Below are 57,163 nucleotides of genomic sequence, written 5' to 3' on the forward strand. Positions count from 1 at the left end.
TTTTTTGAGCTGGTTGGAAATGAATTGAAGCTCAAGGATGGCGTTGCGCTCGACTATGAAACGGAACAGTCGTTTGATGTAACGATCGAGGCGATTGCTGAAAATGGCGAAGCGACTCCGATGACTGTTACTGTTCAGGTCGCTGATGTTGAAGAGCTTAATCCCGTAATGGGCACGGATGGCGGCGACCGTCTGCTCGGAACCGGCGGAGATGATTTGATCTCAGGCGGCGAGGGGGACGATACAGTCGTCTATTCCGGAAATCGGGTGGATTATACGATTACCCAGATTAGCGAAACAGAATATCGCGTCATCGACAACCGGCCGGGCTCTCCAGATGGTGACGACATTGTCAACACGATCGAGAATTTCGAGTTTGCCGATCAGACAATCAGTGCTGAGAATATTCTGAACGCACCGCCGACAGATATTTCTCTGTCGCTTGCAACATCGACAATTGCGGCTGACGCCCCGGTCACCGATTCGGACATCACCATGTCTGATGGTGGAGGCGCTGATACGGCGCAGGTCGATCTTTCAGGCGCGGTCGAGGGAAGCGGTGAAATCACAATTTCCTTTGAGGTCATCGACAATTCTTTTGAGCTGATTGTGAATGGCGAGTCCCTTACGGGCAAGACGATACAACTCCAGACCAATGTGTATGATTCCACGAGCCAGGCGTTTCTCGAGTTTGGAGATGGCGCCGCGATCGACTCGCCATGGGTTGCAAATGATGACGGCTCGCCGCGCTTGATTGCACGCATCACAGCTGATGGCGTTGAGGTTTTGGCGACACGCACGCCGTCTTCCGGCGAGTATGAAGCCATGACAATCGTAAATGGCGACTTCACGGCACCGTCTTTTGTTGACGGTGTAAACACGGTGACGGTCGTTAATCCCGACGACGATGGGCCCGATGGGTTAAACGCAACGGTTTCGGCTCAATTAGGAGAGAATGTTATAGGGCCGGTATCCGGCGAAGAAGGCGCACTGGTTGGCAGTCTTGCTGCATCCGATGTGGACGCTTCGGCGGCGCCGACTTATTCCATTGTCGACGATAGTTCAGGCTTGTTTGAGATCTCCGGCGACCAGCTCAAAGTGAAAGACGGGATGGCGCTGGACTATGAAGCGCAGCAATCGCACGAAATCACTGTCGAAGTCATGGATGAGAATGGTGCGATCTATCAGGAAACGCTCACAATCGACGTCCAGGACGCAGGCGCCGCATCCCAGCAAATTTATGGCGATGCGGGTGACAATGTTCTGGCTGGCGGCGCGGGTGATGACTTTATTTATGCCGGCGCCGGGAACGACGTCATTACCGGCGGTCTCGGCGATGATGTGTTGAACGGCGGCGACGGATCGGACGTTTTTGTTTATGAGATGGGCGACGGATCAGACGTGATCGCTGGCGGTGCCGGTTGGACCGACATCATCAATCTTGGCGATGGCGCTGTGCCGCTCGGTGAATACGGAGCGGACTGGACGGTCCAGCTGACCGAAGGCTCGATTACATCCGAAACGGACGGCAATCTCATTTTCACTGATGACGCTCATGGGACGATCTCGCTAAGTGATGGTTCCGAGATCAGCTTTACCGATATCGAGCAGCTGACTTACTGACTTCTGCCTATGCAGAGGTCAGTATGGCCCCCGCGCAAAGCGACCCATAAGTTGCACAATTTATATTGTCGCAAATTATACTGATCCGGCCATGCTGCATGTATAGCCGAGAGCGCGTCAACATCGCGGCGGCGATGCTGGCGCGCTCTCGTATACCCAGAACCTTTCCCCCGCCGGTCTCTCCCCCAGCAAAGGCCCTGGAAGCGGTGTTCTCTCCCTAGAACAAGCGGAGAATAGCCGCCGATAGCGAGCGCCTATAGGAAATATTGGCCATATTGATGGGTTTTTGCGGCTAAAAACTCGCCAGCGGTATCGGTAGCGCCTGAACCTTGCGTTTGGACTGAATCTCGGTGATCAGTTGCGCTTGGTTGCCGATGAATTGCTTTGGTGTGACGCCAACGAACGTCTTGAATTCCTTGATAAAATGGGACTGATCATAAAAAGCGTCGCCCGCGGCCGACAGCCAGTCCAGCTCACCGGTCCGAATCCGGTCGGCGGCGCGCAAAGCCCGGTATTTGCGTTGCAGATATTTCGGAGACGCGCCGAAATACATCTTGGCGACCCGATCCGTCTGGCGCCGCGAAACATCCATCATATTGATGAGCTCATCGACGCTGAGATCGTTCGGATCGAGGAGCCATTGCGCAAGCGCTTCCGGGTAAACGCCTGAACGGCGCGAAGCGCGGCGCCTCAAAATGTTCGCGAAGAACCGGTCCGCGGCGCCGGCCATCTCCGCCAGACTTGCGGCATTGCGCATTTCATCAATGCTGGAGCGCGCCAGGCCGCCGGCAAAGGATGTGAGATCGATAACCTGATCCGTCGCTTCCTCGGCGTTAATGCCGCAAAGCGTAATCCATCCTTTCGGCCTGATACCGATGCCGAAAACGCGCGTTCCCGCTTCGGCTTCCATGCAGTAAGCGCCCATTGTGGGACCAAGAAGAAAAGCGGATGTGATGTGCTGTTTTTGGCCGTCCGGCGTATGCAGAAAACCGCCGCCATTCAGCACCACTCGAATATTGCCCATTTCTGCGCAAAGCGGCTGTATGGAGCGGTCTTCTGTCGAGAAATAGTAATAGGCGCGCACATGGTCGCGAAGATCCGCTCGCGGCATATGATATTCTAGCGCCATCGCCCGTGCCTTCTTTACCCAACCGCCGCACTACAAATCTGTTTTTCGCCCATTTTGCGGCGAAACTGCGAAACCGGCGCCAAAATCCAGTATTCAGGCTAAAGCGCCTGTTTTCCTTGCATTTTTTGAAGCGCCTTTCCGAGCTTAAGCATTAGGCCCGGATCGTCCTGTGCTGCTTCCTGCATGGCCGTCATCAACCTTGTTTGCGCCTCGGCGTAGCGGCGCATGTACATTTCCGCATAACCGCTCTCTGCAAGCGCGCCAGCAAGATTGCTGCGGCCTAATTCTTTCATCCGTGCGTCCAGAAGCTCATATTCTTCTGCCGCATTCGCAATTAATTTCGCCGCATTATCGGCGTCAGCTCTGTTCTCAATTTGCTCAAGCGCGTCAGCAATGCGGTTCATGCGTGACACATAAATCTCAATGGCCTCGGCGGGCGTATTCACGTCTTTGGCGTAAATTTCATACTCGATAGTCTTTTCAGCCGCCTCGGACGCATTTTCGCCCTCGCCGCCGCACGCCGCCAGCAGCAACATTGGCAATGCAAAAGCTATGCCTTTGATTTTATTCAAATTCTCTCTCCAGAGGTGTCCTATTAGGACGCTCTCATCCGTTATTCAGCATTTCCCTCAATCGTCAAGCCGTCAAAGGCGGGTTCGACCCCCGCCGGCAAGGTGTTTTTGAGGGTCTGATAGTCCATATGGATGTGCAAATTCGTCAGAATTCCCCGTCCCGGCCCTATGCGCGCTAACCATTCCAGGGCCAGATCGAGATGCGCATGGGTTTTATGCGGCTGATATTGCAGCGCATCGACGATCCACGCCTTAACACCGGATAAGGCGGCGAAGCTTTCTTCCGGCAAGCCGACGACATCGCTCGAATAGGCGATATCGCCGAAACGGAAGCCGAGCGAGTTTACGCCGCCATGATACTGTAAAAAGGCTTCCACCGGGATCGGTCCCGATGGTCCGTCTACGGAAAAGCGCTTGCCGCAGGCAGGCATATCGCGCTTGTCGAGAATGGGCGGATAGTAACTGCCCGGGGCCTGTTCAAAGCAATACCGGAACCTGTCGACGATAGCGCCGCCTGTTGAGTCGTCGATATAGACTGGAATTCGCCGGCGCATCTGCAAGGCAAAGACGCGTAGATCGTCAATGCCGTGGCTCTGATCAGCATGGTCGTGTGTAAAAAGCACAGCGTCGAGACGAGAGCATTGAGCTGCCAGCAACTGCGTACGCATGTCAGGCGAAGTATCCACCAGTACCGACGTAACCTTATCGTGGGCGAAGCCGAATTGCGGATGCTCTCGTTGAACAAGGATGGAGCAGCGAGAGCGGCGGTTTTTGGGCTCGTTCGGGTCGCAAGCGCCCCAGTCACCCTTCCCGTCAACTCCGCCAAAACGCGGCACGCCGCCTGACGAGCCGCTGCCGAGAATGATAACCCGCAATTTACCCGTCATGACGATGTCCGCGGATCGTGTGCTTTTGAAAAAAGACGAAAGAAGTTGTCTGTCGTTGCTTGTGCGATATCTTCTGCGCTGACGTCTTTGATTTCGGCGAGCTTCTCGGCGACATGCACGACATAACTCGGCTCGTTCCGCCGCCCGCGCATGGGAACCGGCGCCAGGTAAGGGCAATCGGTTTCGATGATGATGCGGTCGAGCGGCGTCGCCTCGGCGATAGCGCGGACATCATTTGCATTTTTGAAAGTGATAATCCCGGAAAAGGAGACATAGCCGCCAAGCTTGAGCGCCGTCTGCGCAAGCTCCGGTCCGCCCGTATAGCAATGGAGCAGGGGGAGGAAGCACCCTTCCCTATATTCGTTCTCCAGCAAGTTGCTTGTTTCTGCGTCTGCGTCGCGCGTGTGAATGATCAAAGGAAGGTTCGTTTCGCGGGATGCTGCAATATGCGCGCGAAACACAGCTTCCTGGACGTCGCGATCTGAATATTCATAATAAAAGTCGAGACCGCATTCGCCGATGCCGACAACATTTTCGTTAGCGGCCAGATCAATCAGGGTTTGCGCCGTTAGATCCGCGTAATCTTTTGCATGATGTGGGTGGACGCCGACGCTGCGCCAGATCAAAGGGTCTTTATCTGCAATCGCGGCGATCGCGTCTGTGGATGACAACTGGTCAGAAATGGTCAACATCGCCGAGACGCCGGCTGTGCGGGCCCGACCGACAATCTCTTCAAGGTCTTCGGCATACTGCTCTGAATGCAGATTAACGTGACTATCGACCAGCATGTGCGTCAGGCCGCCCGGTGCTTCAGCGCCAGCCGCAGGTCAAAAGCCGCCGCCTCAAGCAACTGTCCCCGGTCGAGGTTTAAGGCCTCGCCTCGGCCGACAAGCGTTGTCACGGCCTGCCACGCCTCAAGAAGGTCTCCAGCGCCGGCGTTAGCAAAGCCATGCGCTGCGCCCTGCATTGCAGCGGTTCTGGAGGCGTCGCTAAGACTTGTAATCACCGTGTCGCGGAAAACAGGCCAGCGTGCGTCGCCTGCTTTGCCAGAAACGCCGGCGATAATTCTGGACAGATCGGCGCCTTTCTGCGCCGCCTGTAAATATCCGTGGGCGAGTTTTATCGCTTCGCCCCCCTCGCCCGCCGCGAGCATCATGGCGTAGCCGGGACGACCGCGCGCATGGGCGGTGATGTTGCTGGCGTCTTCTGCGCCAACGCCTTCTTCAATCAGCAATTGCTTTATTTCGTCATCGCCGATCGGGGACATCGTCAGGCGGCGGCAGCGCGAACGAATAGTCGGCAAGAGCCTGCCTGGCGCCGATGATAAAAGCAGCAAGGTTGCGCCTTCGGGCGGTTCTTCGAGCGCCTTCAACAGCGCATTGGCCGCGTTGCGATTCATGTCGTCTGCAGTGTCGACAATGGCGACGCGTGCGCCGCCGCCGGACGCGGTGCGGTTCAGAAAGTTCGTTAATTTACGGATGGTTTCGACAGTGATTTCAGCCTGTCGGCGTCCTTTCTTCTCGTCATAGAGCCGCTCTGCGACGAAAAGATCGGGATGCGCTTCTGCAGCGATATGCCGGAAGGCTTTTGCCGTTTCCGGCATATCCAGCGATTGCGCGTCAGAGAGCGCCGAAGGCTCAAGAAGCGCCCGGGCGATGCGATAGGCGAGGGTCGCCTTTCCGGCCCCTTCCGGCCCGGCAAGGATCCAGCCATGGGTCAGCGTCCCCTCTCCGATAGCCGCCCGCAGACTTCGCTCAAGCGCCGCCCGGCCAATTTGGCGGGTTTGCGCTCGCGGAGAGATCAATTCATCTTCCATGACCCGTAACTAGGGCGTTTGAGGCGTGTTTGGAAGGGGGCTTCAGCGGCTGAGGAGCTGCGGAAAACGTGTTTGAATAACCTCGCGGATACGCCCTGCAACATCCGCAATGCCATCTTTTGCGCTCACGACGGCGCAGCGCTCAGGCTCACGTCTGGCTATTTCCAGAAAAGCTTGGCGCACCTTTTCCTGATAGGCGGCGCCTTTGGATTCAAAACGCTGTTCGGCGTCGCCGGTCGCGCCTGAGCGTTTCAATCCTTCTTCCACGGGAAGATCGAGAATGATCGTCAGGTCTGGCCCGCGCGCAGCGACAACCAGCTGGTAAAGCGTGGTGACGGCCTTTTCGCCAAGGTCGCCGGCTAATCCCTGATAGGCCATCGTGGAGTCCGCGAAACGGTCTGTAATCACGACGGCGCCGCGCTTGAGGGCAGGCTCGATGGTGCGTTCGAGATGATCCGCCCGCGCTGCATACATGAGTAGCGCTTCACTGATTGGCGACCACTTGTTCGCGTCGCCTTCCAGCAAGAGTTTCCGGATGGCTTCGCCCCCGGGAGAGCCGCCGGGTTCGCGGGTGATGACGACCTCACGCCCTGTCTGGCGCAAGGCTTCGGCCAATAACTCGATCTGTGTTGATTTCCCGGCGCCGTCTCCGCCTTCGAAACTGATGAAAAAACCGGACGAAGACACTGGCGTCGTCATCTACTCGGCCGACTGCGCATCCGCCGCCCCATCGGACGGCTTCGCCAACAGCTTTTTCGCAGCCAGACCGATCTTGCCCCAAATGCCTGCTTCCTGAACAGCGCGGCCGGCGTAGAGCGCATATTCGCGGACCGGGCCAGATGGCGCTTCGACTCGCAGATAGCCTATTTGCTGGTTCTCTTTGATAGGCGCGGCGACGGGGCCTTCATAAACGATTGTCGCCTTCGCGCCGTCCAGAAGAGAGCGGTGCAAAATCAGTTTTACCGGTTCATGCGCTATCAACGGAACGGCAGTCTGCTTGCCTTTGAAAACTTCTGCATCGCCGACAACATCCCCGGCTTCGAAAAAAGTTTTGGTGTTGAAGTCATTAAAAGCGAGCCGCAACAGCCGCGCCGACTCTGTTGCGCGTTCGCGCTCGGAAGACAGACCGTTCACTACAACGATCCGGCGTTCTCCATTCATCACCGCTGCGCCAACAAGGCCATAACCGGATTCTTCGGTATGCCCGGTTTTGAGGCCGTCGGCGCCTTCCACCATATCAAGGATCGGATTGCGGTTCGCCTGTCGGATTTTTTCCCAGGTGAATTCGCGCTCAGCAAAGAGCGCATAATATTCGCCATATTCAGAGATAATTTTTCGAGAGAGAATGGCGAGGTCGCGCATGCTCATTTTATGGTTCGGATCCGGTTTTCCGTGCGGATTGCCGAAGGTGGAATCGTTGAGGCCCCATTCATGAGCCTTGCGGTTCATCAATTCGACGAACGCTTCCTCTGAGCCGGAAAGGTTCTCCGCGACGACGATACAGGCGTCGTTGCCCGACTGAACGATGATGCCGCGTAAAATATCCAGAACCGGAATGCTGTCGCCAACGCGCACCCACATGGATGAGCCTTCTCGCTCGCGCCAGGCCTTCTCGCTGACGTCGAACTCATCAGTCAGTTTTAGCGAACCGTTTTTCAGGCGCTCAAAAACGATGGCCACAGTCATCAGTTTCGACATGGAAGCCGGCGCCGTGGGGGTGCGTGCGTTTTTTTCGTAGAGGATCTCGCCGGTGCGATAATCCATGATAAGCGCATACTCAGCGGGCGTCGTCAGCGGGGTCTGGCTTTGTGCGAGCGCGGTCCCGGCGCTGGCGGCGACCATCGCGAGCGCGGCTATGATCTGCGAAAACTTCAAAACGCGTCTCCTCAACTTACTCGAGCGGCTGATATTGTTGCGCCAATGCTTTGAAAATATACTACTTTCAAGGCGTTCTTATGGTGTCAGCGTGACCAGCGAAGCGTCAGCATAGCCTGCTCTCCGCACAGCTTCCAATTTTTCTGCGGCGGTCTCAATAGATGAAAATGGCCCCAGATTGACGCGGTAAAACACAGTTCCCGCCTCGGTTTCAACACGAGACATCCTGAGAGGCCCGATATCACCGAGCTGCGCGCGTAAGGCATCAATATTGTCGAGGCGTGATAGGGCCGCCACGCGGATCAGATAGATCGCCTCCGCCGGCTGTTCCGGGCTCACTGATGGGTGAACAAGGCGGGCGTCATCCGGGTCCGGCGTCGACAGATCCGCCGCCGGGATCTCCGCCTCCTCGCCGCCCTCGGCCTCCGCGATCGCCAGCTCTTCAGCGCCAGGCGTCAGGGCGGGTGCGCTTTCCATGCTGGTCAGGAGTTCGGAAATCGGATCGCAATCAGGGTCTACGCCCGGGCGGATGGTTTCCTGGCGCACTGGCGCCGCCCGGGCCACCCGGCTCTCACGCGGCGAGGTTTTGGGCGCCGCCGCCGTCAGCGGCGCCCGTCCGGCATAGCGAACCCGCACCCGCGCCGTCCCCTGCCGTTCAAAACCGAGCTCTCGCGCGGCCTCGCGGGACATATCAATGATGCGGTCATCCACGAATGGGCCCCGATCATTGACGCGAACGACCACCGAGCGCCCGTTTTCCAGATTCGTGACCTCCACCATCGATGGAAGCGGCAGCGTGGTGTGAGCGGCCGAGAGCCGGTTCATGTCAAAAATTTCGCCATTGGCGGTAAGACGGCCATGAAATTGCGACCCATACCAAGAGGCGACGCCCACCTTTGAATAGTTCGGGTCTTCGGCCGGATAATAGGTCTTGCCCTTCACCTTGTAGGGCTTGCCGATCTTATAATGCGGATCGCCCCCTCGCCCCCCCGACGGCCCCGATGTCGTTGTACAGGCGGCGGCGAGCGCCAGGACGCCAAGAGCGATGAGTTTAAGAACGAATGAGGCTTGGTTGCCCATAAAACACTGTATTGTTGCTGGCTGTGTAAGCGCTATCGGGATTAGTCACCCATGGTTAACGTCTTCTTAACCATGCTTGATCGTCCCTTGTCATTTTCGACGGGCGCGTTATGTCTCAGCGTCCCGGAGGGGTGGCAGAGTGGTCGATTGCGGCGGTCTTGAAAACCGTTGAGCGTGCGAGCGTTCCGTGGGTTCGAATCCCACCCCCTCCGCCAGCATGGCCCCCAGGCGGCTTTTCTCACAACAGATCACCCGACAAAGAAAAACGCCGCGCCCGATAAAGGCGCAGCGTTTGGAGGGAAAGATTTGAGCGGCGCAAGGAGCGCCGCTCAATACTCGTGATTAGAAATTACGCTTCAGCGTAACCGCAAAGGTGCGCGGCTTGCCCGGCGAGCCATAGACATGGCCCACAGCGGCGGCGTCATTCACCTTGGTCGTCAGGTAATATTTGTCAAAGAGGTTCTGGACTTCAAAAGCGATGCCCCAATTGTCATCCTCGGAGTTCCACATGATGCGAGCGTTGCCAAGGAAATATCCCTCGATGAGGTTGTCGGCCACCAATTCCGGGATTGGACCGCCGCCACCATTGAGGCCGAACGACTCGAAACCAGCAGACCCGGCAACAACGTTATTGGGGACAATCTGTTCCCGTACGTTGCCAGCTTCCGTGAAGATTTCAGACTGATAGGAACCGTCAAACCTGAAGCTCAGATCGCCGCCCCAGACATTTTCAATGTCATACTGAACGCCGATGCTGTACTGCCATTCCGGCGTGTACGGCGTGATGTCACCGAGAGCGACGCCTGTGCCGGCATTCGGGTCGATTTCCTTATACTGGAAGTCGAGATAGCTCAGCGAAGCATCGATGCTGATTTCCGGAATAGGATAGAAAGCCGCTTCAGCTTCGAAGCCCTTCACCTTGGCCGAACCGACGTTGCTTGGGCGCAAGCATGGCGCCTGCTGACCTACAGGAAGATCCGCACAGAAAGTCGAGTTCAGCACGATATCGTTGTAGGGGAAGTAGAAGCCCGCAAGGTTCAACCGCAAACGATTGTCCCAGAGATCGGACTTAAGACCGAGTTCGTAGGACGTAATGGTTTCCGGCACATGCGGTGTCGCCTGGCTCGGGAAGAACGGGCGGGCGTTGAAACCGCCTGCACGATAGCCGGTTGCAACCTGACCATAGACCAGGAGTTCATCGCTGAACCGGTAGTCAAGCGCGACGCGCCAGTCGAGCTGGTCGTTCTTGAAGGTGGCTGTCGTTCCGTCAACGCCGAAGAGGAGACAGTTCGGCTGGTTGCCAATGTCGACGGGACCGGCTGTCATCGCGCCCAGGAAGAAGTTACATGGGCCCTGCACCGGCGTAAGGTCGGGGTTCCGGCGACGATACAGATACTCTTTCTTGTCCCAGGATTCCCGAACGCCGCCTGTCAGGTGGAAGTTGTCAGCGAGGTTCAGCGTCACGTTCGCGAAGACCGCCTTGTTTGTCGACGGTGTCGGGTCCGGCCCGTGAATGAAGTCGAGTTCCGCATAAGCGATATTGATACGGCCAGTGTAGAAGCTGTCCGTATCGAAGTAGAAGCCGCCAATCGTGAAGTCGACGAACTCGTCAAACAGCTGACCATTGAGACGAATCTCCTGGCTCCACTGTTCGTTGGTCTGAGTCTGGTTCAGAAGGTTTGGCGCCAACGGCGAACCGTCCACGTCATAAGACCAGTCGGTCTTGTATTTCCGGTAAGATGTCACCGAGAACAAGGAAAGGTTCTCGCTGAGACCGATATCCATCGTCAGCGCAGCGCCGTAATTGTCCATATCCCGGTGCGGATCGAGCGCCAACGGGTTGTATGGGAACTGCGAGTCGCCAGGATACAGGTTGTTGAAGGTCGCATAAGAGACGTAACGCCCGTCATAGCCGGTAAGCGTATCGCAGCCATTAGGGCCCGATGCGACGAACATGCAGTTATAAGGGATGGCCATTCCGTCGGTGCCGCGCAGCCAGGGGCGCGAGGGATCGTTGTTCAATGCGCCATCGGCGTTTGCATAAAGGAGCGTCGAAACACCCGCATCATTGCGTTCGCGTGTGTAGTCGCCGGACAGGTTAATGTCGACATTATCCGTCGGGCGCCAGCGCAACGCGATTTTACCGCCAGCAATGGCGTGGCCGCCGTCACGGCCCAGAACAGGATCCTGGCCTGTCGCCTGCGTCGGCACATTGGTGCCGGGGTGGGTCAACGCATAGTCGAGACGTTTAATATAACCGGTCTCGTTTTTGCTTACGCCCGAAACACGCATCGCAAGGGTTTCAGTAATCGGCACATCGTAGATGCCGCGGATGTCGATACGGTCATAAGACCCATACGTCACCTGGAAGGAGCCGGAATTGTCGCCCTGCGGTTTTTCGGAATAGAGCTTGATCGCGCCGCCGATGGAGTTCCGGCCAGCCAGCGTGCCTTGCGGTCCACGCAGAACTTCAACCCGGTCGACATCCATAAGGTCGAGCAGCGAACCCGTCAGAGTCGGCAGATAAACGTCATCGATGTAGATGCCGACGCCCGGCTCAACCGCGAAGTTCGGGTCGTTCTGGCCGATGCCGCGAATATACGCGATCATCGCAGAACCATATTCCTGGTTCTGTCCGGCGAGCGTTACGTTCGGCGCCTGACGAGCGATCTGAGACAGCTCCGTCTGGCTGCGCCGTTCGAGCATGTCGCCTGTAACAGCTGTAATAGCGAGTGGAGCATCCTGCAGGTTCTGTTCGCGGAACTGCGCCGTGACGACGATTTCGTCGGTTTGGGCAAGCGCCGCTGTTCCTGCGACGCTCGTAAGCGCTACAAGCGACACACTCGCACGTGCAAGAGTCCTCATAGCCGTTTTGCGACTGTTCATCCGTTACCTCCCATGAACTAAGCAATGTGAATCAGTTTCTATTTTTCTTTAGCGATAACATAAATCGCCATAATCAAACGTATATTTTCGAGTTTTATCGCCGATCCTCGTCATGTTGTTGCAGTCAAGCAACGACAGGATCGCAATAACGGTATGATGTTTAGTCCTGACAGCTTATGCTATTACTTCAAATAATAGCTTTAAACAGGACCGTTCACGCGCGGTTTATGAACATGAAAACAACGTGAAGCTATTTTTTGGAAGAGTTAGGATTCCATAAGCTTAGATGTCGAATTTCACACCCTGAGCAAGCGGCAATTCCGTTGAATAATTCACGGTCTGCGTCTGCCGCCGCATATAAGCTTTCCAGGCGTCCGAGCCGCTTTCGCGTCCGCCGCCAGTTTCCTTTTCTCCGCCAAAGGCGCCGCCGATCTCTGCGCCGGAAGGTCCGATATTCACATTGGCGATGCCGCAATCGGAACCGCTGGCCGAGAGGAATTGCTCCGCTTCAAGAACATCGCGTGTGAAAATGCAGGATGAGAGTCCTTGAGGAACGGAATTTTGCATCGCAATAGCATCGCTTAACGCGTCATAGCGGATGACATAAAGAATAGGCGCGAAGGTTTCCTCCAACACGATGCCGGCATGTTCGTCGAGTTCAACGATGGCCGGCCGCACATACCAGCCATTGTCGCCCACATGTTCCCCGCCGGCGATTGTCCCGCCCTGCGCTTTGGCGCGGTCGAGGGCGTAATGCATGCGGTCGAATGAGGCTTTGTCGATTAGGGGGCCAACAAGAACGCCTTCCTGCAAAGGGTCGCCAACCGGCAGGGAGGCATAGGCGGTTTTAAGGCGGGGCGCGAACTCATCATAGATGCGCTCATGGACGAAAAGGCGGCGCAGGCTGGTGCAACGCTGTCCTGCCGTTCCTGCCGCCGAAAAACAAACAGCGCGCAAGGAAAGGTCGAGGTCAGCGCTTGCGGAAACAATGCCGGCATTATTGCCGCCGAGTTCGAGCAAGCTGCGGCCGAACCGTTTTGCGACACGCGGACCGACTTCGCGCCCCATGCGCGTGGACCCGGTTGCTGAAACGAGTGCAATGCGGGGATCGTCGACAAGTTGCTCACCAGCGGCGCGTTCCCCGACGATGACCTGGCTCAAATGTTTTGGCGCGTCACCGAAACGGGACGCCGCGCGCTCGAACAGAGATTGAACCGCGAGCGCTGTCAGCGGCGTCTTTTCGGATGGCTTCCAAAGGCAGGAGTTTCCGCAAACGAGGGCGAGCGCCGCATTCCATGACCAGACAGCGACCGGGAAGTTAAAGGCGGAGATGACCCCGACCGGTCCAATGGGGTGCCAGCTTTCGCGCATATGGTGGCCTGGCCGCTCCGATGCGATGGTGAGGCCATAAAGCTGTCGCGAAAGACCGACGGCGAAATCGCATATGTCGATCATTTCCTGAACTTCGCCGAGGCCTTCGGAGAGGATCTTGCCGCACTCGATTGTCACGAGCCGGCCCAGGTCGTCCTTGTGCTTGCGAAGCTCTTCGCCAAACAGACGCACGAGTTCACCGCGGCGCGGTGCGGGAACCGATCGCCATTTCAGAAAAGCATCTTGGGCGAGCGTGATCTTTTCATCGATCATCGCCTGATCGCTGATCGCAACCTGGGCAAGCTCTGAGCCGTCTATGGGGGTTGTGACTGACAGCGGTCCGCGCGTGTAATCGCGCTCTTCAACGCCGAGGCGGTACATCAGGTCGGAAATATCCATGTGGGCGCTTCTCCTTTTTCGCAGGCGTCCTACACCCCTACCCAGCTTTTCAGCAACGCCCCTACTATAAAAGCGAAGCCTGCTGCGGTCATGCCAATGAGGAACGTCTCCAGCGCTGAAGACCACCAGGGCGAAGTTGACCATTTTGATTTCATTGCGCCAATGCCGAAAAATACGAAGCCGGTCATGATGCTGGCGCTCAACAGAGCGTTTGCGCCGGCGCCGAACACAAAAGGCAGAAGCGGCACAGCACCGCAAATCAGAAACGCCGCGAAAGTGGCGGCGCCCGCCTTCATAGGCGAGCGGTTAGTCTTCGCGGCGCCGTATTCTTCTTCAACCATCACCTCGATCCAGCGCTCTTGATGTGCTGTGATGATATCGACCGCCGTGTCGAGATGGTCGCCTTCAAAACCTTTCGCTGCAAAAATCTGGCGGATCTCTTCGCGCTCGCCTTCAGGGCTGAGAGTGATGTGACGCTGTTCGGTTTCTCGAAGACGTTGGTAATCGTCGCGCTCGGCTTTGACGCCGGAATAGTTCCCGGCCGCCATTGAAAATCCGTCAGCGACAAGATTGGCGACGCCCAGGATCAGGATAATTGTTGTGGAAAGCTCTGCGCCCGCAACGCCTGCGACGACGGCGAATGTCGTTACGGCGCCGTCAATACCGCCCAGCACCCAGTCACGCAGATAACTGTTTTGCGGCCCTTTTTTCAGCCGCGCGGCGATGTCCTGCGGATCATGGCTATGCTCAATGTCGGTATCGCTTGGGGCGGCGCTCATGGCTGCTTTATGACTTGTGCTGCAAAACGGCGTCAATCCGCCATTTTTCACGGCGTTGCCGGCGGTTTCGGATGCGCTCTTTTACGCCATTGCACCCCGTCGGCGGCGGGCGTAAACCGCCAAAAGCATAACCATTTTCGCAAAAGGATCCGCCATGGCCCGTAAATATGACCGCGTGCCGGAGCTTAGTCTCAAGGCCTATACGGATGGAGATTTGGGCGCCCGGCGCGAGTTTGAGGAAGCCCTTTATGAAGGCTTCAAATATTTCGGCTTCATTATTCTCAAGGACCACAAAGTCAGCCGTGAGTTGTTGCAGCGCGCATATGACAAGAGCGCCGAGTTTTTCGCCCTCCCGGAAGACTATAAAATGGAGTTCTTTCGCAAGGATGGACAGCGCGGTTACACGCCCTTCGGTCGCGAACACGCCAAGGACTCAAAGCATCCGGACCTGAAAGAGTTCTGGCATGTGGGGCGCGAGTTTGAGCCCGGCTCCGAGCTTGAAAAGATTTATCCTGCAAATATATGGCCCGATAAACCTGAAAGCTTTCGCGACACCTTTGTCGAGCTTTATGACGCCCTCGAAGAGGCAGGCCTTGCCATGCTGGAGGCGCTGGCGCCGTCTCTCGATGTGCCGCGGGACTTTTTCCGCAAGATGGCGACCGACGGCAATTCGATCCTTCGGCTCCTCCACTATCCGCCGGTTCCGGACGGCGCAGACCCGGGCTCCATCCGCGCCGCCGCGCATGAGGACATCAATCTCATCACCATTCTCGTGGCGGCGAACGGCGCCGGGCTTCAATTACTTGATCGCGACGGCAAATGGCTGCCGGTGGAGACCGATCCCGACAACCTTATTGTCGACGCCGGAGACATGCTGGCGCGGGTCTGCAACGACGTTATCCCCGCGACAACGCACCGTGTGATCAATCCGGAAGGAGGAACGAATGAGTCCCGCTACTCCATGCCGTTCTTCATGCACCCGCATTCCAGCGCGCTGTTGTCTTGTCTCGACAGTTGCAAAGGCGATGGCGCGAAATATCCTGACATTACAGCTGATGAATTCCTGAAACAGCGCCTTCGCGAAATCGGCCTCGCTGGATGACGCTGACAATTAGGCGGGCGACCGCCGGTGATATTGCCTTGATGCAGGCGCTTGAACGGGATGCAGCGCAGGCCTTTCGCGCGGTGGGGTACGACTTCTGCGCCGACGGCCCTGTGCGCAGCGTGCAGGAACATCAGCGCGGCCTCGATGACGGCGCCTCTTTGATTGCGGATCTCGACGGTGCGCCGGCGGGCTTTATCCTGATGTGGCCCGTGGATGGTCATGCACATATCACTGAAGTTTCAGTCAGCACTCAGTTTCAAAAACGCGGGATCGGCCGCGCGCTGATCGCCGCTAGCGAAAGCTGGGCGCGTGATGAAGGTCACGACGTGATAACACTCACAACTTTTCGCGATGTTGCGTGGAACGCGCCTTTCTATCGCGCGATCGGGTATGAAGTGTTCACCCCGGGTGAAAATGAGCCCGACCTTGCCGCCGTGCAGGCCGAAGAAGCCCAGTCCGGCTACGCCGCAAAACCCCGCATCGCGATGAAGAAGATTCTTTAGTCTTTCAAGCTGTCGCAATGCCAGCAGGTTTCCATCATGCCTGCGCTACTGCCGCCGATCGGGCTTCCGGGCGGAATTTCGGCCTCTGGCGCGGTAACTGACGCGGCCGCGGCCGGACGGTTCAAATGCGCTTCAATGCGATCGCGCAGCCAGGCGTTATGTTCCCGCGCATTTGCGCTGTTGAAGAGCGATGGGCCGAGCCGGTTGGCGACGGCGCGTAATTTCGCTTCGGCCTGGGCGCGCGCAGACGGCGCTGCGCGTTCGTTCAGGGCAAGCTCAATCAAAGAAGAAATGAACCGGTCCTGCGTTACATTGGCGAGGGCTTGTTCATTTGTGTTTGCGGCCGCAAAAATTTTGGCGTCCATAGCGTTCAGAACATCGGCGAAGCCCAGCGCTGATGGATCGCGACGATGTTGCTCTTCAAGGCGCGCGGCCCGCGCCGGATGCAAAAGAGCGCCTATCGTAACGCTGACCGCCGCATCGGCGGCGCTTGCGAGATCGAATATGGGATGCGTGTCTGTTTCAAAAACTTCGCCGCCATTATTACCATTGAAGGCGCCCATAGGAGGCGTCATCTGGTCCAGTACAGAGGCCGGAAGCACAAGGACGGACGGGTCAAGCGTATCCATGAGCGCCGCAAGCGCTTCACGTTGCTTTTCATTCTCTACAACGGCGCCGGTGGGCAGTGAATCGCCCTTCGTTTTGTAGGCGAAGTTATAACCGCCGACGAACTTCGCCGCAGCGGCCACCTGATAGCGGTGATAAAGATAGATCGGGACGATGACCTCGCGCAGCCGCGCCATCGGCGCGCCCGGCGCAATGGCGCGGTCACCGAAACCGGCCAGCGCGATAGAGCGCACAGCCATCACATCACGCAGCGACTGGACCGGATCAGCGCCATTGTCCCAGACACTGCCATAAGGATTGCCCGTGCCGACGGAACGCCCTTCGCTGTCAGCCACAAAGCGCAGGCCCGAGGCATAGCCGTCCGCCAGAACTTTATTGAGCGCAGCGGATTCGTCAGTATCCGGTGCGAATTGTGCATAAAGCCAGGTTGCGGCGAGCTTGTCCCACTCGCCTATCCCGGTGTCATAGGTTTCGCTGAAATCGAGCGCGCCATCAGCGCCGACCGTCACCAGCGGCGCCGGATAGTCCATAACGGACGCCCGGTCATTGGTTGAGGCGGCGAAGTTGTGCGCAAAGCCGAGGGAATGGCCGACTTCATGGGCCGACAGTTGACGGATTCTCGCGAGGGCGATTTCAACCGGATCATCCGCCCCGCCTTTGCCGGAATTTTGGGCGCCGGCGAGCCCTTCAAAGATCATGCGGTCCTGACGCACGCGCTGACTGCCGAGAATGACGCTGCCTTTGATCATTTCGCCGGTGCGGGGATCGGAAACGCCGCCGCCATAAGACCAGCCGCGGGTCTGGCGGTGCGTCCAGGAAATAACATTGTAGCGGATATCGCGGGGATGCGCGCCCTCGGGCAACGGCTCGACGCGATAGGCGTTTTCAAATCCGGCGGCTTCAAAGGCCTGCGCCCACCACGAAGCGCCTTCAATCAATGCATCGCGGATTTGCGGCGGGGCGCCGGCGTCAACATAAAAGACGATTGGGTCTTTCGCCGGGCTTGTCGCCGCGCTCGGGTCTTCTTTTTCAAGCCGGTAACGGCGGGCGAAAGCTTTCTGGATTTGCGCTTCAAGGGGCGCCGAGAAATCATAATAAGGAACGTCGATGGCGCCGGAACGAACGTCAAACGCGCGGGGCGTGTAGCCGTCATCTGGCAGGCGAACGAGAGAGTGATGCATCACCATGGTGATGGCGCGCCCATCCGCGGCAGTCGCCCACACTTCATCGCCGGGCTTGTCGCTGACGAGCGTCATATAGGCGTCGAACTCGACATTGTCCGGAAACGCCAGAGCGTTCGCGGCGTCGGGAAAGGTTCTGTCCGTCGCTACCGAATAGGATCCGCCCTTCGGATGATCTTTCAACGCCGCGACGACGCCAAGGGAATCGCGCGTAATGAAACCGGAGATATCCACCAGGCTCTCCCCGTTCGGGCCGGTGGCGCTCACCTCCCCTGACCAGAGGAAGGAACGCGCGAAGGACTCGCGCACGGCCTTTTGCTCCAGCGGATTGTCCGAGGTCGCGCGATAAGTCCAGTTTTCCTGCTCGGCGATCATCTTGTCGCCAATGCGCCGGAAGGCGACCAGTGAGCCGCCATCGAACAGGCCGCGATCAAGGCCTACAGGGTTCGAGCCCAGCCCGGAAGTGAGCCCCGCCGCGTGAATGGCGCGCAGGGCGACGCCATCGTCATCTGCCGGCGGAAACACCGCATAGACTTTTCCGCCCTTTTCATCGCCGAAAAGCGTCAGGAATCCGTCTTTGCGCGTAAAATCTTTGACGCTGTCATTGACCCAGACCTTTGCCGGTGATGCTGCTGCTTGCCGTTCGCCTTCCGCCTCATTGCCAGCGGCAGGCGCTGTTTCCGCAGCCTCGCGAGCGCAGGCCGAAATCATCAGAAGGGACGCAAGGGACAGAAGGACGAGGCGCATGAAATTTCCTTTCGGGCTGACGCTCGCGAAGCTGCCGGATTTTTGAACGAAATGCAAAAATGAATTTTCAAAGCTGCATCAAGCGATTGCGCGAGGCTTTTGCGGCTTTATAGTCGTGGAGCAGGCCAGAGAAGAGAGCGTTTTTGTGAAGTTTACCGGCACGAAGGATTATGTCGCCACCGAAGATCTAAAAGTCGCGGTCAATGCAGCGGTGACCTTAGAGCGTCCCCTGCTCGTCAAGGGCGAGCCCGGGACGGGCAAGACCGTGCTCGCCATTGAAGTGGCCAAGGCGCTCGGCGCGCCGCTCCTTGAATGGCACATCAAATCCACCACGAAGGCGCATCAAGGGCTTTATGAATATGACGCCGTGGCGCGCCTGCGTGACGGCCAGCTTGGCGAGGAACGTGCGCGAGATGTCAAAAACTACATCAAGCGCGGAAAATTATGGGAGGCGTTCACCGCCGATCAGCGGCCGGTTCTCCTTATCGACGAAATCGACAAGGCCGACATCGAGTTCCCCAACGACCTTCTGCAAGAGCTCGATCGCATGGAGTTTTTTGTCTACGAAACAGATGAAACTGTAAAAGCGAAACAACGGCCAATTGTTATCATTACGTCGAACAACGAAAAGGAATTGCCGGACGCGTTTTTGCGCCGCTGTTTTTTCCATTACATCAAGTTTCCAGACGCCGATGTAATGGCGCAGATTGTCGATGTGCATTTCCCGGGCATCAAGAAACGCCTGGTCGCTGATGCGATGAAAGTCTTTTATGAAATCCGCGAAGTGCCGGGCCTCAAAAAGAAACCGTCAACGTCAGAGCTTCTCGACTGGCTGAAGCTGTTGATGGCTGAAGACCTGCCTGAAGAAATTCTCTCCGAGCGCGACCCCCGCAAAGCGATCCCGCCGCTTCATGGCGCGCTTTTGAAGAACGAACAGGATATACACATGTTTGAACGGCTGGCGTTTCTTGCGCGGCGTGAAAGTTAAACAACGAACCGCATGCGCGCCTAAGATCGAGTCAGTGCAGCAAAGCAAGTCAAGAGTAGTTCTCTTGTTTCATTAACTGAAGTTGACAAGCGCCTTCCTGCGGAGCCGATTGTTGGCGGCGAAGCCATTTTCTTCCAAAATCTATGTGATTGCGCGAAGTGTCTGGCGCTGTTTGTTGACCAAACTCGCTTGATTCTTCGCTCTCGATGGGAATGACGCATCTTTCGATGAATTCGTCCAACTTTTTCCGTCCGCGATCCTGAAACTTGGCAACTTCGGAACGTAGATTTTTAATAACAGAATTCTCTTCTTTGTTTTTGAATGAAGAATGAAATGTTGCGATGGCTGATTCTGAAAATTTTGAAACTTCATCTGTTACATGATTAAGTCCCGCGCGAAATTTTGCAGCGTTCTGCATATCAAGATCGCCGGTTTGTCCGAGTGCTTCAAAGTAGTCAGAATTGGATAGAAATAAGACGATAGCCTTATCCATATCAAAAAAATCGGATTCTAAATTTCCAATTTCATTGAGCATGCCGTTGGGATAAATATCCGCAATAGATGAAAGCCATATACGCATATAACCTATTTTGGCGAGTATAAGCTCGCGGCTTTCTTCGTATATATCTCTTCGAAAGCGCACCACCTTTGTGTTCTCATGGTTGAGGCCTAACATAAGAGAATTCAAAGCGCGTGAAATGTCTGTTGTTTCAATTAACAAAGATCGAGATCGTGTTTCTCGCAACCCCTCCCATTGTGTGCGATCGCGAAGCTCTTGAAGTAAACTAACAAATAAACCAAAAACAATTGACCCAAAGAAAACGCCAAAAACTAACTCGGTCCAAACGCCTTCGTTAAAGGCGCCGACAACCGTGCATTGTTCGTTGCGAACAGAAAAAAATGAAGCTACACAAGAAAAATTTAGGATGCCAAAGTAAAGGAGGTACAAAAATAGCGCTGGAACTATGATCAGAAGAGCTGCTTTTGTACCAGTGTTCAGGAATCTCATCTTCACCCCCATGACAGTTCCCAAGATTTATCCCGTACTATTGAAGATGCCCATTTCAGTTTTCTGGGTATCTTTTGTCAATAAATATCCATTTTACACGAATGCGAAACATCAAACACAGCATTTCCGCAAACGGTCTTTCACATTTTGTGCGCGATAGCGGCAATGAAAGCGCCCCCGTTGCGATCCTGCTTCACGGTTTTCCGGATTCCTCCGCCGTCTGGGAGAAAGTGACGCCGTTATATGTGGCGGCGGGCTTTCGCGTCATTGCGCCTGACCTGCGTGGATTTGGCGAAACGGATATGGCGGCTTCGGTCGCCGCCTATGACATTCAAGATGGCGCCGCCAAGGATGTGCTCGCCATCATGGAGGCGTTGGGGATAGAGATTGCGCATATTGCAGGACATGATTTCGGAGCGCCGGTCGCCTGGATGCTCGCCGCACAACACCCTGAAAGATTCAAGACGCTGACTGCGATCTCCGTTGGCCACACGCGCGCTTTCCTGAAAGCTGGATGGGAGCAGAAATGGCGCAGCACCTATATTCTTTTCCATCAGTTTCGCGGCATTTGCGAAGCGGCGTACCGCGCTAATGACTGGGCGCTTTTACGCAAGCACTGGTCGGCTCACGGCGATATAGAGGAAACGATCCGCCTGCTCTCGCGCCCGGGCCGGCTCACCGCCGGATTGAACTGGTATCGCGCAAATATTTCCATCAGCCGGATGGTAAAGCCGCCGCCGCCCGGCGCCTTCGGTGAGGAAATCATCCGCATCCCGACCTTGGGGATCTGGAGTGATGGCGAAGCTTATCTCACTGAAGCGCAGATGACGGGGTCGCAAGACTATGTTGACGCGCCCTGGCGCTATGAGCGTATAAAAGGGGCCAGCCACTGGATTTCCTACGACGCCCCGGAGGTGCTGGCGCGCCTGATGATCTCGCATTGGCGAACACATGCTTGAACCGGGCGGCCTTTCCTCCCCTCTAAAAAGCCCTTAAGCTCTGGCGACTTGTCGTGCGTAGAGGGGTATCGGGGCATGGAAGCGTTTTTCGGCGCCTTGCCGATCTTGTTGATTTTATTATTTATTTTTTCGCGCAACCTTGCCAATCAGCAGCGCCACGCCGAACTTGTCAAAAAGTTCTCCAAAATCCAGAAAAAGCGCAAAAGCCGCGTTATCGCCATTGTGCACCGCCAGGAGCCGATGGGCCTCCTTGGCATTCCGATGCTGCGCTATATCGATCTTAATGACGCCGAAGACGTTCTTGAGGCCATCCGCAAGACGCCGCCCAACAAACCGCTGGAATTCATCCTGCACACCCCCGGCGGACTCGTCCTGCCGGCGGTTCAGATCGCCCGCGCCATCAAGGCCCATCCCGGCAAGAAAACGGTATTCGTGCCTCATTATGCGATGTCGGGCGGTACATTGATTGCGCTTGCCGCCGATGAAGTCGTCCTGAGCGACCATGCCGTGCTCGGCCCGATCGACCCGCAGATCGGCGGTCTGCCCGCGGCGTCGGTGGTTCGCGTCGCCGGTGAAAAACCTATTCAGAATACGGATGATTATACACTGGTGTTGGCCGATGTGGGCGCCATGGCGATCACCCAGCTTCAAAAGATCGCCCGGGAGCTGCTGACAGGAACCGTTTCCGAAAATGCGGCAATCTCCATTTCGGAGCAATTATCATCGGGTCGATGGACCCATGACTATCCCATTGCCTATGGCGAGGCGAAGGAGTTGGGGCTTAATGTCTCGCGCGAGATGCCGAAAGACATCATGGAGCTGATGAGCCTTTTCCCGGATTCGCTGCGCCGCACGAAAAGCGTACGTTATCTCGAAGAGGAATCTGTGGAGCATCATGCGGCCGCAGACCATCGGGTTACACTAACCGGTTATCAGCCGCAGCCGGGCTCGCGCAGTTTCAGTTACGGCCCGTGGAACCCGAAAGAACTGAAGGGCCGCGCCAAGCCCCATGAGGAAAAGCGAAAACCCTTCTGGCGGCGTAGTGAAGACTGAGCGCCTTCCTCCCTATCTCGAACGCACAGGAATTGTTTGATGTATCAGTATAAATTCGCCGGTCTCGCCCTATGTCTTCTGGGCGCCGCCTGCGTCAGCGGGCCGCAAACCGCACAAGGCCCACAGATAATCAATCCCTACGATTATTATGCATTTGATCGCCTGTCGCGGATTGAAGTCGCTGAGAACCTGTCCATCAAGTCTGCTTCGCTTGAAGACAACATGGCTGTCCTGTCGGCGTCTGCGGATGACCGCATGCTGGCCCATGAACGCGTCGTCAATCGTGACAAAAGCGATAGCGACCGGTTGAGCAACAAGGCGCTCTCCGGCGGCGGTCAGTCCTATTACGTTCAGGCGCAAAACAGTTTCGAACAGGATGGCTGGGCGATCGAAGGCGACCGACTGCGGCATGTGGAAAGCGGGCTTTTGTGTCCGTCCGGCATCTCGCTCGGCGAAGGGGGGCGAACTTTCGAACTTGAGCGTGTGATCGAGTTTTCAGAAACAAGGCGGGATATCGCCTGCCATTACAGCGCCCCGGACAACGGGGACGGGATCACCGCCTATGCGAGTTACTGGCCGGATGTGGAGCTCGAAGCCCACGCGGTCGCCGCGGCGCAGACGATCTTGCAAAATTATCCGGTGCAATCTCAGGTGACGTTGCCTGTTGTTGAGGTGATTGAGACAGATGCAGATCCGGCGATCGCAGAAATTCTTGAGGGAATTGAAGAGCCGCTCGCCGGTGGTTTCGAAATTGGCGACATTAACGGCGCGCCTTACCGGACTTCTCTTTGGGTTGTGAAAACCCATGGCTGGCATGTGAAGCTACGCGCCACCTATGCTTCCGCCGATCAAGCCTCCGAACTTTTGTCCGCAATTCACTTCATGTCGTCGCATCTTGCCGTGCGGGCGAAAAACATTGCGGAGCCGATGATCTCCGGCGCAGAGGTTTAAAACAGGCTTTCAGTAGAGAAATTCGGCTTCTTCCGGCACGCGGGAAAAAGCGATCTTGGCCCCGAGATAATTGAGCGCAAGGCCGGATTGGCTGGCGAGCGAGATGTGCCGTTTGCGTGCGCCATCCGGGGAAGGCGCGCCAAGGCGCTGAAACTTTGAGTCGAGATCGGCGTTGATGTCGTCAATCGCCTTCCACAAACCGGCCCGGCGTGCATCCTTTTCGACACTTTCGGGCTCTGCAAATAGGTCCAGCTGTTCAAGCGCCGTGTCACCGCATTTCGAAAGGCCATGGAGATAGACGGTGACGCCGCCAAAACGCGGCATGGGCCCCTTTTGGCGTTGGCGTATGCACAATTGCGACCACATCTCATCGAGCAGATTGAGAAACAGAAAGCTGTCCTGCGAATGTTTGAACCGGCGCGCCGATTGCCACCCGCCCTCCGGCCGCAAGCGCACGGAAAGGCTGAGCGAGGATGCGTGCATTCCGTAGTGGCGAAGACGGCTCGCGGCTTTGAGGAGCAGCGCCCGTGCGACAATGCGCGCTTTTTCCGGCGCTTCATGTTCGCGGCTTAAAACACGGCTATGTCCGATCATGGATTTCTTCGTGGGCTCCTCCACCGTCTCAAACCCATGCAATCCATGCCAGAAACGCTCGCCCATCACCGAGTTCCAGATCGCTCGCGCCTGTTTCGGCTGCAAGCGCCACAGGGCCATGAAATCATTGACGCCCGCCCGGGAAAGCCGCGCGGCGACGCCGGCGCCGATGCCGGGAATATCCGTTAGTGGAATATCCTCCAGCGCATGGGGAAGGTCCTCAATACGCAAAACCGTCAGACCGTCAGGTTTGACCCGCTCGGCCGCGAGTTTGGCGAGGAGCCGTGTTGGCGCAATGCCGATGGAAGAACGCAAGGCCGGGCCGACATTCCGGGCGATCCCCTCTTTGATGCGGTAAGCGGTTTCGATCGCGCGCGCAGGATCCTGTTCCGACCGCGACAGCCGGAACGCCGCCTCGTCGATGGAATATATTTTTTCGAGCGGGATATGACGCTCGATCTCTTTCATGAGCAGCTTGTGAACGGCCACATAACGGTCATGGCGAGCGGGCATCACCGCTATCCCCGGACACAGCTTGCGCGCATCGGCGACCTTGGTCCCGCGTTTGATCCCGAAGGGACGCGCCTCGTAACTCGCGGCGATCGCGCCGGTATGCTCGGAGGCAAGCGGCGTCACAATCACCGGTTTGCCCATCAGGTTGGGATGGTCATGCTGTTCGACGCCGGCGAAATAGGCGTTGAAGTCGATGAACAGACAGGAAAGCGGGCGATCCGCCGCCGGGGCGACGGCCGCGCCTGAGTCAGAAATCCCTGGTTTTTCCGGCCTTGACAGCATGAGAACAAATATAGAACATTTGTCGTGCGCTGTCTATCAGGCGAAGTTCCGACCTCTACATAAGGCCGCGCGCGGCAAGCTCGATCCGGGCGGCGGCGCCGTAGAGCGTTGACGAACGGCCTTCGGTCGTTTCAGCGGTAAGGCCGTCGAAAGACGCCAGCGCCAACTCGATCTGTTCATGGGCGAGGTTGATGGCGTCAGATGCGTTGACGTCGTTGGTGTCGATCCCGGCGATCATGTCGCGCGATGCGACCAGAAATCCGTAAGCGTCCTGATATTCATGGGCGTTGCTGATCGCCCCGTCATCTTCAACGCCAATGTCGAATTCATCTGCCGCGACGCGGATGATTTCCGACACGGAAAGCAAAACAACAGCCGGGTTCGTCGCTGGCGCATGCGCATTGATGGCTTCAACGGCGGCGCTGTATTCGGCTTCCACATCCCCGCCAGCCGTCGCTGCGTTGGCCAGCGCCGTTAGCTCGTCAGCAAAACCGGATTGTCCGCGGGCGCCGAATGCAGGCGCGATGTCGGAGTAAAGCTCGCTCTCGGGATGTTTGACATGCATCCTGGCCATGTCTTTTGAACCGCTTTGATAGAGCTCGTAAAAAGCAATGAGGTGCCCGCGCACTAGTCCGAGAAGTTTCAGATAGGCGACATCGTCTGTCGCCGGATCGCCGCTCGCCGATGCGCCCTCGCTTTCGCCTTCTCCACCTTCTCCCTCGCCTTCAGCGCCCAGTCCTTCCCCTTCGGCTTCACCGGCGATCGGGCTGGCAAGATCGACTTCGCCTTCGGCGCCCTCACCCTCGCCTTCGCCGCCACAGCCAGTCAGCGCTAAAGCGCTCGCCGCCGCGAGGGTCGACAGGCCGGTCATCAGTTTCAAGCGTCGCGTCATGTTGCGCCTCCCAAGGTCTTGCGGGCATGTATAGTCCACTCCAATGTAGATGCAAACGATTCTTAACTGGGTGTGGCGATGTTGTTGCATATTGATCAGGTTTTGAGCGCTGAAGAGTGTGACGCCATCGCCGAGGCGGTCTCTCCTCCAGCCCTGTGGCGGGACGGGAAGGAAACCGCGAAGGGCGAAGCTCGCGCCGTCAAGGAAAACCGGCAGGCGGATGGCGGTGCGCCGGCGGTCAAGGGCGCGATTTCGAAGATCGAGGCGGCGCTTTCCGCCCATCCGGTGTTTGCAGCGGCGGCGCAGCCGGCCTCCTTCGTGCGGATGACCATCAACCGCTATGGCGAGGGCATGGCCTATGGTGATCATGTGGACGCCCCTTACATCCATGGTCAGCGGACCGATCTTTCTTTCACCGTTTTTCTCAGCGAACCGGAAGAATATGAAGGCGGCGCCCTTGTCATCGACAATGCCGGTCATGAGGACAGTATTCGCGGGCACAGGGGCAGCGTCGTTCTCTACCCGTCACGCTCCCTCCACCGGGTTGAAACCGTCACTGCCGGCGTCCGCCTCGCCTGCATCGGTTGGATCAAAAGCCGCATCCGCGCGACAGAAGACAGGGCTTTTTTATTCGAACTGGAGGTTGCGCTTGCTGATCTGAAAAAGACGGGCGCGCCGCTTTCTGTCTATAATCGGCTGATGAATCTCAGAAACAATCTCCTGCGCCGCTTTGGTGACTAGGACTGGTGTCGAAATGGCGTGTTGCGGCGCGTCTTAGAAACATCCGCGACGCCACGAGGCGCGCACTATTCGGGAGCTGATGATGAAGGTCATGATACTCGCGCATGAATCGCCGGGCGACTTTGCGCTGCGCGATGATGCGCAAAAATACGAGCCCTATATGGGCGAATGGTACGCCTATAGCGGGGCGATGAAAGACGCAGGGATATTGCTTGACGGCGCCGCTCTGGAACAACCGTCCACGGCGACGGTTGTATCAGTGAGAAACGGCGTCCGGAAAGTTGAAGACGGTCCCTTCCCGGACACGAAAGAACAGCTCGGCGGGTTTTTCGTGATCGATGCGCCAGACATGGAGACCGCGGTGGAATGGGCGGCGAAATGTCCGTCGGCGAAAACCGGTTTCGTCGATGTTCGAGCTATCCCCGATTACGGCCAGGACGGATAGGAGCGCGCCATGAACTATCTGTTGATGCTATACGATAATGAAGATGAATGGGCGGCGATGGAGGACGAGAAACGCAACGGCATTCTCGGTTCCTATTTTGCCTACACAGATGCGTTGCGCGAGGCGGGCGCCTATGTCGACGGCAATCCCCTTGAGCATTCAAAGCAGGGCAAGCGGGCGCGACAGGGGCGCGTCGAAGACGGTCCCTTTGCAGACGGCAAGGAAACCCTTGGCGGCTACTATCTGATCGAGGTGCCTGATCTCGATGCGGCGCTCGACTGGGCGGCGCGCTGTCCCTGCGCCGGTTTCGGTTATGTTGAGGTGCGTCCTGTCTGGAATGTGAGCGGCTGAGCGATGCGTGACGCGCGGGCGATAGCGGAAGAGACCGCCCGCGCATCCTATGGACGTCTGCTGGCATGGCTCTGCGCCCGCACCGGCGACGTCGCGGCGGCGGAAGATGCGCTGTCGGATGCGTTCCGCGCAGCGCTTGAGCATTGGCCGACAACCGGCGTTCCCGCCTCCCCCGAAGCCTGGATCATCACGGCCGCGCGCCGCAAGCTGATTGACCAGGGCCGCAAGGCGAAAACACGCGTGGAGGCTGTGCCCGCGCTGGTCCTTGCGGCGGAGGAAGCCGAAGCGAAAGCCGAGATGAAGTCGCCTTTCCCGGATGAACGGTTGAAGTTGATGTTCATTTGCGCGCATCCGGCGATCGAGGAAAATGTGCGCACACCCCTGATGCTGCAAACCGTGCTGGGCCTGGACGCCGCACGGATAGCGTCGGCTTTTCTGACCTCACCTAAAGCCATGGGCGCGCGACTGGTGCGCGCCAAACGCAAGATCAAGAGCGCCGCCGTTCCTTTTGTGGAGCCCCCGCTGGAGCAATTGCCGGACCGCATGTCGGCTGTGCTGGACGCGATCTACGCTGCGTTCGGCACAGGCTGGAATGAAGTCGACGGTTCCGGACAAACAGGCGACCTGACCCATGAAGCGATTTTTCTGGCGCAGCTCGTCACCACGCTCGCGCCGGAGCAGGCGGAGGCCTGGGGGCTCTTATCCCTGATGCTGCATGCGGAAGCGCGGCGCGCCGCCCGTCATCTGGACGGCGCTTATATTCCTTTATCGTCACAGGACACGGGGCTGTGGGATCAACGCATGATCGCCGCTGCCGAAGAGGCGCTGGCGACGGCCTGGCGGCTCAAAACCATGGGACGGTTTCAACTGGAAGCCGCCATTCAATCTGCACACGCCGCATCGCGACTTCATGGCCGCGATGTCAAGAATGACATCATCCTGCTTTATGAAAACCTTGTGCGCATCGCTCCTTCAATGGGAGCGGAGATCGGATATGCAGCAGCCCTTGCAAGCGCAGGCCGTTTTGCTGATGGGTTGGACGTGCTGGACCATATAGAAAAAGACCGGATCCAGACCTATCAGCCTTTTTGGGCTGTCCGCGCGCATATTTTCAAAGGGCTCGAGCGCAGGAATGACGCGGACGCCGCCTATGACCGGGCCATCGGCCTGTCGGATAATGACGCGGCGCGCGCATTTTTGAAGACACAAAAAACGGCGCCGGTTTGACCCGGCGCCGTTCGGAAAATTTATTCCGCCTGATCTAGAACCAGTAGCTCTTGCCGAGACGCTGAATGAAAAGCGGTGTTGAGGATGGGGTCATATCCACGTTCCATTCGACGGTTTCGCCAACGCTGGCCTGATAGGATTCAACCTGAATGGCGTATCCTTCGGCTTCGACACGCACCCATAGACGCGCTTCGTTGGAGCGAGCCGGAACGCCTGCATGAATAACGAGGGAATTTCCCTGTTTGCGCACAGTGCCGCCGGCGCTGCGAAAAAGATTCCAGGTTTGATTGAGATCTTCATTATGCAGCCTTCCGCGCAGTGAGCCGCGGCGGATCATCGTGTCCACATTGGCAGGCAAGCCGTCTGGAAAATTGATGGTCAGATGCACATCATATTTGGCGGCGCGCTGGCTTTGCGCTGGCACATACTGCGCCGTGGTGTAACTCGCTTGATAGATGCGTCCCTGCACTGACGCTTCGCGGGTAGTCGCCGGCTCAAGTCCGGGAAGCGAGTCATTGATCCCCTGAATGCCGCCGGCAAGGTCCGCGGGGATCGCCGTCATGAGAACGGCCAGCAAACCGAAACCCTGCGCAAAGGCCCCTTGCCGCGTGATCGGCTGAAAATAAAAGATCGAGCCTGCGCCAACGGCGGTCATGCCCAGGACGACCATCCATAATGGAATATCGGTAAAGCCCAGCAGGCTGCCAAACTGAACGAACCACTGGTTGATTGTGAACAGCGCGGATGATTCACCCTGCTGCTGATAGTCTGTCACCAGCGCCGCGATAATCCCGGCGGCGCCTGACAGGGCGAGCCCCGCCATGTCTGTGATCGTAAAATTACCGGGCGTCTTGACGCCCTGCTTCACACCATACGGCATTTGGAAACGCTCCCTCACGATACCCCTGCGGCGGATTTAACCACAGATTTGCGAAAGGTTTAAGGCTAATTCGAAGCTTCCGCTCAGGCGGATGCGTCTTGTCTCGGCCGTAGGCCGCCAAAATCCACATCGAACAGATGCTCAAGGCTGGAGCGGGAAAGTCCTTTTTTCACAAAGTCATAGGCCGTGACGTTCAGGGCTTTCACCGCCATACGCTCAATCTGGAGGCCGGTCCCGGCGTCGTTGGGGGTGACGTCGACATCGATAATATTGAGGCAGGCGAGGTCCTGTTCAAAGGCGGCGATGGTCGCGAGCCCGCCGCCGCAGGCCCAACCCAGGGCGATCCGGTTGACGCCCTCATGGGCGACAATCAGCGCCGCGCGCCAGTCGCGGGTCAGAACCAACTCCTCAAGTGCGGCGGTGATGCGGTTTTCAGCGCTTTCAAAGGTTTCCCCTTCCGGCAGAAAACACGCTCCCGGTGTGTCGGCATTGTCAAAACTATAGGCGAGCCGGGCGGCAAGCTCCTCTCGCGAGGTTGCTTTGATCCAGCCGCTTTTGATCTCTTCGAGGCCTTCATGAGCGATCAGATCAGGAGGCGAGTCATTGCCGGCGAGCACAATCTCCGCGGTCTCGCGCGTCCGCGGCAAGCCGGAATAGACAGCAAGATCGAAATGCGCATGACGAAGCGCCGTCCCGGCCGCGCCCGCCTGTTCGCGCCCTTCATCGGTCAACGGCACCATGCGCGGATCTGTTAGGTCCGGCGCGAAATAGTCCACATGCCCGTGCCGCATGAGATAAATTCGCCGCCTGCCTGCGCCTTTCATTGGGTCCGACCTTTCTGATGTGCCAGCCGGGCATAGCCAAATCGGTCTGGAGAAGCCAGCGCGGAGGCTGCGATGCCGACCCAAAAAAATCCCCTGTCAATGGCTCGCATCGGGCGGTTGCGGGTGATAAAGTCACCTTCAGGGGTAATCCGGAGGGGGCCGGAAGGCGCAGTTGAGGGGTGGTCTGAGGGCGATGGCGTTGCGTTCGCCAACATATCTGGCCGGGGCGTTTCTGATCCTGGCGATCAGTTTCGGCATATATTTCAACGTTGCGGTCCGTGTGGATGCGAACGCCGCTTTAGCGCGGTTTGAGCAATTGACGTCGCAGGACGCTTCCAGGCGCGCGGCGGTCCACGGTGAACGCGCATTGAGACTTCTTGCAAAAGAGGGCCGGACTGAAGAACAGCTCGCCCCCCTGATGCTGCAGGTGGCGGATGCGCAGCTTTTGCGCCACCGAAATGAGCGCGCCGCAGGCCTTCTTCGAGACGCGCTCGCAACCGAGGCGTCCAACACCCTCACGCGCCGCAAGCGCGCGCGCTATGAAGACAAGCTGGCGCGCGCTTCCATCCTTTCAGGCGACATCGAAAACGCCGTCGCGATCTATGCTTCGTTTCTTGATCTTGCAGGTGACGACGCGGTGCGTGACGCCGACGAATCCGAGGCGATTTCCGCCTTCTATGCCGATCGTGTCGCGGCGGCGAGCCAGCTATTCGCCGAAGCCCTCAACCATGCGCGTCCTTATGAGCCGACCACCGGCGCCCAGGAAGCGCAGCTGGCGGCAGCGACCAATATGGCCTCGCTCGGCGCCTTTTACGCCATGCGCGAAGGCGAGGCTTACGCCGCAGCAGGGCTTTTGTCATCGGCCTATTTGATCCGCTCTAAACTCCTGGGCGTCGATCATCAGGATACGGTGCAACTGACACTCGTGCTTGGCCCTGTCTATGCGGGCATGGGCCGGCTGGACGACGCCGAGAAGCTTTATCTCGATGCGTTTCACGCGCAAGAACAACTCAAAGGCGCCAACAGCCCCGATCTCAGCCTTTATATCAAACTCCTGACCGGCGTTTACGAAAGACAGGGGCGCTACACCGAGGCGCAGGCGCTGCAGGAACATATGCGCAATCTGTTCCGCGATGCGTTCGGCGCGCAGCGTTACGCCGTCAATCGTGAGCGCGACCGCCGCGAGGACATCAACCGGCCGGTGTCGCAGCTCTTTTTGCTGGAAGCGTCTTATGCGCCGGGCGATCTCATCTCCGCGGCGGAATATTCCATCCCAACTGCGAAGTCGCCCAATATCGACGAAATGAAACTGCGTCTGGCGGCGGATGAGGGCATGGACCCGCGCGAAGCGAATCTGCCCGCCCGCCTGGCGCAACTGATTTCACTGTGCCGTTCGGAATCCGGCGAGCGCATTTCCCTGCGCTCCGGCTACCGTTCCTACACAACGCAAAAAGTGCTCTACGCCAATATCGGCGACAAAGGCACCGTGACGCCGCCCGGCATGTCGGAGCATCAGACCGGGCTTGCCGCCGACATCAATGTCGAAAACCGCTTCATGCGCCCGAGCGACCGCGCCTATCAGTGCTTTGAAGAGAACGCCTATCGTTTTGGCTTCATTCTTTCCTATCCCCCCGGCAACGACTATCTGCCCGGCGACGACCCTTATGAGCCGTGGCATTGGCGCTATGTGGGCGTCTCTACCGCCCAGCTTTATCGGGAGGCCGGTCCCCATCAAAAGCCGCAGGAGTTTTTGGCCGCCCTTCCCTGCTACCAGGAGCGGGCGGCGAATGGCGTTTTTCCCGCGAGCGGCGAAGACGACCTCTGTCTTTCGGGTAAGGCTGAGATCAAGGTTGCGGCGAGCGAAAAGGACCGTCTGCAACCTGCCGAAGAAGACGACAGGGCGGCCCGTATCTTGAATAAACTCCCGGCGGCGCGGTCACCGCGCTGACACATACAAGCGGCGGCAAGCCGTGACCGGGTGAGTTCATGCAGGAAGATATCGGCGCAGCGCCGAAAGCACGTATTGTTTATGTTGGCGGCGAGGATGAGGCGCGTTCAGCGTTAACCGTCGCCTTCGAGGACGCCGGCTACGCGCTTGTCTCGCATGAGGACGCCGGGCGCATGGATGCGGATATCGGCCTGATCGATTTACGCGGCCGTCACGTGTCGAGCCGCAAGGCGCAGTCGATCGCCGGGCTCCTGCGTAAGTCGTCTCCGGAATCCTCGATCCTCATCATTATTGACCCCTATATCGATGAAACAGCGCGCTGCGCGCTGCGCCGCCACGGCGAACTTGTGGTGATGCTGACAAAGCCCGATGGCCTGATTGAGCGTTGCCGGCAGGTCCTGCGCTTACGCAACATCGCCGAAGAAGCGGGCGAACGGCTGAAAAGCCTTGCCGGCCTCAACCGCCTCAATGACTTCCCCCCGATTTCGGCGCCGGCGGGCGCGCTGCGTGTGCTCATCGCCGGTGAAGCCGGACCCGTCGCCTTGTCTGCGCTCAACGCCCTGAAGCCGATCACCGAGCAATCTGTTTGCGTCTTTTCAGCAGGTCAGGCCTTGCGCGCCGTGGAAAACATGCGCTTCGACGCGGCGATCTTTTTACCCAAGCGCGACAGCGACCCGCTGATGAGCCTCGCCCGCTCCCTGCGCCGCCACCCGAAACACGCCAACATGCCGATCGTCTTTCCCCTGCATGATCCGGATGACGCCGCTGAATACGCTATCCGCGGCGCCTCGGACTTCATGCTGACCGGCCATATCGGCGCCGACCTCGCGCCAAAAGCGCAACTCGCCGCGCGCCGTGCGCGCCTCCAGAAATCCATGCGCAAATTCCTGCAAGCCTGCGAGGGAGACGGCGTGCGTGATGCGGGCTCCGGCGCCTTTACCGCGACCTTCCTTGCCGAGCATGGCGCAAGGCTATGCGCCCGCGCCGACCAAACCGGCCGCACCATGTCTATGGTCACTCTCAGGATTGAAACCGAGTCGAAGGAGCATGGCGAAGCGGAACCCGGCCGGCGCGCACTGCACCAGGCGGCGCGTCTTATCAATCGCGTCACGCGTGCGGAAGACATGGTGGCTCGTGTGGCGACGAACACGTTTCTTGTCATGATGCCGGCGACTACGGAACGCAACGCGGAAAAAGCAGCGCTGCGCATTCAGGGCGTTCTGGAGAACACAGTCTTCCGAAGCGCCGGCGACGACCTCCTCTATGGCGTCAATGTCAACGCCGTCGCCTGCAGGCGACCTGAAGGGCTTTGCATAGAGGAATGCGTGGCGCTGGGCTTTGCCTTGCTTCGCGAAAACACGGAAGTTGCCGTGAGCAATGCACCCTAGCGTCAGGCTAACCGCGATCGCGCAACAGGCGTTGTTTCTGCCGGTTCCAGTCACGCTCTTTCGACGTATCGCGCTTGTCGTGGATCTTTTTGCCTTGTGCGAGACCGAGTTCCAGCTTCGCCCGTCCACGCTCATTGAAGTAAAGCCTTAAAGGCGTCAGCGTATATCCCTTGCGTTCGACCGCTTGCGCCAGGCGCGCAATCTCGCGCTTGTGCAGTAAAAGTTTACGCTTGCGCTTGGGCTCATGGTTTTCGCGGTTGCCGGCTGAATATTCGGGAATGTTGGCGTTGAGCAGCCAGATGGCGCCGTCTTCCGGCGAGGCGTAGCTTTCCGCGATATTGGCCTTGCCTTCACGCAGCGCTTTTACTTCGGTGCCGGTCAGCACGAGCCCGGCCTCAATCACGTCCTCGACAAAATACTCGTGACGCGCGCGACGGTTCTCCGCGATGATCTTGCGGCCTTCTTTGTCTTTGTCCGACATCAGCCGATCAGGCCAAGCTCTTCCAGAGCGGCCCGCACCTTTGCTTTCGATGCATCATTCGGCGCAACCATGGGCAGGCGCAGCTCATCCGTGCAAAGTCCCATGAGCGACAGGGCGTATTTTACCGGTCCCGGACTGGCGTCGGAAAAGAGCGCGTCATGGAGCGGCGCCAATCTGTCCTGAAGCGCGCGCGCGGTCACATAGTCGTCATTAAGACAAGCGTCCTGCATGTGCGCGCACAGATCAGGCGCGACATTGGAGGAAACGGAAATGCAGCCGACGCCGCCCATGGCGTTGAACCCGACCGCTGTCATGTCTTCGCCAGAAAGCTGGGTGAAGTCTGACGCGCATTCCCTGCGCTGCACCGCCACGCGTGCGAGATCGCCGGTGGCGTCTTTGACGCCGACAATGCGCTCAAGCTTGGAGAGCGTCGCCATGGTGTCGCGCGCAAGGCCGACCACGGTGCGCGCCGGAATATTGTAGAGAATGATCGGAATATCCGTCGCATCATGCAGTGCAGTGTAATGCGCCAGGAGGCCTGCCTGGCTCGGCCGGTTGTAATAGCCGGTCACGGCGAGAATGGCGTCAACGCCAATCTTTTCAATGCGCTGCGCCATGTCGATGGCGTAGGCGGTCTCGTTCGAGCCGGCCCCGCCGATGACAGGCACACGACCGCCGGCGACTTCGACGCAGAGCGAGATCACCCGCTCATGCTCCTCATCCGACAGCGTCGCCGATTCGCCGGTCGTCCCCACCGGCACAAGGCCGTGGGTTCCCGCCGTAATCTGGCGTTCGACCATATCCTGAAAGGCTCTCTCGTCGACGGCTCCATTTTTGAATGGCGTGACGAGGGCCGTAATTGACCCTTTAAACTGTGTCATTGGCTCTGTTTTTCTCAAATTTAAGGTCACCCCTAGCGTCACGGCGCAGTTTCAGCAAGCGCCGCTGTTTGGATGACGCGCAGTTTGGGCTATTGTAGGGCCAACCGATGTTCTGAAGCGGGAGTTTAGGCGGTATGGTGCGTGCGGCGCCCCAGGGGATGGCCAGAAATATGGCAAGGCGCTTTCCGGGAAGGGTTAAGGGACTGCTGAGGGTCGGCGCAGCCGCGCTGGCGGCGCTGGCCGTTTGTGCGCCGCTGGCCACTGGCGCGAGCATGGGCGACGTCGCGCCGCGCGTGAAGCCGGTCGCGCCGGGACCGGTTTATATGAGCCGGGGCGACAAGGAACGGCTCGTGGCGGCCCATGCCGCACTAAAGCGCAAGCAATTTCCCACAGCCGTCTCCCTGATCAGCCTTGTGGAAGATCCTATCGCCAGGGGGCTCGGCGAGTGGATGTATTTCATGGCGCAGGACCCCGCCGTTGATTTCAATCTCGCGGACTCCTTTCTCGACGCCAATCCTGACTGGCCGGCGCGGTCGCGCATTCACGCCTGGATTGAGAAAAAAATCCCGGACTCTGCGCCCGCCGATCAGGTCCTCGCCTTTTTCGACAGCCGCGAGCCTGTGACCGGCGCCGGCAAGCTGCAACTTGCGCGCGCGCTGTTTGCGGTCGGCGATAATCGCGGCGGTGAACAACAAATTCGCGACGCCTGGATCAACAGCGCATTCACGCTCGCCGAAGAAAGGCGCCTGCTTTCAAATTACGGCGGCCGGTTGACCAAGGAAGATCACGCGGCGCGCGTTGACCGTCTTCTCTGGGGACGTCAGGTCACCAATGCAAGGCGGGTCTTTCCTTACCTTGACTCCCATGAACGGAAAAAAGCGGAAGCGCGGGCGGCGCTGTTGCTGCAGGCGTCGAGCGCGCAGCGATTGTTCGATCGTCTCCCGGAAAAAGACCAGCTCGATTCCGGCGTGCTCCATGCGGCGGTTCGTTATCACCGCCGTCGCGGTGAGGAACAATACGCCATGGCGCTGGCGCAAATGGCGCCGGAAGATCCGGCGGAACTGCGCGACGGCGGACGCTGGTGGGATGAACGCAGCCTCCTCATGCGTTGGGCGTTAAAAAACGGGCGCTTCGCCGACGCCTATGAAGTCGCCGCCGGCCATCGCATGAGCGAAGGTTCAGACTACGCCGAAGCGGAATTTTACGCTGGCTGGATCGCCTTGCGGTTCCTGAATGCGCCAGAGCGTGCGGAGACCCATTTTCTTGCGCTCGCGTCCGGGGTCGGCTCGCCTATCTCCGTTTCCAGAGCGCAATACTGGCTTGGCCGCGCCGCCGAAGCCAAGGGAGATAACGTTAGCGCTAACGCCTATTACGCCAACGCAGCGCAATATTATTATTCTTACTACGGACAGTTAGCGGCTGAGAAAATCGGCGGCGCCTTTGCTTCGTCCAGATTCGACGCTGTCGCACAGTCAACGCCAATGGACCGCGCGCTCTTTTCCTCGCGTCCTACCGTCGCCGCGCTTCGAATGCTGACCGATCTTGATCTTGAATATGAGTTTATGGTTTTCGCCTATCATGTTGATGACCAACTCGAGCGGCCCGGCGAATATGTGGAACTGGCGAAGCTCACCAATGGCGAAGGCGCGCCGCATCTCACCGTCCGTGCGGGCAAGGTGGCCATACAGCGCGACGCCTTCACGCCGGATGTCGCCTATCCGGTGATTTTCGTGCCGGATGAAGCGGCGAAATTCGTCTCGCCAGAAATCATTCTCGGCCTTTCCCGTCAGGAAAGTGAATTTAACCCCCGCGCCTATTCGCGCGCCGGCGCCCGTGGCGTGATGCAGCTCATTCCGACCACGGCGCAAATCACCGCCCGCAAGGAAGGTCTCGTCTATTCACGCGGCGCCCTGCTCGACGATCCCGCCTACAACATGACGCTTGGCTCTGCGCATCTGTCACATCTGATTGACCGGTTTGACGGCTCCCTGATCATGACCTTCGCTGGCTATAACGCCGGCGCCGCGCGCGTTGACCGTTGGATCGCCGAATATGGCGATCCCCGCAGCGACAGTGTCGACCCGCTCGACTGGGTCGAACTGATCCCGTTTTCCGAGACGCGGAACTATGTGCAACGTGTTCTTGAGAATGTGCAGGTCTATCGCGGCCGCCTGAACGAAAAACCAATCCCCGGCAAGCTCGCCTCTGATATTGAACGCGGCGGCGCGCGCAACCGCGTCGCTAATGCGCTGGCGCCGTCGCTTGTTCTGGCGAACGCCGCCTCGCGGTTCGGTCAGATGACATTGCCGCCCGTACCGCAGCGCACTGAAGAACGGGCGAGACTTTACGCCATGAAGAACCCGCCGCGCATGCCCGGCGATCAGGGCGCGCCTCTGACTGCGCCCCTGACCGCGCCGATGACTGCGCCCGGCGATGGTTCGCAAAAAGCGACGGGCGCCTCCCCTATCGCGTTTAACGCCGAGGATGACGATCCGCCCAAGACGGAAAAAAAGCCGAAGACCGGCAAGCATTCCAGAAAAATTGAACAGGTCGATGCGCCGGTGCCCGTGCTGACCCCGCGCGCAAGCGTGGACGAGACCTCGGCGGAAGTCGACGCTCCTGCCGCCGTCATGGTGACGGCGGCGAATGACGCCGCCTCTGAAGACGCGGCGCCGGAAACCCATATCATCACGCCCGAGGCTGAGCCCATGACGGAAGGCGGCCTCACCGAAGAGATCGTCCAAGAGGAAAATCTCGCGGACGAGGCCGGCATAGAGGAAGAAATGGCTGTCGCAGCGGCCGCAGACCTCCCGCCCATGGCCGAGGACGAAGCGGAACAGGTTGTGGATTTCAGCACGCCCTTAAGCGAGCAGGAATATTGCCTCGCCTATCGCGAATTCCTGTTGCGCAACGCCGAGGAAGACATGGACGCCGCCGAGCTCAACGCCAAGATGCTGGCCGACCTCGAAGACCGCGGCATGTGTCAGTAACCCGGCCAGCGATCCTTCTATCGCAACACTGACTTTTGATCGAACCCGGTTCGATCATGTCTTGCGAAGGTCGTTCATCGCTTCTATCGGCGACGCATGACAGTCGCCCCTGTATCCAATCTGAATTTCGCGCGATTACCCGATATTTCGCTATCTGAGATTATCGCTCACATGTCGGATCCGCGCATGGCGGAGCACATGCCGCTCCTCACTTTTCAATGGGATGAACGCACCGCAAGGGAATTTGTAGAAGCAAAAGAAGCGTGTTGGCGTCGTGATGGTCTCGGTCACTGGGCGTTTCTATGTAATGGCTGCTATGTCGGATGGGGCGGGTTTCAAAAAGAAGGCGACGAGTGGGATTTCGGCCTGGTGCTGAAGCCGGGCAGTTTCGGGCTGGGCGTGCGCATCACCAAAGAGGCCATCGACTTTGCAAGAGCGGATGCGCGTATTCCTTTCGTCACATTCCTGTTGCCGCCGTCCCGTTTACGACTTCGCGCGCTGGACAGGCTTGGCGCTGACTATATCGGAGATGTTGATTTTGACGGCGCCCGGTTTCGGAAATATCGGCTCGACACCGGTTGAACAGGCAAAGGCCGCCCGATGGCAGAGGCATCTGGCGGAGACGAAGGGATTCGAACCCCGCGCGCCTTTTGGCGCGCTAAGACTTAGATATCGAGGGTGAACCTTATCGTGCTGAGGCGGGCGAATGTCTGATCATTCAGCCTTCTGGCGGAGACGAAGGGATTCGAACCCTCGAAGCGGGATAAACCGCTTACTCCCTTAGCAGGGGAGCGCCTTCGACCACTCGGCCACGTCTCCGCCGCCGGTAATGCCCGGAATTGGCTGGCTTTGCAAGGCGTTGCGCGCCCTTCCCTCATGGAGGGCTGGAACCGCTGCTATGAGGCGGTGGGGCTCAACGCCAGTCGGCTATACTATGAAGAGCCCACGACAATTACGGCCGCAAAAAAGGGAGCGCAACGCCATGGGTCTTTACACTTTCGGTCAGCCGCATGGCGGCATTATCCAGACGGCTTATGTGGTCGCGGACATCCATGACGCCATGGAGAAATGGCGCACGCGGTTGAATGTAGGGCCCTGGTTCCTTCTCGATCATTTCACCGGCGAAGAGGCGACCTATCGCGGGGGGCCTGCCGTGGCCGATATCGCCATCGCCATGGGCTTTGCCGGTCACATGCAGATCGAGCTGTTGCAGCCGAATGACGATCACCCTTCGGTTTACAAGGAAACGATCGAGGAGCGCGGCTACGGGTTTCATCATTTCGGCAAGTCGTCGTTGAACTACGCCGCCGATCTCAAAGCCTACAAGGCGCATGGCTATGAACTCGCCTTCGAGGCCAAGGTGCCGAGCGGCGGGCTCGTCGGCTATCTCGACACCAAGGGAGAGCTGCCCGGCTTCCTTGAGCTGATCGAGGATACGCCGGGCCTCGACGAGATGTTCTCGTCCTTCTATCAGGCCTCCCTCGTGTGGGACGGGAAAGACCCGGTGAGATCCATGCTGACGGGCGAGCCTGTCGGCTGATTCATAATTCGTTAACCAAATCCGCATTATCCGAAATGGTCAGGATGTGCGGGGCGATGTCAGTAAAAAGCCGTTTTCTATCAGCGCTTTGCGTTATGGCGCTTGCGCCGGCGCCAGCCTTAGGCGCTGACGACGCAGCAGGCAGCGTCTATGATGCATTTGAAGGCGCCGAGGAAATCGACCTCGAAGCACAGGCGCCGGGAACCGTGATCGCCGCCATCCGCGACGCGCTTCGTCACAATCCCGATTTACGCATCGCAGAAGCGCGCAAGGACGCCGCAAGGTCCGAGCGCTTTCGGGCGCTGGGCAGCTTTCTTCCGGATGTGGAGGCGACGGCGTCCTATACCGACGACCGCTGGCGCAGCGATAGCCTGGAGGGGCTCAGCCAGAGCGAGGGAACCACGCTGGGCGTGACCGCCGTGCAGCCTCTGTTTCAGGGCTTGTCCGCTCTCAACCGTTTTCGGGCGGCGCGGGCGCGTGTGTCGCAGTCGGAACTCGCTTTGCTCTCGGCAATGCAACAGACCGCGCTGGACGCGGCGCGAGCGCATGCGGGCGTTCTTCTCGCCCGTGAGATCGTGGATCACCGCATCGAGAATATGTCGCTTGTCAGCGAGCAATTGAATATCTCCGAAAAGCGCGCCAAGGCCGGCGCGCAAAGCCGCACCGGGGTTGAGCAGGCGCGCATGCGTCTTGCGCAGGCGCAAGTCGATCTCGGCGAAGCGCGCACGCGTCTTGCACAACAGGAAGCCGCTTATATTCGCATCACCGGCCGCGCGCCCGCCGCCGAGATGACGGCTGACATGAGCGACCTTGCAGGCATTTTTTCATCGGTTGAAGATGCGCTCACCATTGCTCGCGAAGGCAACCCCGCCATCGCCGCCGCAGACGCTGCCGCAAAAGCCGCACGCCACGACAAGACTGCGGCCGCAGGCGTTTTTGCGCCGCAACTGACGCTCGAAGGCAGCTATTTCAAACGTTATGGCGAAGACCCGTTAATCGCATCGCAGGCGGATGAAGAGTATCAACTAATGGCGCGCATGCGCATGCCGCTCTTCCGGCAGGGAAACAACATCGCCAATGTGCGGTCGGCCAATGCGTCCGTCGCCCAACAGGAAGCGCAAACGACAGCGACGCTTCTGGCGGTGGAGGAAATCGTCAACCGCACCTGGCGCCAGCTTGAGCAAGCAAGAGCGCGCCGGATCGCTGCGGAATCCGGCATTGAAGCGGCGCGTCAGTCGGTGCGCGGGCTTGATATGGAATATTCCGCCGGTCAGCGTAGCGTCATCGACGTGCTTGACGGTCAGCGCGATCTTGTGATCGCGCAAATCAACGCCTCACAGGCGGCGTATGAGGTGCGGGTCACCCAATACGAACTCGCCGCCGCGACCGGCACAATCTTCGACGCGTTTGGCGACACGCTGAGATCGAAATAAGAAGCCTAGCCAGCGGTAGCGACGCCCTGCTGTTTCAGGAATTCGCGCAATTCGCCCTGCTCAAACATTTCCCGGACGATGTCGCAGCCGCCGACAAATTCGCCCTTGACGTAGAGCTGCGGAATGGTCGGCCAGTCGGAGAATTCCTTGATGCCATGACGGAGGTCGTCCGATTCAAGAACATTTGCAGCTTCATACTCGACGCCGAGGTGATCGAGGATCTGTACAACCACCGATGAAAACCCGCATTGCGGAAATTGCGGCGTCCCCTTCATGAAGACCATGACCGGGTTGGCGTCGACCTTTGCTTTGATATCGGCCTGAATGTCGCTCATCGATGGGACTCCTTTACGTCTGGCGGATAGCTAGGCGCCCGGGCGCCCCGGGTCAAGTGGCCTCGCGAAACCGTGGCTAGGCGGCCTTTTCCGCGATTTCGCCGATGATCCCGGCGATTTTCTTGGCTCCCCGGAGGCGGGCCTTGTCGTCCGCCCATTCCTGGCGGAAGACGACTTTCTGGTCTGGCCGGAGCTTCACGTCGAGGGGCGACGAGCCCATAAACTGAACGAGGCCCGGCACATTGGCGAATGTGTCATTGCGGAAAGAGATAACCGCGCCTTTCGGCCCGGCGTCGATCTTGGCGATGCCCGCCTTGCGGCAAACCGCTTTGATGGCGACAATCTCAAGAAGGTGTTCCACCTCGCGCGGCATCTTGCCAAAGCGATCCACAAGCTCCGCGCCGAAGGCGTTGATTTCCTCGGGGTCGGTCACGTCCCCAAGGCGCCGGTAAAGCGCCATGCGAACATCAAGATCGGCGACATAATCTTCCGGGATGAGAACGGATGTTCCGAGATTGATTTGCGGCGACCATTGGCCTTCCGCTTCAACCCCGCCTTCGCGCAGCTCGGCGACGGCTTCCTCCAGCATGTGCTGGTACAGCTCAACGCCCACTTCCTTGACGTGGCCGGACTGTTCCTCACCAAGCAGGTTCCCCGCCCCCCGAATATCGAGATCGTGGCTCGCCAGCGTAAAGCCGGCGCCCAGCGTATCGAGGGACTGCATGACTTTGAGGCGCCGTTCTGCGGCGTCGGTGAGCTTCTTGCGCGCGCTTGTGGTTAAATACGCGTAGGCGCGCTGTTTCGAACGACCTACCCGGCCGCGCAACTGATAAAGCTGCCCAAGACCGAACATGTCGGCGCGATGAATGACGATCGTATTCGCGGTCGGAATGTCGAGGCCGGATTCAATGATGGTGGTCGAGACGAGGACATCGAACTTGCCTTCATAGAAAGCCGTCATGATGTCTTCGAGTTCGCCGGGGCTCATCTGACCATGGGCGATCTTGAATTTCAGCTCGGGCAATTCGTCTGACAAATAGGCGGCGATGTCGTCGAGATCGGAGATGCGCGGCGCCACATAAAAGCTCTGCCCGCCGCGATAATGCTCCCGCAGCAATGTCTCGCGCGCCACCACCGGATCGAAAGGGCCGACGGTGGTGCGCACGGCAAGCCGGTCAACCGGCGGCGTCGCAATCAATGACAAATCGCGAATGCCCGACATGGCGAGTTGCAGCGTGCGCGGGATTGGCGTTGCGGTGAGCGTCAACACATGGGTGTCGGCGCGGAACTCTTTCAGGCGCTCTTTGTGTTTGACGCCGAAATGCTGTTCCTCATCGACAATGACGAGACCGAGATCGCGGAACTTGATAGTCTTCTGCAACAGCGCGTGAGTGCCGATGATGATGTCCACATCGCCGGAGGCGATGCCGTCTTTCGCGGCCTTGGCGTCGGCGGCCGAGACCATGCGTGAAAGCTGCGCGATTTTTAAGGGGAAACCTTTGAAGCGTTCGGCGAAGTTTTTGTAATGCTGGCGCGCCAGCAAGGTCGTCGGCGCGATCACCGCCACCTGACGGCCGGTCATCGCCATCACAAAGGCGGCGCGCAGCGCGACTTCGGTTTTGCCGAATCCTACATCGCCGCAGACAAGCCGGTCCATGGGCTGGCCTTTGGCGAAATCCTCGATGATGTCGGCGATGGCGTTTTCTTGATCTTCTGTTTCCGCATAGGGAAAGCGCGCGCAGAATTCGTCATAAGTTCCCGTCGTCGGCTCCACCACATCCGACGTGCGCATGGCCCGCTTGGCAGCGATAGCGATAAGCTGTTCGGCGAGCATCTTGATGCGCGCGCGCATCTTCGCTTTTCGGCCCTGCCAGGCGGCGCCGCCAAGTTTGTCGAGCTGGGCGCCGGCGTCATCGGAACCGAAGCGCGACAGGAGTTCGATGTTTTCCACGGGCAGGAACAGCTTGTCGCCGCCGTGATATTCAAGATGCAGGCAGTCATGAGGCGCCCCCTGCACCTCCAGCGTTTTCAGCCCCCTGTAGCGGGCGACGCCGTGATCTACATGGACGACAAGATCGCCGACGGAAAGGCTTGAGGCTTCCGACAGGAAATTTTCCGCGCGCTTCTTTCGGCTCCGACGCACAAGACGGTCGCCGAGAATATCCTGCTCGGAAATAAAAGCCGCATCGGGCGTTTCAAATCCCGTCTCAAGGCCAAGCACCGCTGTCATCATCGACGACTTGAGCTTTTGGACGGCGCTCCAGTCTTCGGCCTGCGCTAACTCTTTCGCGCCATGATCGGAAAGAACGGTTTTCATGCGGTCTGCCGAACCTTCAGACCAGCAGGCGATGACGACTTTCTTTTTGTCGACGATCAGTGACTTGGCGTATGTGTTGACGGCGTCGAAAATATTGATGTTTTCGGCGGCGCGCTCGGCGGCGAAGGTGCGTCCGACTTTGGCGCCAAAATTAAAGGCGCGGATATTTTCAGGCGGCGCGAACGGTGAAAGCGGGCGAAGATTTGTGGTGAACATGCGGTCTTTCCACTCATCATCGTTCAAATAGAGCGCATCAGGTTTGAGCGGACGATAGACCGGCGACGCGAAATCATTGTTGCGCGGTTTCCTGGTTTCCGCATCTTCAGCCCGCGCCTCGTAATGGTCGCGTATCGCGTTGAGTCTTTCCTCAACCGCCTCATCCGCCAGATGATCCATGAACACGAGCGCATCGCCGACAAAGTCGAACAGCGTGTCCATATGGTCGTAAAAGAGCGGCAGCCAGTGTTCAGCGCCGGCATGGGTGCGCCCCGCGCTGATCGCCTCATAAAGCGGATCGTCGCCGGCGGGACCAAACGTCGCCACATAGCCCTTGCGAAAGCGGGAAATCGTTTCTTCCGACAACAAGATCTCGCTCGCCGCCGCCAGGGAGAACCCGGAAAGCTGGCGCGTGGTGCGCTGGGTTTCAGCGTCGAAAGCCCGGACGCTTTCCAGCGTGTCGCCAAAAAAGTCGAGACGCACCGGCTCTTCCGCGCCGGGCGGAAAAATGTCCACAAGGCCGCCCCTGACGGCGAATTCGCCGGGCTCGCGCACCGTCGACGATCGCGCATAACCGTTCGCGCTGAGATAGGCGGTCAGCGCATCGAGCTCCATCACAGCGCCCGGCGCCAGCGACAGCGCCGCATTCTCGATGACGTCTTTCGGCGGCGTTTTCTGGATGGCGGCGTTGATGGGCGCGACAATGATAAAGGCGCCCTCACCGCGTCGCTGGATCGCTGCCAGCGCCGCCATGCGTTTTGACGAGACGGCCGAAGACGGCGACACCCGGTCATAAGGCAGGCAATCCCATGCTGGATATTCAATCACAGGAATATCGGGCGCAAAGAATTTCAGGGTTTGCGCCATGGCGGCGGCGCGTGCGCCGTCACGGGCGATATGCAGCACGAGATTTTTTGTCGAGCGCGCCGCGTCAGCGACAGCAAGCGCATCCGCCCCTTCCGGCGCACCGAAAACATCGAGATGGCCTTGCGTTTTCCAGGCGGTTTCGGCGCTCATCGCCGCCACACCGGAAACCATCGTTTTGCCGTCCGCCATCACCATTCCTCAACGCAAAATGCGCGGGACGCCGATTTGACGGCCCGCGTGGTCGCAAGGATGTAGGCCGGAGAGATTACGAATGCAACGAGGGGATGCGCGGCTTTTCCCGATCACCCAACGGCGGCGGCGTCATCGCGATATTTGCGCCGGTGATGAACGCCGGCCGCTGAGCGCAGTTTTTCCACCTGCAGATCAGTCTCGCAGGAGACGCGGTTGCGACCGAGATTCTTGGAAAGGTAAAGCGCTTCGTCGGCGCGGGCGATCACCGAGAGAAGACTCTCGCCGGGCTGTAAAAGGGCCGCGCCGAAGCTGGCGGTGAAGGCGCACCCGCCTTCGGTCTCCGCAGTGTCAATCCGCAGCTCGCTGAAATCGCGGCGCAACGCTTCGGCCAGATCTTTGACCGCATGTAAGGGCTCGCCCACGACCAGCATGGCGAATTCCTCACCGCCGATCCGGCCGGCGATACGGTCATGATCGGCATATTGCGTGAACAAGGCGCCGAGCTCGGCGATCACCATGTCGCCAAAGGCATGGCCCTTGGTGTCATTGACCTGTTTGAAATGGTCGATGTCCGCGAGAATGACCGCGACAAACTCGTGATCGGCGCGCGCACGCAAGGCGTGTTCGGCTGTTTCCTCAAACCCTCGCCGGTTATAAACGCCGGAGAGACGGTCCGTGACAGAGCGCTGTTGCAGCTCGTTGATGATGTCGGTGCTGCAGGCGACCAGAAGCGCCATACCTGTTGTGACCGCACAGGCGCCGACAACGAAATGCAGCGCCATGACAAAAATTGTCTGATCAAAACCTTCGACCGAAGACGCCCCGCCGGCGAAATACGCCAATAGCAAGGGGCGGACAAAACATTGCAGGCAACTGACGAAGTAAACCCAGAAAATTATTTTATCGATTGTCCGGGGCAGATGATTGCGAATGTAAACAAGGCCGATCGAGAAAATCACGCCGCAGCCGAAATTCGCGAGAAAGGAGCTTGTCCAGCCATAACCGTTGGCCAGATACGACCAGCTGTATAGCGACATGTGAATAACGAACGCCGCCCCGAAAAGCCTCCATGGCGCCGCGCCGCGATAAAGGCAGGCAACGCCGGCGGCGGAAAGAACAGCCGTCGCGGCATAAACGGCGCTGATCGCGATAGCGCCTGCATGGAGAATGTCGGCCTGCTCCAGAATATCCACGGTAAAGGCGGCGGCGCCGAGCAGATAGGAGATGGCGAGCATGAGGACTGCTCGCGACGGCCGGACGGCGTTCACGGCGAAAAAACCCGCTGCAAAGAGCAGGAAAACGAGCGGATTCAAGAGTTGGAAATAAGATTCCGCCTGCACGCGACACGACTCTCCAGATGGCGGACGCAGCCCCGCACTATCCCCGCCAAAAAAATAGGCGGAAATTGGTAACGTCAGGTTTAGGAAAGCACTGAAATTGTCGAATGGTTAATGAAAGGTTGCGCCGTGTAGGCGGCGAACTTTAGCAAGCAACCGGTCACGGCCTAACCCCGTGGAATCTCAAACGCCTTGAGCTTGTCGAGAACACTGCCCTGAAGCTCGGCCGGCGCCTCCAGCTTGTCGGTGGCCCAGGCGTATAGCTCGCGGTCATTCTGTTTGAGCAGCGTTTCGAATTGATCAAGCTGGTCCTCGTCCATATCGCCCAGATGCGCCTTTGCGAAACCTCCGATAAGAAGATCGGCCTCCTTGAAGCCGCGATAAGTGGCGAGATAAAGAAGCCGCTTGCGGCGAATGTCGATGGTCTCACTCATGCGCCGTTCCCCGTCATGGCGCGAATGATGTCCGTAATGACGCCGGTTTGGGAATGGTGAAGCGCATGTCCCGTATCCGGCACTAATGTCAGCGACGCGCCGTCGATTTCCGTCGCAAGCTGTTTTGAATGCAGGTCCGGACTGACGGTTGAATCGCTCGTTCCCGTCACGATAGCAACGGGGAGAGACAGCCCTTCATAGCGCGGTTGCTGCGCGATGATTTCAGCTTTGAGATGGGAAATATCGGCGGCGTTCGATTTGAAATCATGCGGACGGAACAACAATGAAAGGCCGCTCTTTTCATAATAGCCTTCCGGCGGCGCATCGGGTGCAAAGGATGCGGCGACGTTCTTTTCCGCAGACAAAGACGCATAGGGCGGGATCACCAGGCGGCGCAGGAAAAACCCGGCCACAGGCCAGCCGGAAACCTTGTTGTACCAGGCGATGCCGCCCGGCCATTCATGGCTGACCGCCGCCAGCAAGACGAGCCCGCTCATCTCGTCCTGATATTCAAGCGCATAACGCAGCGCCACGGCGCCGCCAAAGCTTTGCCCCACGACTACCGGGTCTTCAACGCCGAGCGCATCAACTGCGCCTTTGATCAGTCTTGCCTGCGTTTCAAGCCGCCAGCCATCGTCTGGACGTGTGGAATATCCGCGCCCCGGCCGGTCAATCAGGATGACGCGATGATCAGTAGAAAGACTATCGCCAAGCGCCATCTTCATATCGCGCAAATTGACGCTGGCGCCGTGGATCAGGAGCAGCGGCGGCTTCTCGCTGTCACGCGGGCCGATATCCATAACGTGGAGGCGTTCGCCTTCAACATCGATGAGAGTCCCAATCGCCGGGGCGCTTTTCTGCGCCGACCAAGCCGCGCACCCGGAAAGCCCTGTAAGTGCGGCGACAATAAAAAGAGCGATCAGGAGGCTCACACGCATTCCGGACTACATCTCTCCGGGGGCGGCTTCGACGATGGGATAAAAGTCGTCGGCCTTGAGGCTGGCGCCGCCCACCAGCGCGCCATTGACGTTGGAGATTGCGAGAATTTCTTTTGCATTCCCCGGCTTCACCGAGCCGCCATAAAGAAGACGCGTTCCTTCCGGCGTTTTCGACCGGATGAAATCATGCATCTCGGCGATGTCGTGATTGGTCGGCGTCAGCCCGGTGCCGATGGCCCAGACCGGTTCATAAGCGACGACATACGCCTCGCCGGTTTCGGGAAGCGATCCGGCAAGCTGCGCGCCGACAATCTCCAGCGCCTTGCCCGCCTCACGCTCGTCTTTGATTTCGCCGACACAGATGATCGGCGTCAGCCCGGCGCGGAAAGCGGCCTCGGCCTTGGCTTTGACGATGGCGTCTGTTTCGCCGTGATCGGCGCGGCGTTCGGAATGGCCGACAATCACATAGGCGGCGCCGGCGTCCGCCAGCATCTCCGCGCTGAGATCGCCCGTATGGGCGCCGCTGGCCTTGGGGTGGCAGTCCTGTCCGCCGATCTGGATCGCCTCATCGGAATAGCTTGCGGCGAAAGCCGCGACGAGGGTCGCCGGCGGACAAATGAGGACCTCCCGGTCATCGGGCGCGGAGCCCCCGAGCTTGCCGATCAACGCATCGATTTCTGACTTGGCGGCGGCAAGGCCGTTCATCTTCCAGTTGCCGGCGATCAGCGGTTTCATGGGCCTTGGTCCCCTTTATAATCATTGGTTTGGGCCGGGGTAAGCGATGCAGCGGGGCCTGTCCAGTCAGGGCCCGCCGCCCGGCCTTGCCGTCCGAGATGAGCGCCACTAGGTTACGCGACAATTTTGGAATGCGGCCAGTTATTTGGCCCGGAAATCGAGGCGGTATCAATGCTCAGTCAGGTTCGCGGCGCACTCAAAGGAGTGGTGGCCTGGATCATTATCATCCTTCTGGTGGCCGCTTTTGCGCTGTGGCAGGTGCCGAGCGCCTCGCAGCTCCTGTCCAATTCGGCGGTCACCGTAGGCGGTGAAAGTTTCTCCCAGCGGACGGTGAGCCGTGAGTTCGACCAGACCTTCCAGCGCGCGGCGCGCGAATCCGGCGGCGGGCTCACCCGAGAGCAGGCCGTCGCCAGCGGCATGGCCGGACAGGTCGTGGACCGGCTCGTCACCCAGTCGGCCCTCGACCAGTATGCGCAGAAAATGAACCTCGCCCTGCCGCGCGAGGCGATCCGTGACTATCTGCAGGAGACCGAGATTTTTCAGAATCCGGCGACCGGTGAATTCGACCGGACGACGCTCGAAAACATTCTCCTGAGCAACGGCCTGACGGTGCAACAATTTGAATCGATGATGCATGACGATCTGCGGCGGAGCCAGCTGGTCGAAGCGCTCGTCTCCGAAGCATCGGCGCCGGACAGCTTCATGGATGCGATGATTCTGCGTGAAACTGAGCGCCGCCGCGTCGCCTATCTGACCGTAACAGACGAAATGGCCGGTGAAGCCGCCGAACCGACTCCAGAAGACCTTCAGGCTTATTACGAAGAAAACAAAGAGGTCTTCACGGCGCCGGAATACAGAACCTTCGATCTTCTGGTCTTGCGGTCGGAAGATTTCCGCGAAGGGCTGGAAGCGCCGGAAGAAGAAATGCGCCGCCTTTATGAGGCTGGCAAGGATCGGCTCTATTCAACGCCGGAAACGCGCACGCTCTACCAGATCACCTATGAAACCGAAGCGGAAGCCGAAGCCGCCATCGCCGACCTGGCGCAGGGAGCGACCTTTGAAAGTCTCGCGCTGGCGCGCGGGCTGACGCTTGACGCCGTGACCTTCGCCGACGCCACACAAAACCAGATTGTCGATCCGGCTGTTGGCGCTGCGGCGTTCGAGGAAAGCGTTGAGGAAGGCGCGGTCGTCGGTCCCGTACGTAGCCTGTTCGGCTGGACCGTGGCGCAGGTCGCCGGCGTGACGCCGGGCGAGGAACGCTCCTTCGAAGAGGTGCGCGCCGAGTTGGAAGCCTCTTATCTCGACAACGATGTGCGCCGCCGGATGCAGGACGCCATCGATGAGATCGAGGAAGAACGCGACACCGGCGCCGAACTTTCCGAGGCTGCGGAAGTGGCGGGTTTTGCGGTAGAAACCTTCGGCCCCATTGACCGCGTCAGCTTCGCGCCGGGCGGCGCCATCATCGACAAGGTGCCGGGCGAAGCGATCGCTGAAGCCTTCCAGCTCGACGAAGGCGAACAAAGCGAGGCGCTGCGGCTTGCAACGGAAGATGGTTATTTCTTTGTGTCGCTCCGCGAGATCACCCCTCCGGCGCTGAAACCCTATGATTATGTCGAGTCAGAAGTGGAAGAACGCTGGCGCGCCGCCGAACGCCGCGAGCGTATTGAAAAAACAGTCGCCGCCATTCGCGAAGCCGTGAGGGCTGGTGAAAGTTTGAACGATGTCGCCGATCAATATGGACGTGCGCCGATTGAAATGGTGATTGACCGCCGCTTCACCAATGAGGTGATCGACAAGCCGTTCAACGAGCAAATATTCTTTGCCGGTTTGAATGATCTCGTCGCCAGCTCTGTCGGAAACAGCGGCGCACAAGTGATCGCCGAGGTGCGCGAAATCGGGTTTGGCCGCAGCGCCATTTCTCCGCCGGAAGAACAGCGTCTCGCCGAACTGGTGGGGATGCAACTCGATCAGGAACTGATTTCAGCCTTTGTCGAGGGCATTCGCGAAGATTATGGCGTGAAGATCAACCAAAGCCAGATCGACGCAATCTTTAACGACGGATTCTAGCAAGCTGTGAGCGTTAGCCCTGATTTTGAGAGTTTTGATAGGGCTTACGCTGACGGACGGCCGCAACTGGTCTGGCGCAGCCTCGTCAACGACCTCGAAACGCCGGTGTCGGCCTATCTGAAGCTCGCCGCCAATCGCAAGAACGCGTTTCTGTTGGAGTCGGTCGAAGGCGGTGAACAGCTTGGCCGGTTTTCCGTGATCGGTTTCAAGCCGGACGTCATCTGGCGCGCCAATGGCGCACAATCGGAAATCAACCGCAATGCGGCCGCGGATGTGCATACGTTCAAACCGCAAGAGGGAGCGGCGCTCGATAATCTGAAAAAGCTGCTGGCTGAGTCCGAACTGACGCCGCCCGAAGGCGCGCCGCCCATGGCCGCTGGCGTCTTCGGCTATCTCGGCTATGACATGGTGCGTCAGATGGAGCGTCTGGGACCGAAACCGGAAGGCGGTCTCGGAACGCCTGACTCCCTTTTCATTCGGCCGACGGTCGTGGCGATCTTTGACAATGTGCGCCAGGAGATCAGCCTGTTCTCGCCTGTCCGCCCGGAGCCTGGCCTGTCTGCACGCGCCGCCTATTCCCGCGCGTCAGAACGCCTTGCCGATGCCGTTTCTGATCTCCAGGCGCCATTGGCCGAGGCGCGCGGCGCCAGCAATGAAGCGTCGCAGGACGCGCCGCAGACGTCAAACACCGATGAGGCCGACTACAAGGCGATGGTGGCGCGCGCCAAAGACTATATCGGCGCGGGCGATATTTTTCAGGTGGTGCTGAGCCAGCGTTTCTCGCGTCCGTTCGAGGCGCCGCCTTTTTCCCTTTACCGCGCGCTCAGGCGATCAAACCCCTCGCCTTTCATGTTCTATTTCAATTTCGACGTGTTCTCCGTCATTGGATCGAGCCCGGAGATTTTGGTGCGTGTGCGCGACGGCGAAATCACCATCCGCCCCATTGCCGGCACGCGCCCGCGCGGCGCCACGACGCAAGAGGATCAACGGCTTGCAGAAGAGCTGATCAATGATCCGAAAGAGCGCGCAGAACATCTGATGCTGCTCGATCTTGGCCGTAATGATGTCGGACGGTCTGCGGCGGTCGGTTCTGTAAAGGTGACGGATCAGTTCTCTATCGAGCGCTACAGTCATGTCATGCACATCGTTTCCAATGTGGTGGGCCGTTTGCGCGACGGTGAACATCCCGTGAATGCCGTTGTCAGCGGCTTTCCCGCCGGCACGGTTTCCGGGGCGCCGAAAATCCGCGCCATGGAGATCATTGACGAACTCGAAAAAGAAGCGCGCGGGGTTTACGCCGGTGCCATCGGGTATTTTTCAGCCAATGGCAATGTAGACACCTGCATCGCGCTGCGGACCGCTGTCGTCAAAGATGGGACGATGTATGTGCAGGCCGGCGCCGGGATCGTCGCAGATTCCGATCCGGCTTCAGAACAGGCCGAATGCGAAAACAAGGCGAAGGCGCTGTTCGCCGCCGCCAAGACGGCTCTCGCCCGTGAGGGCAATCGCTGATGCGGCGCTGACCCGCAGGGGATTTGCGACGAATCGCCCGCGCCGTGCGATAAAGCCATCAGCCCTCAACGGCGATATGGACTACAACCGGCTCAACCTGCGCGCATTCGGGCGCGCTTAAAGACCATGGAAGGGGCACCCTATGCTGAAATCACTCAAAGCCGCACTGGCGGCGACAACCGCCTTCGCCGCGCTCGCCGGCGCGCACGCCTATGCGCAAGCCGCCGAACCCGCCGCCGCGGAAACCGCACAAACCGAAGATGAGCGCCTCTCGGCCTTTTTCGAGGAAATCTTCCAGCGCAATCTCGCCAACAGCCCGATCTTCCAGGCCCAGCTTGGCATGAAAACGGAACGCTATGGCGAATGGGACGATTTCTCCGACGCCGAAGCGATCCGCCAGAACGAAGAAACCAAAGACGATCTCGCCCGTCTCCGGACGGAATTCGACTACGACAAACTCTCCGAACAATCGAAAGTCAGCTATCGCATTTTCGAATTTCTGCAGGAACGCGCTGTTGAAGGTTTCGATTACCGCTTTCACGGTTACGCCTTTTCAACGATGAATAATCCATCGACGTTTCCTGCGACGTTTCTTCAAAACATTCATAGCGTCGCCAATGTCTCCGATTCCGAAGCCTATATCTCGCGGATCAGCAAGCTCGACACCGCCATGGATCAACTGATCGAAGGTATCGACATGGCCGCCGAGCGCGGCATCGTGCCGACGTCATTCTCCTTTGATCCGGTGCTGGAAGACAGCTCCAACATGACCAAGGGCGCGCCTTTCGACGACAGCGGCGAAGACAATGCGATCTACGCAGACTTCAAAACCAAGGTTGAAGCGCTTGAAATCAGCGCCGCCGAAAAGGCGCGGCTCATTTCCGAAGCGGAAGCGGCGCTGACCGGCCCTTATAAAACCGCCTATGATAAATTCGTCGCGAAAGTAGCGTCGCTGCGCGATCAGTCACATGGCCCCAATGGCGTGTGGGCCTTGCCGCAGGGTAAGGAATATTACGAAAACCGTATTTCTTTCTGGACCAGTGAAAAAGACCTTAGCGCCGCGGAAATTCATAAGATCGGCGTGAAGGATGTGAAACGCATCCGCAAGGAAATGAAGAAGATCATGCAGCAGGTGGGCTTTGACGGCACGCTTTCAGAGTTCTTCGACCATCTGCGCACCGATCCGTCGAACTTCTTCCCTAATACGGAAGAAGGCCAGCAGGCCTATCTCGACCAGTCGAAAGCCTATATCGACTCGATCTACGCTGACGTCGACAAATACTTCAACATTCTGCCGAAAGCGCCGCTGGAAGTGCGCAAGGTCGAGGAATGGCGTGAAGAAACGGCGCCCATCGCCTTCTATAACCGTCCGTCCCCGGATGGTTCGCGCCCGGGCATCTACTATGTCAACCTCAAGGACATGACGACCAAACAGAAGCACGAAATGGAAACCGTCGCCTATCATGAAGGCGCGCCAGGCCACCATTTCCAGATCGCTATCCAGCAGGAGCTGACCGGCGTTCCCACCTTCCAGAAATTTGCGTTCTTCGGCGCCTATACCGAAGGCTGGGGGCTTTACGCCGAGCGTCTCGCCAAAGAAGAAGGCCGCTTCACCGACCCGATGCAGGATTTCGGCCGGTTGCAGAACGAAATGCTGCGCGCCTGCCGTCTTGTTGTCGACACGGGCGGGCACTCCAAGAAATGGACCCGCGAGGAAATGATCCAGTACATGCTCGACAACAACCCGATGACCGAGGAAGACGCCACGAAAGAAGTCGAGCGTTATCTCGACATGCCGGGCCAAGCGCTTTCCTACAAGATCGGCATGATCAAGATCCTCGATCTGCGTGAAAAAGCGAAAAAGGCGCTGGGCGATGATTTCGACATTCGCGATTTCCACGATGTCGTCCTCAAAAACGGCGCTGTCGCCCTTCCGATCCTTGAAGAGCTGGTCGACGCCTATATCGCCGAGAAAAAAGCGGCTTAGCGAAACCGCCTTTCATCAGAAAAAGAGCGCTTCGGCGCTCTTTTTTTGTGGGCTTACAACCGAAGCCTCGCCGCCGCCGCATAGGTTTGGGGTTGAGAGGCGGTGTCATCGATCCGCCTCAAGGCGCTCGCGAACACAAGGTCAAATCCGCGCGCCGGCGCCGTCGTCAGCCAGGGGCCGAGAACGTCCAGCGTTTCCGGACGCGGATGGCCGATAGCGACAACATAGCCGGTCTCGCGCGCAATGCGCTCGGCAAGCGCCAGCTGTCCCTTCACCGATTCCCCATCGCCGACCTCATTGTCGAGAAAAACGTCGCGATAAAAAATTTCAACGCCAAGCTCTTTCGCCGCCGACCGCGCCGCGCTGTCCGGTGTCGTCACCGAGTCGAGAAAAAAGACGCCGCGGTGATTAAGATAACCGAGCAGCGTCTTCATGGCGGCGATGTCTTCAGTGGCCTTAGAGCCCATGTGATTGTTCACGCCCGTATAACCTTCGAAACGGTCGAGATTCCATTCAAGCGTTTGCAAAAACTCACCGCCCGTCATGTCGATTTTCAGCGCATGAGATCCCGGATCGGCGTCGCCATGCGGCTCCATGGGAAGGTGCAGCATGATTTCCGCGCCGCCCTTGCGCGCCGCCTCGGCAAGATCGCGCACCTTTCTCGCGTAAGGCAGGAAGGAATAGGTCACGGGTCCGGGAAGGGTCAGCGCCCGCTCGCTGTTGCGCCGGTCGACCCCCATATCGTCGAGAATGATCACGATTTTGGGCCGGGCGGCGGGCGCAGCATAGGCGGGCAATTGCCCGTCCGGCGGCCGCAACCGTTCCGGCGCGCCGGAAACGATCTCCGCGATAATCCGATCGCGCTCTATGCGCGCCGGATCTTCTGCGATTTCTGTTTGCTCTGACGGCGCCCGTACAATGGCGGCGGCGGTTGCGCCGCGCTGGCCGAGATAAGCGGAAAGCGCGCCCACCAGAACGCCGGCGAACGCCATCGCCACGGTGGCGATCAGCCCGGCGTTGCCTGCCCTTTCCCCGGGAAACCGGACGCTCTTTATTCTTTTTGCGCGCATCTGCGTCATCGTTCTCGCCGCCTCATGCAAAAACAAAGGCTTGCGCCCTTTCGCATCGGCGTTAAATCATTCTCCCAACAGATCACTATTACTGATTCTCGGGCCCAATGATCCTGCTGATCGACAACTATGACAGTTTCACCTTCAACCTTTTTCACCTGATCGGGGAATTGGGGGAGGAAGTGACCGTTGTCCGCAATGACGCCCTGACGGCGGCGGAGGCGCTGGAGATGGGGGCCGAGGCGATTGTCCTGTCCCCGGGCCCCTGCACGCCCAATGAAGCCGGCATTTGCCTCGATCTGGTGAAGCTCGCGGCTGAGCGGCGCGCGCCGGTCTTCGGCGTCTGCCTCGGCATGCAATCCATCGCCCAGAGCTTTGGCGGCGTCATCGCCCGCGCCGGGCGGCTGATGCATGGAAAAACGTCGGACATCACCCATGACGGGCAAGGCGTGTTCGCCGGGCTGCCCTCGCCTTTCACGGCGACGCGGTATCATTCGCTGGTCGCCGAACGCACCAGCCTGTCGAATGCGCTGACCGTCACGGCGACGGCCGCCGATGACAATGAGATCATGGGTCTCGCCCATCGCGAGCTTCCCATCATGGGCGTGCAGTTCCACCCTGAAAGCATCGCGACGGAACATGGCGTGCAGATGTTTGCAAATTTTCTTGCGACGGTTCGCCAATGAGTTCGTTCACGCCGCATCTCCAGCGCGCCACGTCGGGCGTGTCCTTGTCCGCTGACGAGATGCGCGCGGCGATGAATGCGCTTTTTTCCGGCGACGCCAGCGATATCGAGATCGCCGGTTTTCTGGCCGCCCTGCGCGCGCGCGGCGAAACCGTGGAGGAAATTGCAGCGGCGGCGATGGCCATGCGCGATCACGCGCTGAAGGTCGATGCGCCTGATGACGTAATCGACACCTGCGGCACCGGCGGCGACGGCGCCGGGACCTACAACATATCAACGGCGTCCGCGCTGATTGCCGCCGGTTGCGGCGTTAAAGTCGCCAAGCACGGAAACAAGGCGCTGTCTTCCAAATCCGGCTCGTCGGAAGTTTTGGAGGCGCTGGGCGTCAGACTCGATATTTCCCCGCAGCAGATTAGCTGCTGTATTGAGGACGCGAATGTGGGTTTCATGTTCGCCGCGCTTCATCACAAAGCGGTCGGGCATGTGGCCGCGGCGCGCAAAGGGCTGGGGGTCAGAACCCTGTTCAATGTGCTCGGCCCCCTGTCCAATCCCGCCGGCGCCAAACGGCAGGTCATGGGCGTGTTTGCGCGCGATCTCGTGCGTCCCATCGCCGAGGTGATGCCGCTGCTTGGCGTGACGCGCGCCTGGGTCGTTCACGGAAGCGATGGCCTCGATGAATTGACGACCACGGGCGCCAGTCATGTGGCCGCGCTGAAAGATGGCGCTGTCAGCGAATTTGACGTTACACCTGAAGACGCCGGGTTGGGCCGCGCCAGCGCCGCCGATCTCGCCGGCGGAGATCCATCGGAAAACGCCGCCGCGCTGTGGCGCTTGCTCGAAGGTGAAAAATCCGCCTATCGCGACATAGCTGTCTTGAACGCCGCCGCCGCGCTGATCGTGGCTGACAAAGCCGATGATCTCGACGCCGCGGCGCGCATGGCCGAAAAAGCCATCGATACGGGCGCGGCCATGGGGGCGCTGAAAAGACTGGTTGAGCTGTCGAACCAATGACCATTCTCGACGACATCATCGCCTATAAGAAGACGGAGGTGGCGCAGGCGAAAGCCAATGCGCCGATGGCGGCCATCGAGGCGCTGGCGAAGGACGCAGGGCCCGTGCGCGGGTTCCGGCGGGCGCTGGAGAAAAAAGCGGCAAACGGTTTCGCCCTCATCGCGGAAGTGAAAAAGGCGAGCCCGTCGAAAGGGCTTATCCGGCCCGATTTCAGCCCGGCGGACATCGCCCGGGCCTATGAGGCGGGCGGCGCGGCCTGCCTTTCCGTCCTCACTGATTCTCCGAGCTTTCAGGGCGCACCGGAATTCCTGGCGGAGGCCCGCGAGGCGACCCGCCTTCCCGCCCTGCGCAAGGATTTCATGATCGATCCTTATCAGGTCGCCGAAGCCCGGGCCTGGGGCGCAGACTGCATTCTCCTGATCATGGCCTGCCTCTCCGACGCGCAGGCCGGCGAGCTGATGGAAGCCGCTGCGCGCTTCAATGTCGACGTGCTGGTGGAGACCCATGACG

General features: G+C 58.8%; 49 protein-coding genes and 2 tRNA genes (2 of these 51 running past the window's edge). 24 read left to right on the plus strand and 27 right to left on the minus strand.

Going from position 1 to position 57,163, the window contains the following annotated elements:
- Positions 1 to 1,623 carry the 3' end of a PA14 domain-containing protein gene (locus ACFC5L_RS10130; RefSeq protein WP_375203061.1) on the plus strand. The gene continues 4,716 nt to the left of window position 1, outside the view, so only the last 1,623 of its 6,339 coding nucleotides appear in the window; its start codon lies beyond the left edge, outside the window; it ends in the stop codon at positions 1,621 to 1,623.
- Between the two features lie 292 nt (positions 1,624 to 1,915).
- On the opposite strand, the gene ACFC5L_RS10135 is transcribed toward ACFC5L_RS10130, so the two are convergent.
- From ACFC5L_RS10135 to ACFC5L_RS10170, 8 genes are all read right to left on the minus strand, one after another.
- Positions 1,916 to 2,752: a helix-turn-helix domain-containing protein gene (locus tag ACFC5L_RS10135; RefSeq protein WP_375203060.1), complete on the minus strand. Its 837-nt coding sequence runs from the start codon at positions 2,750 to 2,752 to the stop codon at positions 1,916 to 1,918.
- A gap of 98 nt (positions 2,753 to 2,850) precedes the next feature.
- Positions 2,851 to 3,324, minus strand: a complete 474-nt coding sequence (locus ACFC5L_RS10140) for a hypothetical protein (RefSeq protein WP_375203059.1) — start codon at positions 3,322 to 3,324, stop codon at positions 2,851 to 2,853.
- A 41-nt stretch (positions 3,325 to 3,365) separates the two neighbouring features.
- Positions 3,366 to 4,211 carry an MBL fold metallo-hydrolase gene (locus ACFC5L_RS10145; RefSeq protein ID WP_375203058.1) on the minus strand — a complete coding sequence of 282 codons (846 nt, stop codon included), beginning with the start codon at positions 4,209 to 4,211 and terminating at the stop codon, positions 3,366 to 3,368.
- Positions 4,208 to 4,999, minus strand: a complete 792-nt coding sequence (locus ACFC5L_RS10150) for a TatD family hydrolase (RefSeq protein WP_375203057.1) — start codon at positions 4,997 to 4,999, stop codon at positions 4,208 to 4,210. Before ACFC5L_RS10150 ends, ACFC5L_RS10145 begins: the two co-directional genes overlap by 4 nt.
- A 5-nt stretch (positions 5,000 to 5,004) precedes the next feature.
- The gene (locus ACFC5L_RS10155; RefSeq protein WP_375203056.1) at positions 5,005 to 6,015 is read right to left on the minus strand and encodes a DNA polymerase III subunit delta'; all 1,011 of its coding nucleotides are present in this window, start codon (positions 6,013 to 6,015) and stop codon (positions 5,005 to 5,007) included.
- A gap of 54 nt (positions 6,016 to 6,069) precedes the next feature.
- Positions 6,070 to 6,726, minus strand: a complete 657-nt coding sequence (gene tmk, locus ACFC5L_RS10160) for a dTMP kinase (RefSeq protein WP_375203055.1) — start codon at positions 6,724 to 6,726, stop codon at positions 6,070 to 6,072.
- Positions 6,727 to 7,902: a D-alanyl-D-alanine carboxypeptidase family protein gene (locus ACFC5L_RS10165; RefSeq protein WP_375203054.1), complete on the minus strand. Its 1,176-nt coding sequence runs from the start codon at positions 7,900 to 7,902 to the stop codon at positions 6,727 to 6,729. It abuts the gene before it with no gap.
- A 78-nt stretch (positions 7,903 to 7,980) separates the two neighbouring features.
- Positions 7,981 to 8,982 (minus strand): septal ring lytic transglycosylase RlpA family protein, encoded by a 1,002-nt coding sequence (locus ACFC5L_RS10170; protein WP_375203053.1) that lies wholly within the window; start codon positions 8,980 to 8,982, stop codon positions 7,981 to 7,983.
- Between the two features lie 125 nt (positions 8,983 to 9,107).
- On the opposite strand from ACFC5L_RS10170, the gene ACFC5L_RS10175 reads away from it, so the two are divergent.
- A tRNA-Ser gene (locus ACFC5L_RS10175) sits at positions 9,108 to 9,197 on the plus strand.
- 127 nt (positions 9,198 to 9,324) lie between these two features.
- Here the strand turns inward: ACFC5L_RS10175 and ACFC5L_RS10180 are convergent.
- The 3 genes from ACFC5L_RS10180 to ACFC5L_RS10190 all read right to left on the minus strand — a co-directional run bounded on the left by ACFC5L_RS10180 (position 9,325) and on the right by ACFC5L_RS10190 (position 14,417).
- Positions 9,325 to 11,868, minus strand: coding sequence for a TonB-dependent receptor (locus ACFC5L_RS10180; protein ID WP_375203052.1), 2,544 nt, complete (start codon positions 11,866 to 11,868; stop codon positions 9,325 to 9,327).
- Between the two features lie 282 nt (positions 11,869 to 12,150).
- Positions 12,151 to 13,638, minus strand: coding sequence for an L-piperidine-6-carboxylate dehydrogenase (gene amaB / locus ACFC5L_RS10185; RefSeq protein WP_375203051.1), 1,488 nt, complete (start codon positions 13,636 to 13,638; stop codon positions 12,151 to 12,153).
- 29 nt (positions 13,639 to 13,667) lie between these two features.
- Entirely contained in the window at positions 13,668 to 14,417 is a 750-nt protein-coding gene (locus ACFC5L_RS10190) for a VIT1/CCC1 transporter family protein (protein ID WP_375203050.1), read from the minus strand.
- 154 nt (positions 14,418 to 14,571) lie between these two features.
- Here ACFC5L_RS10190 and ACFC5L_RS10195 point away from each other — a divergent pair, with 154 nt between their 5' ends.
- The gene (locus tag ACFC5L_RS10195; protein WP_375203049.1) at positions 14,572 to 15,519 is read left to right on the plus strand and encodes an isopenicillin N synthase family dioxygenase; all 948 of its coding nucleotides are present in this window, start codon (positions 14,572 to 14,574) and stop codon (positions 15,517 to 15,519) included.
- A complete protein-coding gene (locus tag ACFC5L_RS10200) occupies positions 15,516 to 16,025 on the plus strand; it encodes a GNAT family N-acetyltransferase (RefSeq protein WP_375203048.1) in 510 nt (169 codons plus the stop codon). Before ACFC5L_RS10195 ends, ACFC5L_RS10200 begins: the two co-directional genes overlap by 4 nt.
- Here the strand turns inward: ACFC5L_RS10200 and ACFC5L_RS10205 are convergent.
- A complete protein-coding gene (locus ACFC5L_RS10205; RefSeq protein WP_375203047.1) occupies positions 16,022 to 18,580 on the minus strand; it encodes a zinc-dependent metalloprotease in 2,559 nt (852 codons plus the stop codon). The genes ACFC5L_RS10200 and ACFC5L_RS10205 overlap by 4 nt on opposite strands.
- 145 nt (positions 18,581 to 18,725) lie before the next feature.
- On the opposite strand from ACFC5L_RS10205, the gene ACFC5L_RS10210 reads away from it, so the two are divergent.
- Positions 18,726 to 19,568, plus strand: a complete 843-nt coding sequence (locus tag ACFC5L_RS10210) for an AAA family ATPase (protein ID WP_375203046.1) — start codon at positions 18,726 to 18,728, stop codon at positions 19,566 to 19,568.
- Between the two features lie 49 nt (positions 19,569 to 19,617).
- On the opposite strand, the gene ACFC5L_RS10215 is transcribed toward ACFC5L_RS10210, so the two are convergent.
- Positions 19,618 to 20,577: a hypothetical protein gene (locus ACFC5L_RS10215; protein ID WP_375203045.1), complete on the minus strand. Its 960-nt coding sequence runs from the start codon at positions 20,575 to 20,577 to the stop codon at positions 19,618 to 19,620.
- Positions 20,578 to 20,678: 101 nt separating this feature from the next.
- Between ACFC5L_RS10215 and ACFC5L_RS10220 the strand changes: the two genes are divergently transcribed.
- From ACFC5L_RS10220 to ACFC5L_RS10230, 3 genes are all read left to right on the plus strand, one after another.
- On the plus strand, positions 20,679 to 21,536 hold the full coding sequence (locus ACFC5L_RS10220; protein ID WP_375203044.1) for an alpha/beta fold hydrolase: 858 nt from the start codon (positions 20,679 to 20,681) through the stop codon (positions 21,534 to 21,536).
- Between the two features lie 75 nt (positions 21,537 to 21,611).
- Entirely contained in the window at positions 21,612 to 22,589 is a 978-nt protein-coding gene (locus tag ACFC5L_RS10225; protein ID WP_375203043.1) for an SDH family Clp fold serine proteinase, read from the plus strand.
- Between the two features lie 39 nt (positions 22,590 to 22,628).
- Positions 22,629 to 23,540 carry a hypothetical protein gene (locus ACFC5L_RS10230; protein WP_375203042.1) on the plus strand — a complete coding sequence of 304 codons (912 nt, stop codon included), beginning with the start codon at positions 22,629 to 22,631 and terminating at the stop codon, positions 23,538 to 23,540.
- A 9-nt stretch (positions 23,541 to 23,549) separates the two neighbouring features.
- Here the strand turns inward: ACFC5L_RS10230 and ACFC5L_RS10235 are convergent, their stop codons facing one another.
- Both ACFC5L_RS10235 and ACFC5L_RS10240 read right to left on the minus strand, forming a co-directional pair.
- The gene (locus ACFC5L_RS10235; RefSeq protein ID WP_375203041.1) at positions 23,550 to 24,929 is read right to left on the minus strand and encodes a Y-family DNA polymerase; all 1,380 of its coding nucleotides are present in this window, start codon (positions 24,927 to 24,929) and stop codon (positions 23,550 to 23,552) included.
- Positions 24,930 to 24,984: 55 nt separating this feature from the next.
- The gene (locus ACFC5L_RS10240; RefSeq protein WP_375203040.1) at positions 24,985 to 25,821 is read right to left on the minus strand and encodes a hypothetical protein; all 837 of its coding nucleotides are present in this window, start codon (positions 25,819 to 25,821) and stop codon (positions 24,985 to 24,987) included.
- 78 nt (positions 25,822 to 25,899) lie between these two features.
- Here ACFC5L_RS10240 and ACFC5L_RS10245 point away from each other — a divergent pair, with 78 nt between their 5' ends.
- From ACFC5L_RS10245 to ACFC5L_RS10260, 4 genes are all read left to right on the plus strand, one after another.
- Positions 25,900 to 26,562 carry a Fe2+-dependent dioxygenase gene (locus ACFC5L_RS10245; RefSeq protein ID WP_375203039.1) on the plus strand — a complete coding sequence of 221 codons (663 nt, stop codon included), beginning with the start codon at positions 25,900 to 25,902 and terminating at the stop codon, positions 26,560 to 26,562.
- A 79-nt stretch (positions 26,563 to 26,641) separates the two neighbouring features.
- Positions 26,642 to 27,007: a YciI family protein gene (locus ACFC5L_RS10250; protein ID WP_375203038.1), complete on the plus strand. Its 366-nt coding sequence runs from the start codon at positions 26,642 to 26,644 to the stop codon at positions 27,005 to 27,007.
- 9 nt (positions 27,008 to 27,016) lie between these two features.
- Positions 27,017 to 27,358 (plus strand): YciI family protein, encoded by a 342-nt coding sequence (locus ACFC5L_RS10255; protein WP_375203037.1) that lies wholly within the window; start codon positions 27,017 to 27,019, stop codon positions 27,356 to 27,358.
- 3 nt (positions 27,359 to 27,361) lie between these two features.
- The gene (locus tag ACFC5L_RS10260) at positions 27,362 to 28,585 is read left to right on the plus strand and encodes an RNA polymerase sigma factor (RefSeq protein ID WP_375203036.1); all 1,224 of its coding nucleotides are present in this window, start codon (positions 27,362 to 27,364) and stop codon (positions 28,583 to 28,585) included.
- Positions 28,586 to 28,619: 34 nt separating this feature from the next.
- On the opposite strand, the gene ACFC5L_RS10265 is transcribed toward ACFC5L_RS10260, so the two are convergent.
- Together ACFC5L_RS10265 and ACFC5L_RS10270 are read right to left on the minus strand one after the other, a co-directional pair.
- The gene (locus ACFC5L_RS10265) at positions 28,620 to 29,465 is read right to left on the minus strand and encodes a hypothetical protein (RefSeq protein WP_375203035.1); all 846 of its coding nucleotides are present in this window, start codon (positions 29,463 to 29,465) and stop codon (positions 28,620 to 28,622) included.
- Positions 29,466 to 29,548: 83 nt separating this feature from the next.
- Positions 29,549 to 30,289, minus strand: a complete 741-nt coding sequence (locus ACFC5L_RS10270; protein WP_375203034.1) for a histidine phosphatase family protein — start codon at positions 30,287 to 30,289, stop codon at positions 29,549 to 29,551.
- 193 nt (positions 30,290 to 30,482) lie between these two features.
- Between ACFC5L_RS10270 and ACFC5L_RS10275 the strand changes: the two genes are divergently transcribed.
- Both ACFC5L_RS10275 and ACFC5L_RS10280 read left to right on the plus strand, forming a co-directional pair.
- On the plus strand, positions 30,483 to 32,237 hold the full coding sequence (locus ACFC5L_RS10275) for a D-alanyl-D-alanine carboxypeptidase family protein (RefSeq protein WP_375203033.1): 1,755 nt from the start codon (positions 30,483 to 30,485) through the stop codon (positions 32,235 to 32,237).
- 38 nt (positions 32,238 to 32,275) lie between these two features.
- On the plus strand, positions 32,276 to 33,625 hold the full coding sequence (locus ACFC5L_RS10280) for a GGDEF domain-containing protein (protein WP_375203032.1): 1,350 nt from the start codon (positions 32,276 to 32,278) through the stop codon (positions 33,623 to 33,625).
- Between the two features lie 7 nt (positions 33,626 to 33,632).
- On the opposite strand, the gene smpB is transcribed toward ACFC5L_RS10280, so the two are convergent.
- Both smpB and dapA read right to left on the minus strand, forming a co-directional pair.
- A complete protein-coding gene (gene smpB, locus ACFC5L_RS10285; RefSeq protein ID WP_375203031.1) occupies positions 33,633 to 34,106 on the minus strand; it encodes an SsrA-binding protein SmpB in 474 nt (157 codons plus the stop codon).
- Entirely contained in the window at positions 34,106 to 34,987 is an 882-nt protein-coding gene (gene dapA / locus ACFC5L_RS10290) for a 4-hydroxy-tetrahydrodipicolinate synthase (protein ID WP_375203030.1), read from the minus strand. The genes smpB and dapA overlap by 1 nt, the downstream gene beginning before the upstream one ends.
- Positions 34,988 to 35,145: 158 nt before the next feature.
- On the opposite strand from dapA, the gene ACFC5L_RS10295 reads away from it, so the two are divergent.
- Complete coding sequence (locus ACFC5L_RS10295) at positions 35,146 to 37,977, plus strand: lytic transglycosylase domain-containing protein (protein WP_375203029.1); 2,832 nt, start codon at positions 35,146 to 35,148, stop codon at positions 37,975 to 37,977.
- Between the two features lie 96 nt (positions 37,978 to 38,073).
- Entirely contained in the window at positions 38,074 to 38,559 is a 486-nt protein-coding gene (locus tag ACFC5L_RS10300; RefSeq protein ID WP_375203028.1) for a GNAT family N-acetyltransferase, read from the plus strand.
- A gap of 145 nt (positions 38,560 to 38,704) precedes the next feature.
- On the opposite strand, the gene ACFC5L_RS10305 is transcribed toward ACFC5L_RS10300, so the two are convergent.
- Positions 38,705 to 38,796: transfer RNA gene (locus ACFC5L_RS10305), tRNA-Ser, on the minus strand.
- 163 nt (positions 38,797 to 38,959) lie between these two features.
- On the opposite strand from ACFC5L_RS10305, the gene ACFC5L_RS10310 reads away from it, so the two are divergent.
- Positions 38,960 to 39,517: a VOC family protein gene (locus ACFC5L_RS10310; protein ID WP_375203027.1), complete on the plus strand. Its 558-nt coding sequence runs from the start codon at positions 38,960 to 38,962 to the stop codon at positions 39,515 to 39,517.
- 56 nt (positions 39,518 to 39,573) lie between these two features.
- Complete coding sequence (locus ACFC5L_RS10315) at positions 39,574 to 40,950, plus strand: TolC family protein (protein WP_375203026.1); 1,377 nt, start codon at positions 39,574 to 39,576, stop codon at positions 40,948 to 40,950.
- Between the two features lie 5 nt (positions 40,951 to 40,955).
- Here the strand turns inward: ACFC5L_RS10315 and grxD are convergent, their stop codons facing one another.
- From grxD to tpiA, 6 genes are all read right to left on the minus strand, one after another.
- Positions 40,956 to 41,285: a Grx4 family monothiol glutaredoxin gene (grxD, locus tag ACFC5L_RS10320; RefSeq protein WP_375203025.1), complete on the minus strand. Its 330-nt coding sequence runs from the start codon at positions 41,283 to 41,285 to the stop codon at positions 40,956 to 40,958.
- A gap of 76 nt (positions 41,286 to 41,361) precedes the next feature.
- A complete protein-coding gene (gene mfd / locus ACFC5L_RS10325; protein WP_375203024.1) occupies positions 41,362 to 44,874 on the minus strand; it encodes a transcription-repair coupling factor in 3,513 nt (1,170 codons plus the stop codon).
- A 113-nt stretch (positions 44,875 to 44,987) separates the two neighbouring features.
- Positions 44,988 to 46,217, minus strand: a complete 1,230-nt coding sequence (locus ACFC5L_RS10330; RefSeq protein WP_375203023.1) for a GGDEF domain-containing protein — start codon at positions 46,215 to 46,217, stop codon at positions 44,988 to 44,990.
- 164 nt (positions 46,218 to 46,381) lie between these two features.
- Positions 46,382 to 46,648, minus strand: a complete 267-nt coding sequence (locus ACFC5L_RS10335; RefSeq protein ID WP_375203022.1) for an FAD assembly factor SdhE — start codon at positions 46,646 to 46,648, stop codon at positions 46,382 to 46,384.
- On the minus strand, positions 46,645 to 47,586 hold the full coding sequence (locus tag ACFC5L_RS10340) for an alpha/beta fold hydrolase (RefSeq protein ID WP_375203021.1): 942 nt from the start codon (positions 47,584 to 47,586) through the stop codon (positions 46,645 to 46,647). Before ACFC5L_RS10340 ends, ACFC5L_RS10335 begins: the two co-directional genes overlap by 4 nt.
- 6 nt (positions 47,587 to 47,592) lie before the next feature.
- Positions 47,593 to 48,321, minus strand: a complete 729-nt coding sequence (gene tpiA / locus ACFC5L_RS10345; RefSeq protein ID WP_375203020.1) for a triose-phosphate isomerase — start codon at positions 48,319 to 48,321, stop codon at positions 47,593 to 47,595.
- 171 nt (positions 48,322 to 48,492) lie between these two features.
- Here tpiA and ACFC5L_RS10350 point away from each other — a divergent pair, with 171 nt between their 5' ends.
- The 3 genes from ACFC5L_RS10350 to ACFC5L_RS10360 all read left to right on the plus strand — a co-directional run bounded on the left by ACFC5L_RS10350 (position 48,493) and on the right by ACFC5L_RS10360 (position 53,887).
- Complete coding sequence (locus tag ACFC5L_RS10350; protein ID WP_375203019.1) at positions 48,493 to 50,388, plus strand: peptidylprolyl isomerase; 1,896 nt, start codon at positions 48,493 to 48,495, stop codon at positions 50,386 to 50,388.
- Between the two features lie 6 nt (positions 50,389 to 50,394).
- Complete coding sequence (trpE, locus tag ACFC5L_RS10355; RefSeq protein ID WP_375203018.1) at positions 50,395 to 51,900, plus strand: anthranilate synthase component I; 1,506 nt, start codon at positions 50,395 to 50,397, stop codon at positions 51,898 to 51,900.
- 142 nt (positions 51,901 to 52,042) lie between these two features.
- Positions 52,043 to 53,887 (plus strand): DUF885 domain-containing protein, encoded by a 1,845-nt coding sequence (locus ACFC5L_RS10360; protein WP_375203017.1) that lies wholly within the window; start codon positions 52,043 to 52,045, stop codon positions 53,885 to 53,887.
- 53 nt (positions 53,888 to 53,940) lie between these two features.
- Here ACFC5L_RS10360 and ACFC5L_RS10365 read toward each other — a convergent pair whose 3' ends face one another.
- On the minus strand, positions 53,941 to 54,966 hold the full coding sequence (locus ACFC5L_RS10365) for a divergent polysaccharide deacetylase family protein (RefSeq protein ID WP_375203016.1): 1,026 nt from the start codon (positions 54,964 to 54,966) through the stop codon (positions 53,941 to 53,943).
- Between the two features lie 98 nt (positions 54,967 to 55,064).
- On the opposite strand from ACFC5L_RS10365, the gene ACFC5L_RS10370 reads away from it, so the two are divergent.
- The 3 genes in view from ACFC5L_RS10370 to trpC are tightly spaced (each overlapping or abutting the next) and all read left to right on the plus strand, a layout consistent with a single transcriptional unit that may run on beyond the window.
- Positions 55,065 to 55,643 carry an anthranilate synthase component II gene (locus ACFC5L_RS10370; protein WP_375203015.1) on the plus strand — a complete coding sequence of 193 codons (579 nt, stop codon included), beginning with the start codon at positions 55,065 to 55,067 and terminating at the stop codon, positions 55,641 to 55,643.
- A complete protein-coding gene (gene trpD, locus ACFC5L_RS10375; RefSeq protein ID WP_375203014.1) occupies positions 55,640 to 56,653 on the plus strand; it encodes an anthranilate phosphoribosyltransferase in 1,014 nt (337 codons plus the stop codon). The genes ACFC5L_RS10370 and trpD overlap by 4 nt, the downstream gene beginning before the upstream one ends.
- Positions 56,650 to 57,163, plus strand: the 5' portion of a protein-coding gene (gene trpC, locus ACFC5L_RS10380; protein ID WP_375203013.1) for an indole-3-glycerol phosphate synthase TrpC. 284 nt of this gene lie beyond the right edge of the window; only the first 514 of its 798 coding nucleotides appear in the window; its start codon is at positions 56,650 to 56,652; its stop codon lies beyond the right edge, outside the window. Before trpD ends, trpC begins: the two co-directional genes overlap by 4 nt.

The organism is Hyphococcus sp. (genome assembly GCF_041986965.1).
Lineage (GTDB): Bacteria > Pseudomonadota > Alphaproteobacteria > Caulobacterales > Parvularculaceae > Hyphococcus.

Excerpts from the sequence above, each read along its gene's own strand:
- ACFC5L_RS10135 (WP_375203060.1), bottom strand. The coding sequence starts at position 2,752 with ATGGCGCTAGAATATCATATGCCGCGAGCGGATCTTCGCGACCATGTG.
- ACFC5L_RS10145 (WP_375203058.1), bottom strand. The coding sequence starts at position 4,211 with ATGACGGGTAAATTGCGGGTTATCATTCTCGGCAGCGGCTCGTCAGGC.
- ACFC5L_RS10150 (WP_375203057.1), bottom strand. The coding sequence starts at position 4,999 with ATGCTGGTCGATAGTCACGTTAATCTGCATTCAGAGCAGTATGCCGAA.
- tmk (WP_375203055.1), bottom strand. The coding sequence starts at position 6,726 with ATGACGACGCCAGTGTCTTCGTCCGGTTTTTTCATCAGTTTCGAAGGC.
- ACFC5L_RS10170 (WP_375203053.1), bottom strand. The coding sequence starts at position 8,982 with ATGGGCAACCAAGCCTCATTCGTTCTTAAACTCATCGCTCTTGGCGTC.
- ACFC5L_RS10180 (WP_375203052.1), bottom strand. The coding sequence starts at position 11,868 with ATGAACAGTCGCAAAACGGCTATGAGGACTCTTGCACGTGCGAGTGTG.
- amaB (WP_375203051.1), bottom strand. The coding sequence starts at position 13,638 with ATGGATATTTCCGACCTGATGTACCGCCTCGGCGTTGAAGAGCGCGAT.
- ACFC5L_RS10190 (WP_375203050.1), bottom strand. The coding sequence starts at position 14,417 with ATGAGCGCCGCCCCAAGCGATACCGACATTGAGCATAGCCATGATCCG.
- ACFC5L_RS10195 (WP_375203049.1), top strand. The coding sequence starts at position 14,572 with ATGGCCCGTAAATATGACCGCGTGCCGGAGCTTAGTCTCAAGGCCTAT.
- ACFC5L_RS10200 (WP_375203048.1), top strand. The coding sequence starts at position 15,516 with ATGACGCTGACAATTAGGCGGGCGACCGCCGGTGATATTGCCTTGATG.
- ACFC5L_RS10205 (WP_375203047.1), bottom strand. The coding sequence starts at position 18,580 with ATGCGCCTCGTCCTTCTGTCCCTTGCGTCCCTTCTGATGATTTCGGCC.
- ACFC5L_RS10215 (WP_375203045.1), bottom strand. The coding sequence starts at position 20,577 with ATGAGATTCCTGAACACTGGTACAAAAGCAGCTCTTCTGATCATAGTT.
- ACFC5L_RS10220 (WP_375203044.1), top strand. The coding sequence starts at position 20,679 with ATGCGAAACATCAAACACAGCATTTCCGCAAACGGTCTTTCACATTTT.
- ACFC5L_RS10225 (WP_375203043.1), top strand. The coding sequence starts at position 21,612 with ATGGAAGCGTTTTTCGGCGCCTTGCCGATCTTGTTGATTTTATTATTT.
- ACFC5L_RS10230 (WP_375203042.1), top strand. The coding sequence starts at position 22,629 with ATGTATCAGTATAAATTCGCCGGTCTCGCCCTATGTCTTCTGGGCGCC.
- ACFC5L_RS10235 (WP_375203041.1), bottom strand. The coding sequence starts at position 24,929 with ATGCTGTCAAGGCCGGAAAAACCAGGGATTTCTGACTCAGGCGCGGCC.
- ACFC5L_RS10240 (WP_375203040.1), bottom strand. The coding sequence starts at position 25,821 with ATGACGCGACGCTTGAAACTGATGACCGGCCTGTCGACCCTCGCGGCG.
- ACFC5L_RS10245 (WP_375203039.1), top strand. The coding sequence starts at position 25,900 with ATGTTGTTGCATATTGATCAGGTTTTGAGCGCTGAAGAGTGTGACGCC.
- ACFC5L_RS10250 (WP_375203038.1), top strand. The coding sequence starts at position 26,642 with ATGATGAAGGTCATGATACTCGCGCATGAATCGCCGGGCGACTTTGCG.
- ACFC5L_RS10255 (WP_375203037.1), top strand. The coding sequence starts at position 27,017 with ATGAACTATCTGTTGATGCTATACGATAATGAAGATGAATGGGCGGCG.
- ACFC5L_RS10260 (WP_375203036.1), top strand. The coding sequence starts at position 27,362 with ATGCGTGACGCGCGGGCGATAGCGGAAGAGACCGCCCGCGCATCCTAT.
- ACFC5L_RS10265 (WP_375203035.1), bottom strand. The coding sequence starts at position 29,465 with ATGCCGTATGGTGTGAAGCAGGGCGTCAAGACGCCCGGTAATTTTACG.
- ACFC5L_RS10270 (WP_375203034.1), bottom strand. The coding sequence starts at position 30,289 with ATGAAAGGCGCAGGCAGGCGGCGAATTTATCTCATGCGGCACGGGCAT.
- ACFC5L_RS10275 (WP_375203033.1), top strand. The coding sequence starts at position 30,483 with ATGGCGTTGCGTTCGCCAACATATCTGGCCGGGGCGTTTCTGATCCTG.
- ACFC5L_RS10280 (WP_375203032.1), top strand. The coding sequence starts at position 32,276 with ATGCAGGAAGATATCGGCGCAGCGCCGAAAGCACGTATTGTTTATGTT.
- smpB (WP_375203031.1), bottom strand. The coding sequence starts at position 34,106 with ATGTCGGACAAAGACAAAGAAGGCCGCAAGATCATCGCGGAGAACCGT.
- dapA (WP_375203030.1), bottom strand. The coding sequence starts at position 34,987 with ATGACACAGTTTAAAGGGTCAATTACGGCCCTCGTCACGCCATTCAAA.
- ACFC5L_RS10295 (WP_375203029.1), top strand. The coding sequence starts at position 35,146 with ATGGCCAGAAATATGGCAAGGCGCTTTCCGGGAAGGGTTAAGGGACTG.
- ACFC5L_RS10300 (WP_375203028.1), top strand. The coding sequence starts at position 38,074 with ATGACAGTCGCCCCTGTATCCAATCTGAATTTCGCGCGATTACCCGAT.
- ACFC5L_RS10310 (WP_375203027.1), top strand. The coding sequence starts at position 38,960 with ATGGGTCTTTACACTTTCGGTCAGCCGCATGGCGGCATTATCCAGACG.
- ACFC5L_RS10315 (WP_375203026.1), top strand. The coding sequence starts at position 39,574 with ATGTCAGTAAAAAGCCGTTTTCTATCAGCGCTTTGCGTTATGGCGCTT.
- grxD (WP_375203025.1), bottom strand. The coding sequence starts at position 41,285 with ATGAGCGACATTCAGGCCGATATCAAAGCAAAGGTCGACGCCAACCCG.
- mfd (WP_375203024.1), bottom strand. The coding sequence starts at position 44,874 with ATGGCGGACGGCAAAACGATGGTTTCCGGTGTGGCGGCGATGAGCGCC.
- ACFC5L_RS10335 (WP_375203022.1), bottom strand. The coding sequence starts at position 46,648 with ATGAGTGAGACCATCGACATTCGCCGCAAGCGGCTTCTTTATCTCGCC.
- ACFC5L_RS10340 (WP_375203021.1), bottom strand. The coding sequence starts at position 47,586 with ATGCGTGTGAGCCTCCTGATCGCTCTTTTTATTGTCGCCGCACTTACA.
- tpiA (WP_375203020.1), bottom strand. The coding sequence starts at position 48,321 with ATGAAACCGCTGATCGCCGGCAACTGGAAGATGAACGGCCTTGCCGCC.
- ACFC5L_RS10350 (WP_375203019.1), top strand. The coding sequence starts at position 48,493 with ATGCTCAGTCAGGTTCGCGGCGCACTCAAAGGAGTGGTGGCCTGGATC.
- ACFC5L_RS10360 (WP_375203017.1), top strand. The coding sequence starts at position 52,043 with ATGCTGAAATCACTCAAAGCCGCACTGGCGGCGACAACCGCCTTCGCC.
- ACFC5L_RS10365 (WP_375203016.1), bottom strand. The coding sequence starts at position 54,966 with ATGACGCAGATGCGCGCAAAAAGAATAAAGAGCGTCCGGTTTCCCGGG.
- ACFC5L_RS10370 (WP_375203015.1), top strand. The coding sequence starts at position 55,065 with ATGATCCTGCTGATCGACAACTATGACAGTTTCACCTTCAACCTTTTT.
- trpD (WP_375203014.1), top strand. The coding sequence starts at position 55,640 with ATGAGTTCGTTCACGCCGCATCTCCAGCGCGCCACGTCGGGCGTGTCC.